This window comes from Ensifer sp. GW821-FHT05G01 (genome assembly GCF_059419585.1).
Genome location: NZ_JBWKSC010000009.1, coordinates 54928 through 111452 on the forward strand (window position 1 = coordinate 54928; position 56525 = coordinate 111452).

At 62.5% G+C, this 56525-nt stretch carries 51 protein-coding genes and 1 pseudogene (2 of these 52 only partly in view); 17 read left to right on the top strand and 35 right to left on the bottom strand.

Annotated elements, in window-relative coordinates:
• Window positions 1–1004: the 3' portion of an extracellular solute-binding protein gene (locus AC07UR_RS21405; protein WP_209790222.1), read on the top strand. Its footprint begins 79 nt before the window's first position; the window shows 1004 of its 1083 coding nt (coding positions 80–1083); its start codon lies beyond the left edge, outside the window; it ends in the stop codon at window positions 1002–1004.
• A 45-nt stretch (window positions 1005–1049) separates the two neighbouring features.
• Here AC07UR_RS21405 and AC07UR_RS21410 read toward each other — a convergent pair whose 3' ends face one another.
• The 3 genes from AC07UR_RS21410 to AC07UR_RS21420 are packed head-to-tail and all read right to left on the bottom strand — an operon-like array spanning window position 1050 to window position 3875.
• On the bottom strand, window positions 1050–2123 hold the full coding sequence (locus AC07UR_RS21410) for an ABC transporter ATP-binding protein (RefSeq protein WP_209790299.1): 1074 nt from the start codon (window positions 2121–2123) through the stop codon (window positions 1050–1052).
• Between the two features lie 7 nt (window positions 2124–2130).
• Window positions 2131–2955, bottom strand: a complete 825-nt coding sequence (locus AC07UR_RS21415; RefSeq protein WP_173423344.1) for an ABC transporter permease — start codon at window positions 2953–2955, stop codon at window positions 2131–2133.
• A complete protein-coding gene (locus AC07UR_RS21420) occupies window positions 2952–3875 on the bottom strand; it encodes an ABC transporter permease (RefSeq protein WP_209790221.1) in 924 nt (307 codons plus the stop codon). Before AC07UR_RS21420 ends, AC07UR_RS21415 begins: the two co-directional genes overlap by 4 nt.
• Before the next feature lie 288 nt (window positions 3876–4163).
• Between AC07UR_RS21420 and AC07UR_RS21425 the strand changes: the two genes are divergently transcribed.
• On the top strand, window positions 4164–5576 hold the full coding sequence (locus AC07UR_RS21425) for an aminotransferase (protein WP_209790220.1): 1413 nt from the start codon (window positions 4164–4166) through the stop codon (window positions 5574–5576).
• Between the two features lie 103 nt (window positions 5577–5679).
• On the opposite strand, the gene AC07UR_RS21430 is transcribed toward AC07UR_RS21425, so the two are convergent.
• Window positions 5680–6876, bottom strand: a complete 1197-nt coding sequence (locus tag AC07UR_RS21430) for an aromatic ring-hydroxylating oxygenase subunit alpha (RefSeq protein WP_209790219.1) — start codon at window positions 6874–6876, stop codon at window positions 5680–5682.
• A 218-nt stretch (window positions 6877–7094) separates the two neighbouring features.
• Window positions 7095–7436 carry a GFA family protein gene (locus AC07UR_RS21435; protein WP_209790218.1) on the bottom strand — a complete coding sequence of 114 codons (342 nt, stop codon included), beginning with the start codon at window positions 7434–7436 and terminating at the stop codon, window positions 7095–7097.
• A gap of 421 nt (window positions 7437–7857) precedes the next feature.
• On the opposite strand from AC07UR_RS21435, the gene ggt reads away from it, so the two are divergent.
• Window positions 7858–9603: a gamma-glutamyltransferase gene (gene ggt, locus AC07UR_RS21440; RefSeq protein WP_209790217.1), complete on the top strand. Its 1746-nt coding sequence runs from the start codon at window positions 7858–7860 to the stop codon at window positions 9601–9603.
• 184 nt (window positions 9604–9787) lie between these two features.
• Here the strand turns inward: ggt and AC07UR_RS21445 are convergent, their stop codons facing one another.
• The 16 genes and pseudogenes from AC07UR_RS21445 to AC07UR_RS21520 form a co-directional block, all read right to left on the bottom strand.
• Window positions 9788–11233: an MFS transporter gene (locus tag AC07UR_RS21445; RefSeq protein WP_209790216.1), complete on the bottom strand. Its 1446-nt coding sequence runs from the start codon at window positions 11231–11233 to the stop codon at window positions 9788–9790.
• Window positions 11234–11639: 406 nt separating this feature from the next.
• On the bottom strand, window positions 11640–12878 hold the full coding sequence (gene arsK, locus AC07UR_RS21450) for an arsenite efflux MFS transporter ArsK (protein ID WP_209790215.1): 1239 nt from the start codon (window positions 12876–12878) through the stop codon (window positions 11640–11642).
• An 18-nt stretch (window positions 12879–12896) separates the two neighbouring features.
• Window positions 12897–13622 (bottom strand): arsenical resistance protein ArsH, encoded by a 726-nt coding sequence (gene arsH / locus AC07UR_RS21455; RefSeq protein ID WP_209790214.1) that lies wholly within the window; start codon window positions 13620–13622, stop codon window positions 12897–12899.
• Complete coding sequence (arsC, locus tag AC07UR_RS21460; protein WP_209790213.1) at window positions 13597–14019, bottom strand: arsenate reductase (glutaredoxin); 423 nt, start codon at window positions 14017–14019, stop codon at window positions 13597–13599. The genes arsH and arsC overlap by 26 nt, the downstream gene beginning before the upstream one ends.
• Before the next feature lie 2 nt (window positions 14020–14021).
• Window positions 14022–15072: pseudogene (gene arsB / locus AC07UR_RS21465) on the bottom strand (ACR3 family arsenite efflux transporter).
• Window positions 15073–15074: 2 nt separating this feature from the next.
• Window positions 15075–15602, bottom strand: coding sequence for an arsenate reductase ArsC (locus AC07UR_RS21470; protein ID WP_209790212.1), 528 nt, complete (start codon window positions 15600–15602; stop codon window positions 15075–15077).
• A gap of 43 nt (window positions 15603–15645) precedes the next feature.
• Window positions 15646–16002, bottom strand: a complete 357-nt coding sequence (locus AC07UR_RS21475; RefSeq protein ID WP_209790211.1) for an ArsR/SmtB family transcription factor — start codon at window positions 16000–16002, stop codon at window positions 15646–15648.
• Between the two features lie 297 nt (window positions 16003–16299).
• Window positions 16300–16662 carry a hypothetical protein gene (locus AC07UR_RS21480; protein ID WP_209790210.1) on the bottom strand — a complete coding sequence of 121 codons (363 nt, stop codon included), beginning with the start codon at window positions 16660–16662 and terminating at the stop codon, window positions 16300–16302.
• A 57-nt stretch (window positions 16663–16719) separates the two neighbouring features.
• Window positions 16720–17652, bottom strand: coding sequence for a substrate-binding domain-containing protein (locus tag AC07UR_RS21485; protein ID WP_209790209.1), 933 nt, complete (start codon window positions 17650–17652; stop codon window positions 16720–16722).
• 371 nt (window positions 17653–18023) lie between these two features.
• Window positions 18024–18650 carry a hypothetical protein gene (locus AC07UR_RS21490; RefSeq protein WP_209790208.1) on the bottom strand — a complete coding sequence of 209 codons (627 nt, stop codon included), beginning with the start codon at window positions 18648–18650 and terminating at the stop codon, window positions 18024–18026.
• 450 nt (window positions 18651–19100) lie between these two features.
• Window positions 19101–19439, bottom strand: coding sequence for a slr1659 superfamily regulator (locus tag AC07UR_RS21495; RefSeq protein WP_077502623.1), 339 nt, complete (start codon window positions 19437–19439; stop codon window positions 19101–19103).
• A 13-nt stretch (window positions 19440–19452) separates the two neighbouring features.
• Window positions 19453–20013: a slr1658 superfamily regulator gene (locus tag AC07UR_RS21500; RefSeq protein WP_173423329.1), complete on the bottom strand. Its 561-nt coding sequence runs from the start codon at window positions 20011–20013 to the stop codon at window positions 19453–19455.
• 4 nt (window positions 20014–20017) lie between these two features.
• Window positions 20018–22378, bottom strand: coding sequence for a SpoIIE family protein phosphatase (locus AC07UR_RS21505; protein ID WP_209790207.1), 2361 nt, complete (start codon window positions 22376–22378; stop codon window positions 20018–20020).
• Window positions 22375–23553 (bottom strand): class I SAM-dependent methyltransferase, encoded by a 1179-nt coding sequence (locus AC07UR_RS21510; protein WP_209790206.1) that lies wholly within the window; start codon window positions 23551–23553, stop codon window positions 22375–22377. The genes AC07UR_RS21505 and AC07UR_RS21510 overlap by 4 nt, the downstream gene beginning before the upstream one ends.
• Entirely contained in the window at window positions 23550–24068 is a 519-nt protein-coding gene (locus AC07UR_RS21515) for a ubiquinone biosynthesis methyltransferase UbiE (RefSeq protein WP_209790205.1), read from the bottom strand. The genes AC07UR_RS21510 and AC07UR_RS21515 overlap by 4 nt, the downstream gene beginning before the upstream one ends.
• A 139-nt stretch (window positions 24069–24207) precedes the next feature.
• Window positions 24208–25887 carry a putative bifunctional diguanylate cyclase/phosphodiesterase gene (locus AC07UR_RS21520; protein ID WP_209790204.1) on the bottom strand — a complete coding sequence of 560 codons (1680 nt, stop codon included), beginning with the start codon at window positions 25885–25887 and terminating at the stop codon, window positions 24208–24210.
• Window positions 25888–26627: 740 nt separating this feature from the next.
• Between AC07UR_RS21520 and AC07UR_RS21525 the strand changes: the two genes are divergently transcribed.
• From AC07UR_RS21525 to AC07UR_RS21560, 8 genes are all read left to right on the top strand, one after another.
• Window positions 26628–27434 carry an amino acid ABC transporter ATP-binding protein gene (locus tag AC07UR_RS21525; protein WP_209790203.1) on the top strand — a complete coding sequence of 269 codons (807 nt, stop codon included), beginning with the start codon at window positions 26628–26630 and terminating at the stop codon, window positions 27432–27434.
• Complete coding sequence (locus AC07UR_RS21530) at window positions 27431–28075, top strand: amino acid ABC transporter permease (protein WP_209790202.1); 645 nt, start codon at window positions 27431–27433, stop codon at window positions 28073–28075. Before AC07UR_RS21525 ends, AC07UR_RS21530 begins: the two co-directional genes overlap by 4 nt.
• A complete protein-coding gene (locus AC07UR_RS21535; RefSeq protein ID WP_173423322.1) occupies window positions 28075–28737 on the top strand; it encodes an amino acid ABC transporter permease in 663 nt (220 codons plus the stop codon). Before AC07UR_RS21530 ends, AC07UR_RS21535 begins: the two co-directional genes overlap by 1 nt.
• A 27-nt stretch (window positions 28738–28764) precedes the next feature.
• Complete coding sequence (locus AC07UR_RS21540) at window positions 28765–29604, top strand: ABC transporter substrate-binding protein (protein ID WP_173423321.1); 840 nt, start codon at window positions 28765–28767, stop codon at window positions 29602–29604.
• 86 nt (window positions 29605–29690) lie between these two features.
• On the top strand, window positions 29691–30425 hold the full coding sequence (locus AC07UR_RS21545; RefSeq protein ID WP_209790201.1) for an aspartate/glutamate racemase family protein: 735 nt from the start codon (window positions 29691–29693) through the stop codon (window positions 30423–30425).
• 41 nt (window positions 30426–30466) lie between these two features.
• The gene (locus tag AC07UR_RS21550; RefSeq protein WP_209790200.1) at window positions 30467–31606 is read left to right on the top strand and encodes an aldo/keto reductase; all 1140 of its coding nucleotides are present in this window, start codon (window positions 30467–30469) and stop codon (window positions 31604–31606) included.
• 36 nt (window positions 31607–31642) lie between these two features.
• Window positions 31643–32533 carry a formyltetrahydrofolate deformylase gene (purU, locus tag AC07UR_RS21555; protein ID WP_234941779.1) on the top strand — a complete coding sequence of 297 codons (891 nt, stop codon included), beginning with the start codon at window positions 31643–31645 and terminating at the stop codon, window positions 32531–32533.
• Between the two features lie 78 nt (window positions 32534–32611).
• Complete coding sequence (locus AC07UR_RS21560) at window positions 32612–33895, top strand: NAD(P)/FAD-dependent oxidoreductase (protein ID WP_209790199.1); 1284 nt, start codon at window positions 32612–32614, stop codon at window positions 33893–33895.
• Here the strand turns inward: AC07UR_RS21560 and AC07UR_RS21565 are convergent.
• Window positions 33892–34827: a LysR substrate-binding domain-containing protein gene (locus AC07UR_RS21565; RefSeq protein WP_173423316.1), complete on the bottom strand. Its 936-nt coding sequence runs from the start codon at window positions 34825–34827 to the stop codon at window positions 33892–33894. The genes AC07UR_RS21560 and AC07UR_RS21565 overlap by 4 nt on opposite strands.
• Before the next feature lie 95 nt (window positions 34828–34922).
• Here AC07UR_RS21565 and AC07UR_RS21570 point away from each other — a divergent pair, with 95 nt between their 5' ends.
• The 3 genes from AC07UR_RS21570 to AC07UR_RS21580 are packed head-to-tail and all read left to right on the top strand — an operon-like array spanning window position 34923 to window position 39110.
• Window positions 34923–37364 carry a GcvT family protein gene (locus tag AC07UR_RS21570; RefSeq protein ID WP_209790198.1) on the top strand — a complete coding sequence of 814 codons (2442 nt, stop codon included), beginning with the start codon at window positions 34923–34925 and terminating at the stop codon, window positions 37362–37364.
• Window positions 37365–37406: 42 nt separating this feature from the next.
• A complete protein-coding gene (locus AC07UR_RS21575) occupies window positions 37407–38156 on the top strand; it encodes an electron transfer flavoprotein subunit beta/FixA family protein (RefSeq protein ID WP_209790197.1) in 750 nt (249 codons plus the stop codon).
• A gap of 24 nt (window positions 38157–38180) precedes the next feature.
• The gene (locus AC07UR_RS21580) at window positions 38181–39110 is read left to right on the top strand and encodes an electron transfer flavoprotein subunit alpha/FixB family protein (RefSeq protein ID WP_209790196.1); all 930 of its coding nucleotides are present in this window, start codon (window positions 38181–38183) and stop codon (window positions 39108–39110) included.
• 34 nt (window positions 39111–39144) lie between these two features.
• Here the strand turns inward: AC07UR_RS21580 and AC07UR_RS21585 are convergent, their stop codons facing one another.
• From AC07UR_RS21585 to AC07UR_RS21600, 4 genes are all read right to left on the bottom strand, one after another.
• Window positions 39145–40455: a CynX/NimT family MFS transporter gene (locus AC07UR_RS21585; RefSeq protein ID WP_209790195.1), complete on the bottom strand. Its 1311-nt coding sequence runs from the start codon at window positions 40453–40455 to the stop codon at window positions 39145–39147.
• A complete protein-coding gene (locus tag AC07UR_RS21590; RefSeq protein ID WP_209790194.1) occupies window positions 40452–41129 on the bottom strand; it encodes a FadR/GntR family transcriptional regulator in 678 nt (225 codons plus the stop codon). The genes AC07UR_RS21585 and AC07UR_RS21590 overlap by 4 nt, the downstream gene beginning before the upstream one ends.
• A gap of 106 nt (window positions 41130–41235) precedes the next feature.
• Window positions 41236–42195, bottom strand: a complete 960-nt coding sequence (locus AC07UR_RS21595) for a GlxA family transcriptional regulator (RefSeq protein ID WP_209790193.1) — start codon at window positions 42193–42195, stop codon at window positions 41236–41238.
• Window positions 42195–43193, bottom strand: a complete 999-nt coding sequence (locus tag AC07UR_RS21600) for an SLAC1 anion channel family protein (RefSeq protein WP_209790192.1) — start codon at window positions 43191–43193, stop codon at window positions 42195–42197. The genes AC07UR_RS21595 and AC07UR_RS21600 overlap by 1 nt, the downstream gene beginning before the upstream one ends.
• Window positions 43194–43568: 375 nt before the next feature.
• Between AC07UR_RS21600 and AC07UR_RS21605 the strand changes: the two genes are divergently transcribed.
• Both AC07UR_RS21605 and AC07UR_RS21610 read left to right on the top strand, forming a co-directional pair.
• Window positions 43569–44699 carry an NAD(P)/FAD-dependent oxidoreductase gene (locus AC07UR_RS21605; protein WP_327795842.1) on the top strand — a complete coding sequence of 377 codons (1131 nt, stop codon included), beginning with the start codon at window positions 43569–43571 and terminating at the stop codon, window positions 44697–44699.
• 200 nt (window positions 44700–44899) lie between these two features.
• Entirely contained in the window at window positions 44900–46033 is a 1134-nt protein-coding gene (locus AC07UR_RS21610; RefSeq protein ID WP_234941778.1) for a serine hydrolase domain-containing protein, read from the top strand.
• Window positions 46034–46106: 73 nt separating this feature from the next.
• Here AC07UR_RS21610 and ade read toward each other — a convergent pair whose 3' ends face one another.
• The 3 genes from ade to AC07UR_RS21625 form a co-directional block, all read right to left on the bottom strand.
• The gene (ade, locus tag AC07UR_RS21615) at window positions 46107–47897 is read right to left on the bottom strand and encodes an adenine deaminase (protein ID WP_209790190.1); all 1791 of its coding nucleotides are present in this window, start codon (window positions 47895–47897) and stop codon (window positions 46107–46109) included.
• 72 nt (window positions 47898–47969) lie between these two features.
• Window positions 47970–49373, bottom strand: a complete 1404-nt coding sequence (locus AC07UR_RS21620) for an NCS2 family permease (RefSeq protein ID WP_209790189.1) — start codon at window positions 49371–49373, stop codon at window positions 47970–47972.
• Between the two features lie 60 nt (window positions 49374–49433).
• Entirely contained in the window at window positions 49434–51233 is a 1800-nt protein-coding gene (locus AC07UR_RS21625) for an adenine deaminase (RefSeq protein WP_209790188.1), read from the bottom strand.
• Between the two features lie 108 nt (window positions 51234–51341).
• On the opposite strand from AC07UR_RS21625, the gene AC07UR_RS21630 reads away from it, so the two are divergent.
• Complete coding sequence (locus tag AC07UR_RS21630) at window positions 51342–52301, top strand: LysR family transcriptional regulator (protein ID WP_209790187.1); 960 nt, start codon at window positions 51342–51344, stop codon at window positions 52299–52301.
• A 19-nt stretch (window positions 52302–52320) separates the two neighbouring features.
• Here the strand turns inward: AC07UR_RS21630 and AC07UR_RS21635 are convergent, their stop codons facing one another.
• The 6 genes from AC07UR_RS21635 to AC07UR_RS21660 all read right to left on the bottom strand — a co-directional run.
• On the bottom strand, window positions 52321–52671 hold the full coding sequence (locus tag AC07UR_RS21635) for a DUF1801 domain-containing protein (RefSeq protein WP_209790186.1): 351 nt from the start codon (window positions 52669–52671) through the stop codon (window positions 52321–52323).
• A 10-nt stretch (window positions 52672–52681) separates the two neighbouring features.
• Complete coding sequence (locus tag AC07UR_RS21640; RefSeq protein WP_173423302.1) at window positions 52682–53074, bottom strand: VOC family protein; 393 nt, start codon at window positions 53072–53074, stop codon at window positions 52682–52684.
• 54 nt (window positions 53075–53128) lie between these two features.
• Window positions 53129–53524 (bottom strand): VOC family protein, encoded by a 396-nt coding sequence (locus AC07UR_RS21645; RefSeq protein ID WP_173423301.1) that lies wholly within the window; start codon window positions 53522–53524, stop codon window positions 53129–53131.
• A 93-nt stretch (window positions 53525–53617) separates the two neighbouring features.
• A complete protein-coding gene (locus AC07UR_RS21650) occupies window positions 53618–54397 on the bottom strand; it encodes a helix-turn-helix domain-containing protein (RefSeq protein WP_209790185.1) in 780 nt (259 codons plus the stop codon).
• 213 nt (window positions 54398–54610) lie between these two features.
• Window positions 54611–55966, bottom strand: a complete 1356-nt coding sequence (locus AC07UR_RS21655) for an ATP-binding protein (protein ID WP_209790184.1) — start codon at window positions 55964–55966, stop codon at window positions 54611–54613.
• Window positions 55966–56525 carry the 3' portion of a response regulator gene (locus AC07UR_RS21660; protein ID WP_209790183.1) on the bottom strand. The gene runs 103 nt beyond the window's last position, so only the last 560 of its 663 coding nucleotides appear in the window; its start codon lies off the right edge, out of view — the gene reads right to left on this strand; its stop codon occupies window positions 55966–55968. The genes AC07UR_RS21655 and AC07UR_RS21660 overlap by 1 nt, the downstream gene beginning before the upstream one ends.

The following is a 56525-nucleotide window of genomic DNA, read 5'->3' on the forward strand; positions in this document are numbered from 1 at the left end:
CGCTTGCCGCAGACAATCTCACGATCTTCGACTGGTCGGGTTACGAGGACCCTGCCTTCCACCCCGCCTATACCGCCAAACATGGTTCCGAGCCCGATTTCAGTTTCTTCGGCGACGAGGAAGAGGCTTTCCAGAAGCTGCGCTCAGGCTTCAAGGCCGATCTCGCCCACCCCTGTTCGCAGAGCGTAGCGAAGTGGCGGGAGGCCGGCCTGATCGAGCCACTGGATACGTCGAAGCTGACCTACTGGAACGACACCGATCCAGGCATTGTTGCCATGAAGGGGCTGATGACCACGCCTGATGGCAAGGCCTGGCTGTTGCCGTTCGAATGGGGCAACACGGTGCTGACCTATCGCACCGACACGGTGAAGCCCGAGGAGATTTCCTCACTGAAGGCCTTTGCCGATCCGAAGTTCAAGGACAGGGTATCGATCGGCGACAATGTCGATGACGCCTATGCGCTCGCGAGCCTTGCGATCGGTCTCAAGGACTGGACGACGATGACCGACGAGCAATTCAAACAGGCGTCGGATTTCCTGCGCGAGGTGCACAAGAACGTTCGCCTCTACTGGACCGACAACACTGACCTCAGCCAGGCGATCGCCAGCGGCGAGGTCGATCTCGCCTGGGCCTGGAACGAAACCGCCACGACGCTGCAGGCCGACCGCGTGCCGGCTGCGATCAAGAAAGACACCGTCGAGGGCCTGTCGACCTGGGTGTGCGGCTATGTCCGGCTCAAGGGTGCTGCGGCCCCGGAGGACCAGCAGTATGACTTCCTCAACTCGATCACCGATCCGGCGATCACCTCCTACATGGTTGAATCCTGGGGCTATGGCCATGCCAATGCGCGCGGCATGGCGCAGGTCGATCCGAAGATCCTGGCCGACAAGGGCTATGCCGACGTTTCGAAGTTCCTCGACAACACGCTGTTCCAATCGCCGATGCCGATGGAGCTGCGCCAGAAGATGATCGCCGAGTTCGAGAAGATCAAAGCAGGTTACTGAGGGGAAAAATTCGGGGCAGCTGCGAGGTGCGGCTGCCCGGCCCAATCAGTCCGAAAGCGCTACGAGCGCGTCCGGGTCATAGGCGAGGCGGACCGCGTCGCCGACCGGAATGTCATCCGCACCGAAATTGTTGGTTTCCGAGACGGAGAGCGGCTGCTCCATGCCGGGGACGTCGATGATCAGGTGGGTGATCTCGCCGAAATAGTGGCGGTCGATGACCCTGCCGGAGACCTCGAAGTCGGCCTTGGCGTCATCCCAAAGCACGCGCAGCCGTTCCGGCCGGATGCCGATCGTCGCCGTGCCGTTGCGGGCGTTGAACCCAAGCGGCTTGTCGAGCGTGACGCCGCCGAAACGCGGGGTTTCGACCGAGAGCCGCGTCGCCGTCTCACCTGTGATCCGCGCCTTCATGAAATTCATGCCGCCGAGAAAATCGGCGATCTGACGGGTGGTCGGGCGCTGGTAGATTTCCTTTGGTGTCGCCACTTGCGCGATGCGCCCGCCAAACATCACGGCGATCCGATCGGACAAAGCGAGCGCCTCGTACTGATCGTGCGTGACGAGGATGAAGGTGATGCCGACGGCCTTTTGCAGCGAGCGCAACTCGACCTGCATTTCCTCCCTCAGCTTCTTGTCGAGCGCCGAAAGCGGTTCATCGAGAAGCAGGACTTTTGGGCGCATGACGAGCGCTCGGGCAAGTGCGACGCGCTGGCGCTGACCGCCGGAAAGCTCGTGCGCCCGGCGCTTGCCGAGATGGCCGAGGCGGACCTGGTCGAGGGCGGCGCCCACGCGCCGGCGCTCCTCGCTCGCATCAAGCTTCAAGCGTTTCAGGCCATAAGCGACGTTTTCCTCGACATCGAGATGCGGAAAGATCGCATAGTTCTGGAAGACCATGTTGGTCGGACGGCGGTTCGGCGGCGTGCCGATCACCGATTGCCCATCGATGCGGATATCGCCGGTGCTCGGTGTGTCGAAGCCGGCGATCGAGCGCAACAGCGTGGTCTTGCCGCAGCCGGACGGACCGAGCAGCGAGAAGAATTCGCCGGCAGCAATATCGAGCGAGACGTCGTCGAGCGCCTTGTAGATGCCGTAGAACTTGTTGACCGCCTCGATCGTTATCATCGGTGTTTCAGGCATTGAGCGCTCCCTGCGCCCTCAGCCGGTGTTCGGCGCGACGGCGTATGATTTCCGAAAGGGTGAGAAGCAGGATCGAGATGAGGATCATCACGCTACCGAGGGCGAGAACGCCGGGCAGCTTGGCGGCGAAGCGCAACTGCCCCCAGATATAGACCGGCAAGGTCGGCTCGGTGCCCGAGAGGAAGAAGGCGAGGATGAATTCGTCGAGCGAGACGGTGAAGGAGACCAGTAGGCTTGAGACGAGCGCCGGGGCGACCACCGGCAGCGTCACCCGGCGAAACGTCCCGATCGCGGTTTCGCCGAGATCGAGAGAGGCCTCTTCCAGCGACCGGTCGAAGCCGCCGAAGCCGGAGATCAGCACCGACATAGCGTAGGGCAGGCAGAAGATCACCTGGCCGAGAATGACGGTCACCAGCGACAGCTCGACCCCGAGCTGCAGAATGATCATCAGCAGTGAAACGGCAAAGATGATTTCCGGCAGGAACAGCGGCGCCATGATCAACCCGGTCGCCGCCCGCTGGCCGCGAAAGCGATAGCGGGTGATGGCGCGGGCCGCGCAGATGCCGAGCACGGTGGAGAGAATGGCGACGGAGACGCCGACGATCATGCTGTTGCGCGCCGCTTCGAGGAGCGCGGTGTTGTGCCAGAGCGACGCGTACCATTTGGTGGTGAAGCCGGCGAGCGGGAAGGTGGTCGTCGCCGCGTTGTTGAAGGAGAAGATCGGCAAAAGCAGGATCGGAAAGTACAGAAACGCCAGATACACCGTGACATAGGCGGGCAGCCAGCGGGACTTCGGAATGCCGTGACGCCCGCTCATTTCGCCATCCTCACCAGCAGTTTCAGCGCAAGGACAGCGAGGCCGGCCATCGCCGAGACGATGACCATCGTCGTCACCGACAGGGCAGCACCAAGCGGCCAGTTGGCACCTTTGCCGAACTGCGCCTGGATCGCGGTCGCAATCATCACGCCGTCCTTGCCGCCGACGAGCTTGGGCGTGACGTAGTCGCCGACCGTCGGGATCATCACGATCAGGAAGGCCGAGATGACGCCGGGAAGGGAGAGTGGCAGGGTGACGCGCAGGAAGCTCATCAGCTTGTTGTCGCCGAGATCGTGCGCCGCCTCGATCAGCGAGCGGTCGACCTTCTCGAGCGAAACGAAGATCGGCAGGATGGCGAAGGCCGCCCAGCTATGGACGAGCGTGATGACGACGGCGTTGGAGTTGTAGAGCAGCGAGGTCAGCGGCTTGTCGATGATGCCGATCGACAGGAGGCCGGTGTTCATGACACCGCCATAGCCGAGGATCACCTTCCACGACATCACCCTCAACAGATAGCTGGTCCAGCAGGGAACGGTGATCAGGAACAGCCAAAGGTTCTTGTGAACGCCGCCATGGAAGGAAATGAACCAGGCGATCGGATAGGAGACGGTGACGGTGACGACGCTGACCACGAGCGAGATGACGAGCGAGCGCACAAGCAGGTCCTGGTAGATCGGTTCGCCGAGCGCTGTTTTATAGTTGTGAAGCGTGAAGGTGCGGTCGATCGTCAGGTAGTCCTGGGTCCAGAAGCTGTAGGCGACGACGATCAGGATCGGCAGGAACAACAGGGCGACGGCATAGAGCAGCGTCGGGGAGATCAGTGCCAGCCCGCTTGCTTCTTCGCTGTCCGTCCAGCAAACCCGGTTCTTTGGCGGATGCGTGGGCCTTTGCTCCACCTCGGTGGCCGACAGCACCGCCATCAGCGATACCCCGGCTTGCGCAATTGATACTCTGCAGCGCGCCAGCCGCGCTTCGGCTCATGTCGAAAGAGTCGACAGTGGAAATGCAGCGAACGCTTCATTCGATCCATCCCATGGCGATTTTTCGCCGTTTGGTTCCCTTGAATTAGCAAAACTCAATTCGGCATTGAACGCAAGTGCTATTTCTGCAATATTGATTGAACAGCCATTCAATAAAATGACGTGTTGTTCAATTTTATCATATGGTTGTTTTGAGAATTATGATTAAAACGGTTGGAGGGATTTGTCATGGCCGCGAAGCTCGATCTTGCAAATGTGCCCGATAGCGGCGCAGGAGAAACGTCCGCGCTTGCCGAAAAGCATCTCGTCCAGCCCTGGCCTGTCGCCGGCAGCATAGGTGCGGAAGCGCGCGGGCCGATTGAAAGCGGCGACGGAATTTATGTCGTCGATGGCGAGGGGCGTCGCCTCATCGATGGTCCGGCCGGCATGTGGTGCGTCAATGTCGGTCACCGCCGGTCGGAACTCGCCGAAGTGCTGCACGATCAGGCCATGGCGCTGGCCTACAATTCGCCCTGGTACACCACCAATCAGCCTTCGGCCCTGCTTGCCGAGCGCCTCGCCGCCCATGCACCCGGTGATCTCTCGCATGTATTTTACACCACCGGCGGTTCCTCGGCAGTCGAGACGGCGCTGCGTTTCATGCAGTTCCTCAACAATGTGCGCGGACGGCCGGAGAAGAAGCTGATCGTCTCGCGCCAGGGCGGCTATCACGGCTCCACCTATCTCTCTGCGTCCCTGAACGGACGTCCGCGCGACCACGACTGGATGGACAGCGCCACAGATCAGGTGGCGAAACTTGCCTGTCCCAACCCGTTCCGGCGGCCCGCCGGACAATCCGAGGCCGAATTCTGCGATGCGCTGGTTGCGGAGTTCCAGGCGCTGATCGAGGCAAAGGGGGCGGATCGCATCGGCGCTTTCATCGCCGAGCCGATCATGGCCTCTGGTGGCGTCATCGTGCCGCCGGAGGGTTATCTCCGCCGCATGCGCGCGCTCTGCAGCGAGCACGACATCCTGTTCATCGCCGACGAGGTGGTGACGGCCTTCGGCCGGCTCGGCGAGATCTTCGCCTCGAAGGCGGTGTTCGGGATCGAGCCCGACATGATCACCTTCGCCAAAGGGGTGACGTCGGGTTATTTCCCGCTGGGCGGTGTGATGATCTCCTCACGACTTCTGGAAAGTCTGCGGCAGTCCAACCATTCCGACGCGATGTTCGCGCATGGGCTCACCTATTCCAGCCATCCGGTCGGTTGCGCGGTTGCCCTGCGCAATCTCGACATTCTGGAAGATGGGCTGCTCGACCACGTCAAGGCGATCTCGGGCTATTTCCAGACATCGTTGAAGAGCCTGGAGGCATTGCCGCTGGTCGGCGAAGTCCGCGGCATGGGGCTGATGGCCTGCGTCGAATGCGTCGCCGATCGGGTCAGCAACAACCCGCTGACGCTCGATCTCGAAGTCGGCAAGCGCATCGACCGTCATTGCCAGGAACTTGGCCTGCTGGTGCGGCCGCTGATCAACATGTGCGTGATGTCGCCGCCGCTGACGATCACCAGACGCCAGATCGACGACATGGTGACAATTCTCGACGCCAGCATCCGCCGCACCATGGACGAGCTCGTGCGCGAGGGGCTGTGGAAGGGTTGAGCCGATCTGCTGATCGCGCCTGAAAATGCCTCGGCCCCGCCAGCATTCCCCGGCGGGGCCGTTTTCGAAGGGGTCGGTTTTGCGCCGGCCCCTCTTTTTGCGCCTATCGTTTGGAGAGTTCGTCGTTGACCGCAGCCATCCGGTCCTCGGGTGGGGCCACGTCCAGATTGACGACGGGCAGCACGGCGCGAATGTGATCGTGATGCGTGCGCACGCCATATTCCAGATCGGAGAGATAAAACCCGTTGAACGCCTTCGACGTCATGGATTCGTTCGACCAGATCGTCAGTTGCACGTCCTCGGCCTGGGTATCCCGGTCGATACGGAAGGCGAGGTAGCGGGCAAGCCGTTGCTGGCGGGTTTCCTCCGGGTATCGATAGATCGCGCCGCGCAGCAGCGTCCTGCCGGTCGACAGCGGAAATTCCTGGTAGAACTGCACCGTCTCCGGCGTCACCGCGATGACGGCGTTGGGGAAGAGGCCGAAATAGATCCAGGCCTTGCGCAGCCGCTCGGGCAGATGCGTCGCTTCCGGCGCAATGCCGACATATTGCCGGACACTCCAGCGGCGGCCCGCATGCGGGTTGTAGGTGGCGAAGGATCGGCAAAGGCCGTTGACGAAGGGTTCGTCGTAATAGGTGGAGCCATAGAGATCCTGCAGCGCCGGATGGGCCATGGCGACATGGTAGCCCTCGTTGTCGACGTCGCGCACCGATTTCCAGTTGACCGCACTTTCCTGCGTCCACACCCCTTCGGTCGGCAGCATGCGCTCGGAGCCGTAGTGACCGAACTCCTCTGCAAAGGGCTGCATCAGCTCGGCGACAGAGGGCTGTGGCCCCGGCCGAAAACGGATGAAGACGAAGCCCATCCATATTTCCAGTTCGAGCGGCACGAGGCCGAATTCCTGCTTGTCGAGCGGCGGAAACGAGCGCGGTCGTGCCGCCCCACGGAGCGTGCCGTCGAGATTGTAGACCCAGCCGTGAAACGGACAGACGAGCGCGTTGCGGCACTTGCCCTTGTCGTCGGCAACGACACGGGAGCCGCGATGGCGGCAGATGTTGTGAAAGCCACGGATCGTTCCCTGCTGGTCGCGCAGGATCAGCGCGCGCTCGCCGACCACATCCATGGTGATGTAGTCGCCCGCCTCGGGAACGTCTGAGATATGACAGGCGATCTGCCAGTGACGGCGGAAGATGTGTTCGCGTTCCAGTTCGAGCAGGGCGTCGCTATGGTAGCACCAGCCGGGCAATCCACGGCGATCCCAGTCGTTCGGGACGGTTATGTCGCGGATCATTTCGTTCATTCAATGTCTCCATTTTTGCTGAACGTTCATTCAATATAATCCGTTTTGAGCAGAGAGACAAGCCGACCTCAAGCGCTCCGGACGATGGACGGCGCGCCTCGCCGTGCGGCCGAACCCCGAGGACGAGCGGCAACAGGACGAGGGTTGCGAGACCCCGGGGCATTCGAGACGCCGGGCCGGCGAAACCATAGGGATGCGAAACCCCGAGGCTGGTGGACCTACCAGCTGGCGCCGTCGATCAGGCGGTGGGGAATGTCCTCCCACACAGACCGGTCAAACAGCCGCATGTTGACGCCCATGCGCGTCGTGTCGGCAGAAATCGGCGACCAGTGGGTGGTGCAGCCGCAGGTGCCACAATGGTGGATCGTCAGCGTGGCGTCGCCCTGGACGTAACCGACGAGCTTGCCCTTGGGGTCGCTGATCGACACCTCTTCGGCGTCATAATAGCCCCAGAGCGTGCCGAGGCGTGAACACATCGAACAGTTGCAGCTGCCGAGCGTGTCGGGCCGGACACGGACGGAGAGACGAACCGACTTGCAATGGCAATGGCCTTCGAGCATTCGCGTCCCTCTCCACAGACCGCATTTCCCGGACGGATGGCGAAGGGTCCGGGAAGCGCTAGGTCCAGACTGTCACAGCACTGGCGGGTCGTGGCAATGGCAAAAACAGATCCGAGCGTTGATCGTGTTGCCGGCCCGTGAGCGGCTTGCCGCGGGCAGACGCCCGACGCAAGACAGCGGCGACCAATGCCTGTGCCTGCCGATCGACCATGGCGGTTCGTTTCTGTTGCTGCCTTCCGATGCCGTCAGCGGTTGTCCGTGCCCGCCGCGCATGACTATACTCTGCCCAAGGCTAACGCCTTGACCCGAGGCTACGTCCACCCGATGGGCGGGCCGACCATTTGATGCCTTCGCATTTCGATGCCGCTGCCCTCGGTCGAGGGCGCCGTTTACCAGAAAACGTCTGTCGCGGGAGAAAAGCATGCGCAATTCCTGCCTGAATATCCTGTCCTTCACCCTGATCGCCGCACTCGGTTCGGTTTCGCCGTCGGCCGTTTGGGCGGCGTCGCCGGAGCCGGTCAAGGCCGAGCACGGCATGGTCGTCACCGCCCAGCACCTGGCGTCGGATATCGGCGTCGAGGTTCTGAAAAAGGGCGGCAATGCCGTGGATGCCGCCGTTGCCGTCGGCTACGCGCTTGCGGTGGTCTATCCGACCGCCGGCAACATCGGCGGCGGCGGCTTCATGACGATCCGCTTCAAGGACGGCAAGACCACGTTCCTCGATTTTCGCGAGCGCGCGCCGACTGCGGCGACCAAGGCGATGTATCTCGACGACAAGGGCCAACTGGTCGATGGCCTAAGTACAGAGGGCTATCTCGCGGTCGGCGTACCGGGCCCGGTGCTCGGCTTCGAGGTCGCGCGCAGCCGCTATGGTACGCGACCGCTCAAGGAACTGATTGCGCCCGCCATTGCGCTCGCCAAGGACGGTTTCAGGCTGGAACAAGGGGATATCGATTCCTTCGATGGCGAAACCGAACGGTTGGCAAAAGACCCGGCGGCCGCTGCGATCTTCCTGAAGCCTGACGGAAAACCCTTTGCCGTGGGCGAAACGCTGGTTCAGGCGGACCTTGCCGCCTCGCTTTCAAGCATTTCCGAAAAGGGCACCGACGCCTTCTACAAGGGCGCGATCGCCGACGCCATCGTCAAGGCAAGTGCCGACAAGGGTGGGATCCTCGCCAAGGCGGATTTCGAGAAATACGCCGTGCGCGAACTGGAGCCGGTCAAGTGCAGCTATCGTGGCTACGACATCGTCTCCTCGCCGCCGCCGTCGTCCGGCGGCGTCATCATCTGCGAAATCCTCAACGTGCTCGAAGGCTATCCTTTGTCCTATCTCGGTTACGGCTCGGCCGAGACCGTGCATGCGATGGTCGAGGCGATGCGCCATGCCTATGTCGACCGCAACACGACGCTCGGTGACCCCGATTTCGTCGAGAACCCGGTCGCCAAGCTGCTCGACAAGGCCTATGCCGCTGAGATCCGCGGCAACATCGATCCGTTCAAGGCCGGCGTTTCGCAGGCGCTGATGCCGGAGGGCTTTGCCGAAAGCAAGGAGACGACCCACTATTCGATCATCGACGACGAGGGTAATGCGGTTGCGGTGACCTATACGCTCAACGGCTCTTTCGGCGCCGGCGTGGTCGCGCCCGGGACCGGTATTCTGCTCAACAACGAGATGGACGATTTCACCGCAAAGCCCGGCGCTCCCAATCTCTACGGGCTTGTCCAGGGCGAGGCGAACGCGATCGCGCCGGGCAAGACGCCGTTGTCGTCGATGAGCCCGACCATCGTTTCCAAGGACGGCAAGCCGTTCATGGTGATCGGCAGCCCCGGCGGCGCACGCATCATCACCATCACGCTGGAAGCGATCCTCAACGTCATCGATCACGGCATGAACATCCAGGAAGCGGTCGATGCACCGCGTATCCATCATCAGTGGTTGCCCGACAAGGTGTTCATGGAGCCCTATGCGCTGTCGCCTGATACGCGAAAGCTTCTCTCGGCGATGGGTCATGACGTGCAGATCGACAAGAGCTGGAGCATCTGGGGTCAGGCGACCGGCATTCTTGTCGGCGGTGAAAGCCTTGCCGAGATCGCCGAGGGCGGGGGCGCGCGCTACAACGGTGCGGTCGACAGCCGCATCGGTGCGGGTGCGGCCAGAGGCTACTGATCGGGGCGCTGCCTTCCGCGAGGCCGGCGAACGGGCGGCCGAGCAGACCGCCTGCGGCTCCATCATGGCCGGCGACTGGCAGAAGGACGCGCCATGGCATCGCCGCATGAACAAGCGGCGCGTGTAGAAATCCGGGCGGCATCGTTGGGACCTCCGGGCCACGGCCGATGCCGCTCGGGAACGATTATTTCCGCGGCTCGAATTTGTGCCCTGAAACTTCGACGCCTGCATCGTGCGGCAGGCTCAGAAAACGCAAGGCCGAGAGGGTGCCGATCGTCGCGACCGCGAGAAACGCCCAGCGAAAGTCCGTGAGCGCCGCGGCTTCAGCGCCACGAAGCGCCTGCGACAGATTGAGAACGGCGGCGGCAACGGCGACGCCCATCAGCATGGCCACCTGCTGCAACATGCTCGACAGCGTCGATGCTGAACTGCGTTGGCTTGCATTGATGTCGGCAAAGCCGAGCGTGTTGAGTGCCGTGAACTGCATCGAGCGGAACAGCCCGGCGGCAAACAGCAGCAGGAGCGTCAGCAACTGCGGCGTATCTGTCGATACCGCTGCACAGGTACCAATCGCCAGCGAGGCGAGCAGGCCGTTGCCGACGAGGATGGTGCGAAAGCCGAAACGGCGCAGCAACGGCGTGGTCGCCGTTTTCATCGCCAGATTTCCTGCGAAGTAGGCGAGCACATAAATCCCGGTCTCGATCGGATTGAGGCCGAAGCCGACCTGAAAGAGCAGTGGGATCAGAAACGGCGTCGCGTTGATGGCTATGCGGCAGGCGGTGCCGGCCGACAGCGTCGACATCGCAAAGGTCTGGATTTTCAGAGCAGAGAGATCGAGAAGCGGATCGGCGATCACCCTGAAGTGACGCGTGGCCATGATGCCGATGATCGTGCCCGCTGCCAGCAACAGGACAATTGCGGGCGCATTGACTGTCCCGTGCACGAAGGCTTCGAGCCCGGCCAGCACCAAAGTAAGGCTGGTTGACGATAGGATGAAGCCCTTGATGTCGAGACGGCGCGCCTCTTGCTCGCGCTGATCGGGCACGAAGCGCAGCACAAGCGCAAGGCCGATGAGGCCGATCGGTATGTTGATGAGAAAGTTCCAGTGCCAGCTCAGCCACGTGGTGATCACGCTGCCGAGGATCGGGCCGACGACCGGGGCGATCAGCGCCGGCCAGGTGATGAGCGCGACCGCGCCGACAAGCTCCGATTTGCGAGCATTCTTCAAGACGATGATCCGGCCGACCGGTGTCATCAGGGCGCCGCCGATGCCTTGCACGGCACGTGCCGCGATGAACTCGCCGAGGCTGCCTGACAGACCGCAAAAAAGCGAGGCGAGCGTGAAAATGCCGATTGCGACCAGGAAGACGTTGCGCGCGCCAAAGCGGTCGCCAAGCCAGCCGGAGAGCGGAATGAAGGCCGCCATCGTCAGCATGTAGACGGTGATGCCGATGCTCATGGCGACCGGTTGTACACCGAAGGACGCGGCCATCTGCGGCAGCGAGGTAATGACGATCGTGCCGTCGAGCATCTGCATGAAGAAGGCGATGGCAACGACCAGCGCGACGACACGGGAATTGCGGGCGGAGGAGGCGTCTTGGGCCTGCGTCTCGGTCGGGATCGCTGTCATGCTGTCACTGCTGGCCCGCATTGCAATCAAGAATGTGGTTGCCAGCCAAAACGTGAGACGAAAGCTGGATTGCTGTCGGAAACGAAATCATCGGGGCACTTCAGAATGGATCACGGTTTCGCCGACCCATACGCTTCAGCCGGGACCGGCGACGAAAACAAGGGAGCCTAGGTGACTGGCCCCAGCGCCTTCTATGCGCCCTCAAGCGGACTTGTGTCGATTCCCTTGTTGCGATCGGCGGAGATTTTGCGAGGTTTTGCTGGTTGGGAAAGCGTGAAGCAGCTGATAGGGGCCGCTCAGGTCAGGTGCTAGTCGACGGCAGCCGGCCGAAAGCCCGGGCGCGTTGCGACAGTCGTCTGTGAACGCGCCGTGTCGATTGGTTGGTCCAATAGATACTGGGATGCGCCTAGACCTCGACCAGGCCCTTGCCCGCCTCTGACGCTCGAAGCTGGTCGCGGCGGTTGAACACGGCGATGGCAGCAAAGGTGAGTATTCCGGCGGCACCTGTTGCAACGGTTATCCATAGGGAAGGCAGCACCCCGAGCCAGGCTAGGGCCGAAGCAAGCGAAAAAGGTGCCGCGGCGGACGACAGTTGCTTGGCGGCGGTAACCCAGCCAAGCCGCGCGCCGTAATTGTGCTTGCCGAAAAGCTCGAGCGGCAAGGTGCCGCTGACGATGCTGATCAGGCCCGATCCCATGCCGAAGAGGATGGCGAAGGTGATCGCGCCCGGCAGCCATGGCGCCGTAGCGGTGAGGACGACAAGCCCGAGAACCAACAGGCATGCGGCGATGACGGCAAGCGAGGTCTGGGTGATCTGTTTGCCGAAGAGCATGTTGACGAGGCGACTTGCCACCTGCGCCGGGCCGAACAGGCTGGCCACCAGGAGACCTGACGACCCCAGATCGAGTTCGACCGTCAAGGGTACCATGTGGATCAGAACGGCAGAGAGAACCAGGCCCTCAAGGGCAAACCCGAGCAGCATCAACGTGAAAAGCGCGGTCCCGTGAGCGGGCGGCGTGACGGGCCGCTCCGACGGCTGGGTGTCCACCGGCACAGCCACGACGTGCCGTGGCCCCTTGAGGAGGTGTGCGAGCCACAGATGGATGGGCAAGCAAAGGAAGAGGTTCATGGCCGCAAACAGCATGTAGATATCGCGCCATGAAATTGATTGGTGAAGGCTCGCGGTCAGTGGCCAGAACAGCGTTGAGGCGAAGCCGGCGATGAGCGTGAGGTGGGTGATCGTGCGCCGCGGATTGCAACCGCCAAACTGGACGATCGCGACGAATGCGGTGCTGTAGAGCACGAAGGTCGATGCCACCTGCATTGCCACGAGCGCGATGGCAAAGGTCAGGCGTTCGCTCGCCATCGCTGAGGCGAGCAAGGCGGCGGCCGCGGCAATCGATCCGAAAGACAGAACGCGCCCGGCGCCGAACCGGTCCGCCCATCGGCCGGCCATCGGCGCAAAGAGACCCCCGACGAGAAGCGCGCCGGACAGCGTTGCAAACACCCATTGTTCGGTCCAGCCGAAATCGCTGGCGATCGCCGGGACGAGAACGCTGAAGCTGTAGAAAAGCGTTCCGTAGCCGATGATCTGGGTGAGGCCCAGCCCTAAGAGGGCCGGGAGCGGGAAGCGCATCTCGGTCATCCGGCTCTTCCCATGATCTCAGATCGCCTTGAGCGAGACGCGTTGCTCCAGTTTGTCGGCATCTTCCTTACGCTCGCTGTAGCGATCGGTCAGATAAGCCGAGGCGTCGCGGGTCAAAAGGGTGAATTTGACAAGCTCTTCGCAGACATCGACGACACGGTCGTAATAGGAGGAAGGTTTCATTCGTCCGTCGGCGTCGAATTCCTGCCAGGCTTTTGCGACCGAAGACTGGTTCGGGATGGTGATCATGCGCATCCAGCGCCCGAGAATGCGCATCTGGTTGACAGCGTTGAACGACTGGCTGCCGCCGGAGACTTCCATGACGGCAAGGGTCTTGCCCTGGGTCGGCCGCACCGAGCCGAGCGACAGGGGTATCCAGTCGATCTGCGCCTTCAGGATGCCGGTCATGGCGCCATGCCGCTCAGGGCTGACCCAGACCTGGCCTTCGGACCATTCCGACAGACGGCGCAGTTCCTGGACCTTTTCGTGGCTGACGGGGGCGGCATCGGGAAGCGGAAGTCCTTCCGGGTCGAAGATGCGGACCTCCGCGCCGAAATGTTCGAGTAGGCGGCGGGCTTCATGGGCAAGCAGCCGGCTATAGGAGACCGGCCGCAGCGAGCCGTAGAGGATGAGGATGCGCGGCTTGTGCGTCGAAAGGGACGGGCGGAGCGCCGCCATATCGGGCTGGCGGAGATGGTCGAGGCTTGCTGCAGGCAGATCAGACAAGGCGCTTTCCCTCCGCATCCAGCACCTTCTCTCCGTCTTCCTTGGCAAAGGCGCCCTTGAATGTGTCGGGCAGAATGTCGAGCACGGCTTCGGAGGGCCGGCAGAGGCGGGTGCCCATCGGGCTGACAACGAATGGTCGATTGATCAACGCCGGATGCGCGATCATCGCGTCGATCAGTTGCTCATCCGACAAAGACGGATCGTCGAGCCCGAGTTCGGCATGGGGTGTGCCCTTCTCGCGCACCGCTTCTCGCACGGAGAGACCGGCGGCCGCGATCAGCCGCTCGAGCGTTTCCCTGGACGGAGGTGTGTGCAGATACTCGACGACGGTCGGTTGGATGCCGGCGTGGCGGATCATTGCCAGGGTGTTGCGCGACGTGCCGCACATGGGGTTGTGGTAGATGGTGACATCCATGGTCAGGCCCTTTCTGGGTTGGTGTTTCGGGCGACGGCAGGGCTGGCCTCGTACCAGTCCTTGCTGCGGTTGACGATCCAGACCACCGACAGCATGACGGGAACCTCGATAAGGACCCCGACCACCGTTGCGAGCGCCGCCCCGGAATGAAAGCCGAACAGCGAGATCGCAGCTGCAACCGCCAGTTCGAAGAAATTGGAGGCGCCGATCAGCGCCGAGGGGCCGGCTATGCAATGCTTTTCCCCCGCTGCCCGGTTCAGAAGGTAGGCAAGCCCTGAATTGAAGTAGACCTGGATGAGGATCGGCACCGCCAGCAACGCGATGACAGCCGGTTGCGCAATGATCTGTTCACCCTGGAAGCCGAACAGCAGGATCAGCGTTGAAAGCAGTGCGACCAGTGACAATGGCTGGAGCTTGCTCTGCAGCCAGTCGAGCCTTGCCGTCGATCCCCCGGCCGTCAGCCGCCGTCGCAGGATCTGGGCCACAGCCACCGGGATCAGGATGTACAGGGCAACCGAGATCATCAGCGTGTCCCAGGGCACAGTGATTGCCGAGAGCCCGAGCAACAGCGCGACAACGGGCGCAAAGGCAACGATCATGATGGCGTCGTTGAGTGCCACCTGGCTCAGCGTGAAGTGTGGCTCACCTTTCGTCCGGTTGGACCACCATTGCCGTGCAGGGCGCGGCTGCAAGGATGATCAGGCCGGCGATATAGGCGTCGATCTGGTCGCCCGGGAGCAGCGGGCGGAACAACCAGCCGATGAACAGCCAGCCGAGCAGCGCCATGGAGAACGGCTTCACGGCCCAGTTGACGAACAGGGTGACGCCGATGCCGCGCCAATAACTGCCGACCTTCGCAAGCGAGCGGAAGTCGATCTTCAGCAGCATCGGGATGACCATCAGCCAGATCAGGAGGGCAACCGGGATATTGACCTTGGCAATTTCCATTGCGCCGATCGCTTGGAAGACATCCGGAAGGAGATGGCCCAGTGCGATGCCGACGACAATACAGCCAAAGACCCAGAGGGTGAGCGTGCGTTCGAAGAGCGACATCGTCAGGCGGGCCTTGTATGAGTGTTGGTCGTTCCCTCCATCATGCCAATCTGATGCAGGTGGTGTTCAAGCGCCATTCTGTCGATTGATTGCATGGGGAGGTTGACGAACGCAGTGATGCGGTTCTTGAGGAAGCGGGCTGCCTGCGCGAACGCGCGTGCCTTTTCGATTTCTGTTCCCTCGACGGCTGCAGGATCTTCGATGCCCCAATGTGCCGTGATCGGATGGCCGATCCATACCGGGCAGGCTTCGCCGGCGGCGCTGTCGCAGACGGTGAAGATGAAGTCCATCTGCGGTGCGCCCTGCTGAGCAAAGACATCCCAGCTCTTTGATGTCGCCGCTTGCGCGTCGTAGCCGAGCGTTTGCAGTTCGTTAAGGGCGAGAGGGTGTACCTGTCCCTTTGGCTGGCTGCCGGCCGAATAGGCCCGAAATCGGCCCTTGCCCTCCTGATTGAGGATGGCCTCGGCCAGAATGGAACGAGCGGAATTGCCCGTGCACAGGAAGAGCACGTTAAACATGCGGTCGGTCATGGTGCGTCCGTCTAAGGCGTTTGTTGGTCGATGGGTTTGGCTGTCATGGCTGACTTGCTCTCCCGCTGCTGCAGCAGGGCATGAGATCGGCAATCAAGGGGGCGCAGAGGTCGGCGTTGCCACCGCAGCAATCCTTGACCAGGAAGACCGTCAGTTCCCGCAGTGTATCGAGATTGGCGCGATAGATGATCGATCTGCTCTGGCGCTCGCCAGTCACCAGTCCCGCACGCGAGAGCGTTGCGAGATGGGCAGACATCGTGTTTTGCGGCACCTCGACCGTTCGCGCGAGCTCCCCGACGGGAAGGCCGTGGGGTTCGTGCTTGACCAGCAGCCTGAAGACGTCGAGCCTGGTCGACTGGGCGAGGGCGGCAAGCGCGATGATGGCTTCTTCATTATCCATATATCCAGATTAATGGAGATATTGAGCGTGTCAAGTGGAGCCGTGAGAGTTTCACAAATCGACGCGCATCTCGATCTTGCCAGATCCATGCACCGATCCGGGCTTGCCGATACGGCGCCGGGACCGGACTGCGAACGGATGCCTGCCGACGGAAGCGCGGCCCCGCCTCCAGCCCGATCTGAGTTCAATCGAGGGTCTCATTTTCACGGCGTAGCTTTACGGCACTCGCTGTCAAATTGAGAGATGCCTCGGCCTCTGGAAAATTGCGCTGCCTGTTCCAATATCTGAAAAGTCATCTCAACCTGCTTTGATACGGAGGATCAGAGTCAGATGGATCGGTATTTCCTCGACCTGGCAATCGACGAAGATCAATTGAAAATGCTCCAGCGCGTGTTCCGACACGCCTGCTCCAGCAACGAACTGGAGCCGGAGAGCGAAGAGGCGGATCAACTCGGCGCCTCGCTCATCCAGATCTTTCAGCGCGGCGTTCGCAGCGAGCTTGCGCTCATGCAGATGCTGGGCGGCGACGATCGGCGCGTTGGCGCGAACGACCGGGACACGGCCCCGACCTGACATGGAATGATGCTCGCCACCCCGCGCGGCGGTGTCGTTCGGCGAGGAGGGTCGGCAGGTGCCAGTGTCATGGGAGAGATGGGCCACGGACATTCCTGTCCATGGCCTTCGGCTGGCTTGGAGACGTCAGGGCTCAACCCGGATTTACTGGTTGGCCTTTGCATAATCCTGCATGTTCTCAGGCGTCACCAGTTCAAAGGGTACCCAGATGTGGCGCTCGGTCTTTTCGCCGCGTGCCAATGCCACCGCCGCATCCATGGCGGCTGCTCCTTGAGCGACGGCATTCTGGAACACCGTCACGTCGAGATCGCCCTGCGACATCGAGGCAAGGCCATCCGGCGTCGCATCGATGCCGGCGACGACGACCTTCGACATGTCGACACCTGTGGACTTCATCGCCTGGATGGCGCCGATTGCCATCTCGTCGTTGTTGGCGATGACGGCATCGAACTTTGTGCCCGCCGACAGCCAATTGGTCATGATGTTGGTAGCCTCGAGGCGATCCCAGTTTGCGCTCTGTTCTTCGATGACCTTCATGCCCTTGCAATCGTCAGTGGCGATGACGTCGTGGATATCCTTGGTGCGGGTCAGCGAGGAATGGTTGTTGAGGGGGCCCATCAGGACGAAGAGGTCGCCCTTGCCGCCGAGCAACTTGCAGACTTCCTTCGTCTGGATCGTCCCGGAGTCGAGTTCGTTGGAACCGACGAAGGCGGCGGTTTCCGGCAGGCTGTCGACATCGGCAGGCGGATGGTTCGCATAGACGACCGGGATCTTGGCTTCGGTGGCGAGCTTGGTGATGGCCGGCGTGCCGTCGCCGTCGACCGCGACGACCACGATGGCGTCGACGCCAGCGGAGATCAGGTTCTGCACCTGATCGAGCTGCCGGCTCGGGTCGTTCTGTGCATCTTCTACCTGCACCGTAACCTTGTCGAGTTCGGCCGCGCGGCTCTCCATGCCGCTGCGCAGGATCGTCAGAAAGGCGCTGTCGGAACGGGCAATGGCGATGCCGATGTTCTCGGCGTGCGCCGTCGTTGCCGTGAGCGCGCAAACGGCGGCGGAAATCAGAAATCTCTTCATCTCAGTCCTCTCCCTTGATCCGAGCGTACAGGTAAAGCTCGAAGAATGTATGTTCTGATTTTTGAATAGATCAAACATTCATTCCATTATCAAGGCGGTTTCAACCGATGTGGGAGGCACTGGACGAATGAAGTTCTCGATGGCGCGCAATGGTGGGCTCAGCCTCCGGCAGCCCGCGCAGGGGCACCCAACGGACACCATGCGATCATCAAACGTAGCCGGGATGATCTGGCCGCCGGTCGCCAGACATGGCGCTGGTCGCAGTTGCGCAGGTGGTCGACTCCGCTCGTGACATGTGCCGGCGGATCATCGATGCATGGCAGGGCTGTCGTGGACTTCGCAGCCACGACGGCCGGGCCGCGGTGTTCCCGTCAATTCGCGGCGAAGCAGTAAAACAACCCGTCGCCGCCCGTGCCCTTGAAGGCTTCCTGGGTGCAGCCGCCGCGCGTCGCGTGCGATGCGTTCCACGATTTGGCCTCGGCACTGTCGTTGAGACCCGTGCGATCGCTGTGGCCGACGATCGCCGCACCGTCCGTTCCGCTGAGCGTCCAGTTGCCGCAGGTCTCCGGCGCGGCCGTGCCGTCGGCCTTGGAGCCGGTGAGGATATCGTGCCGGTTCGGCTTATCGCCGCGGCCGTTGATCACTTCGCCCTTCTCGTTGAGCGCGGTTTGCTTCGTCAGGTTGTTCTTGTCGCTGTGCAGCGAAGCGACATCGTCGGCGATCTTCTCGCCCTTGGCATTGTACCAGGGGCCGGCCCCGATACGGTCCTTGGCGTTTTCCGTATCGGTGGAGAGGTAGGCCTTCCAGGTCTTGCCCGTGGAGCCACCCGCCGAGGCCAGCGTGCTGCAGTAGGTGTCGGCGCCGGCAAGGCCGCCAAGATCGCCGCCCTTGCCCGGATTTGCGCTGGTGACGAAGAAGCTCATCGATGTGTCCTGGGCGTAGGCCCCGACGGCGGAGCAGGCCAGAGCGGCCGCGACAAGTACAAGCCTGCGTTTCATGGCATTTCCTCCCGGTACGGTTTGAACCGGGTGAAGCCTAGGGGCACCCCGAACAGGAGTAAAATCGAAATCTTGTGATCTGCCGCGGGCAGCCGCACTCGCCATCGGTCCCAGGTTCGGCGTGAAACCTTCCGACGTGGTCGGCTCCAGCGGTTGACGCGGAAAACATGGTTCGGGAAGGCGACCGTGTGTAGAAAGGAAGTGTCGAACCGATCGCCCGGCTATCCCAGGCAAGATGGGCCAAAGTCGCGCCGCCATACAAGTTCGTCCCTGATCCGGTTCCGGTACAGGGACGAAATCATGCAAGCGTTTCAAGACGCGATAGCGCCGCGCGGATATGCGACGTGTAAGCCGCGTCGCAATCTTCCAGATGCGCTTCAAACCCCTGTTCTTGCGCATGACGCGCAAACTGCCGAACTCTGTCGCGCGTCTGCTGTCGCGGATGTCGCCTCAGTTCAGCCTGAGGTCGATTCCGGGATGGAGCTTCTTGAGGTTGGGCAAAGACTTTGACTGCCACGGAATCTCGGAGGTTCCACGCACCGTCAATTGCACGTTCGGCCGGTTGCGGGCCTCGATCGTCAGCTTGGCGAGCAGGTTGATCCCCGATGAGTTCAGGAACTGCAGTTCCCCCAGGTCGATCGTCATGCGGTCGGGCTCGGCCTCAAGCACGCCCATGGCGAGGGTGAAGATCGGGGCATAGGCTTCCGTGCCGGGAAGCCGCATGGTTCCCTCGAAGTGGATGTCGTTGCCCTCGGACCAAACGCGGTAGTCCTCGTCCTTGATTTCCATATTCACCTGCTCATCAGTTCGAGATATCGGGGACGGGGATCGAGGCATAAGTCTCAAGCGCGACGTCTCCACTGCCGCCGTTGGGTCCGAAAACCCAGGCGAAGCGGACGCCATAATCGCTCATGAGTGTTAAAAGACCAAGTCCAGATCCGCTTTTGCCGGTGCCGATTGCATTGGCTTCGATGCGTTCGATCAGAAGGTCGCCCGGGTCACCGGTGGTGATCTCGGACAAGAGATCCTGGAAGCGTGCCGCAGTCTCGCCATCGACGAAGTTCGACACCTTTGCGTGGAAGTTGCTGTCGTCGATCGATGCCTCGACCACGATGCCGCCGGCTGCGCGGAACTTCACCGCGTTTTCGACCAGTTCGTTGGTCAGGTAACCGATATTGTGCCGGACTTCCTTGTAGGCGTTACGCGAGCCGCGGTAGCGCATCGCGATCAGCTCGGCGACAAAGTCCGAGGCGATAGCGCAATGTTTCCAGCTGAGGTTGAGCTGGCCGTCGTAAAGACGCAGCCTCGTCACGCTTTCATTGGCGCCCCTGGTCAGGTCCGCCGGTCCGTACAAAGTCGTCATCTGCTCACCTGTGTCTCATGACCACGAGGGTAATGTCGTCGTGAATTTTCTGCTTGCCGATGTGCGCCATCAGATCCTCGAGAATCCCTGATTTTGCTTCTTCGGCGCTGCGTCCATAAAACTGCCGCGCACTGTCGCAGAGCCGCTGGATGCCGAACAGTTCGCCAGCCGCGTTCTCGGCTTCCGTTACCCCGTCCGTGTGCAGGATGATCATATCACCCTGGGCAAAAGCGACTTCGCGCGTGGCGACGAACCGCGAGATATCGGGCTCCAAACCGATCGGCAGGCCGAGATCCATCGTGTCGATGCGCTCCACCTCCTGGGCGTTGCGAACGACGATCAGTTCCTCGTGCTGCCCCGAAAGCGTCAGGCGGCCGCCATCATAGTCGAGAAACGCCAGAGAAAGATGCTTGTCGGTATTGGTGCGCACGATATTTTTGTAGATCGCGCGGTTGAGGCGGTTGAGGAACTGATTGGGATCCATATCACCGGCTTCCTGCAAGGCGCGCGCAACCGATTGCACCATCAGCATCAGGACGCCGCTCTCAAGGCCGTGCCCGGTGACGTCGCCGATGCCGATCTTCAGCCGCGTGCCGTCACGCAGCACATCGTAGTAGTCCCCGCCCACTTCGTCGGCAGGCCGCATATAGGCGGCGATCTCCAGGTTTGCGATCTCGTCGAGCTCGCCAGCCTTCGGCAACACCATCATCTGGATCTGCCGGGCAACCGCCAGCTCGGCGCCCAGCCTTAGGTTTTCGCTGCGCAGCTGCGTGTTGAGGGCGGAGATCTGCTGGTTGGCTTCCTCGATCTGCTTCGTTCGCTCCTCGACGAGATGCTCGAGGTTTTCGGTGTGGAAACTGATTTCCTCCGCCATCCGGTTGAAGGCCGTGCCGGCTTCGCCCACTTCGTCGCGGGTGGAGATCGGCACCCGGACCGAATAGTCCTTCGCCTGGATGCGCTTGGCGGCGCCGGCAAGCGCACTGATGCCGGCGGTCACGCGCTTGGAAATGCCGAACACGGCCGCCGTCACGAACAGCAACGACGCAAGCAGCGCCAGGATCTGGTAGGCGAGGATGCGGTTCGTCGCCTGCGAGATGCCGGCTTGCGCGGCAAACAGCGACGCATAGATTTCCCGTTCGGGAACCACGATGCCAAGCGACATCGTTTCCTTGCGCACCGGGCCCGACATCCAGAAGTTCTCCGGCTGCAGCTGCTTCAGAAGAACGAGATAAGGAACCTTCTCGCCGGCCTCGTCGAGCATGACGCGCTGGATCACACCGTCCTGCCCGAGCGGCAATTGTGCGATGGCGACCTGGGCGCTCTTGCGCAGCGACCGGTCGGCACCCGTCACGCCTTGCGTGCTGGTATCGCTTGATGTCTGCAGGCCGATCGTCTTTTCGCCGGCCGGGTTGATGGCGAGCACATTGCCATCGGACATCGCCAGGAAACCGAAGCCGCTCTCGGCGACCTTGACGTTCTGCACCACCTCGGCCAGCTGGTCGAGCGTGATATCGGCGCCGGCAGCACCTGCCACGGCCTTTCGGTCGCGCGACCACAGCGGCTGGAAGAAGCTGACGATGAGCTTGCCGGTGATTGCGTCGGTATAGGGCGCCGTCTGCGTCACATCGTTGGGCACCGGCCTGACGCTCGGGTCCTTCGCCCATCGCTCCCAGGATTCGTAGATGCCGGGAAAGAAGAACGTCCAGAATTCCGCCTCGTTATGGCCGGGATAAAGACGGTCGAAGGTCTGCGCCTGGTCCGTGTAGGGCGCGGTCCTGAAGATAGGCCGTTCCTTGGGGCCGATGTAGTACATCTGCAACTTGGACCGGCCGCTTTCGAGCAGGCTCGGCGCAACCAGGTCGAGCACCGCGCTGTTCTCGATCTCGGTCTGGACGTCCGGAAGAGGGCGACGGTCCGGCCCGAGAAGATAGCCCCAGACGCTGACGACCGAGGGTGGGCCGGGCAGGTTCTGCGCCCATCCGCCCTTCTCATCGTAGACAACGGTGACAGAACCTGGCGCGCCGCGGGCAAGAGCCTCGCCGACCTGGAACTTGCGCACCGGCCGATCAATCTGCGACTGCAGAACGCCGGCCAGTGTTCCGACGTCGGTGTGAACCTGGCCGAGAAGCAGGTTGACGCGGGCGGCGGTCGATTCCGCGTAGGACCGCATATAGTCCTGGTTGGCCTTCTGTAGGCCCTGGCCGACTTCTGTTGCGGCATCACGCGACAGTCTTTGCACATTCCAAAGCGCAAGGCCGCCCGTCACCAAGAGATCGAACAGCACGGCGCCGCCGACAACGAGCACGAACTTGGCGCGGAAAGACCTCAAGCCGAGGCGGGAACTTGATGCACTCGGTTCATTCATGTCGGCTTGCGCCCCGATGCGACCCAGATCGGCCAGCCCGCATAGCCCTTGGGATGAAGGGCGGCAAAGATATGATCGCGGAAGCCCTGCCGGAAGCGCTCGATGAACTCGGGCGTGTCGCCACGTCGCACCGCCATTTCTCCGGCATAGACGTTTTCCCAGGCGGTGATCACATCGGCGAAGTCCTGCGGGTCGCCGTCGAGGTTCGTCACCATGAACGACTCCACCAGGATGTCGTCGAAGCCCGCATCAGCGAGATAGCGGCGGCTTTTGGGCCCGAGTTCGACGTCCATATCGAAATGGCTGAACAGCTTGGCGACCTCGTTATAGGTCCACTGGATGCTCTGGGCGCGCGGTTCGCCGAGGCAGTGCGAGTTCTTTTCATTGGTGATGTAGACGCGTCCGCCCGGTTTGCAGATCCGGTAGAGTTCCTTCAGCAGCAGCTCGGGTTCGTTGAAGATCTGCAGCGAGTGGCGGCAGCTGACGAAGTCGAACTGATTGTCCTCCAGCAGCATTTCCGACGCATCGCCGTAGGTGTATTCGATATCGGTGATGCCGAAGTTGGTCGCCACCTCCCGAGCATAGGCGAGGCTCGCCTTGGAGTGGTCGAGGGCAACGATCCGCGCCGGCTGAAACTCCTTCTGGACGAGAACGGCAAAGTCGCCGATGCCGCAACAGACGTCGGCCATCGCGATGCCCGGCCGCAGGCCGTGCCGAGGCAGGATCGAACGCTCGTGGCGCCAGGTCATCTTCGTCTGCGTTCTCAAAATCGGGATGAAGCTCGTGTCCTCGACGAAGCTCTGCCCGGGATAGAAGGTCGAATCGTAGACCTCGACCGTAATCTGCGGTTCGATCTGGTTGAGATGCCCGAACATGCGCGTGGTCCAGCCGACGACGCTCGACGTCACGATCACCATGCGCAGGTCCGCGCGTGCCCGGCAGGCGTCGAGGGCAACCCGCACGAAGGCATGGAATGCGGTGTTGTTCATCTGGATCAGGCGTTTCACGTCGACGTAAAGCACGCCGCGAACGTCGTCGATCGCCTGCTTGAGCATGGCGATGCTATCGGCGATCTCGTCGACGGACCGCGGCCGGACGACGCCGGCGAGCGAAAACACCTGGCTATTGGCGTCGAACGCCACCTTGAAGTTGGGGGAAAGGCCTGTGACGCTCAACTGACGAGCCCTTCCAGCGGCAAGTCGACGATCAGCGTGACTGCGGGTGACGTGCTTTCCTCGATACGGATGCTCGCGTCGAAATTGATGGCGAGATCGAGCAGGATGGATTCGCGACTGGGTGCCATGTCGGTCGAGATGGAATCGGAATAGCGGGCATGCGCATCGCTGCGATCGATCTTCTGTACGGCTTCGCGGTAGAACGGCACTTGTTCGGCCGGGCATGGAAATGTGATCTGGACGCGCTCGACCGGTCCATGGCGGTAGATCGAAAGACCGATTTGGCCGCTGGCGGTTCCGCCGCGAAAGGACACTTCGAGCAGCTCGTTGAGCGCCGACGAGAAGAAATTCGAATGCCGGACCGGATCAGCTCTGTTGTGGCTGATCATGCGGGCGAGATAGGTGGAGAGATGGTCGCAATGCTGCCATTCCGAAAGAAACGTCCCCATCTCCATTTCAAACTGGAGCAAGGGCTCGAAGGCCGCTTCCGCTGGCACACTGTTACCGACGTCCATGCTTGCTTTGTCCTCCATCTGTGGAACTTTGCCACGGCCCACAGGCACTTTCTACGCTGATTTATCAGGCACGCAAACTGGGGAGAGACCGGCGCACCTTGTGCTGGCGGCCAACCCCACAGCCTCACTCGCAGCTTTTTTAAGAAACTTCCATTGACGATGATTGACGCAAATAGCCGTCGATGGCGTTGGGTGGCATGGGAACGCCGAGGAAGTAGCCCTGCAAGCGATCGCAGCCTTCGCGTTCCAGCCACAGGGCCTGTGCCCGCGTCTCGACGCCTTCCGCCGTCACCGCCATCCCCAGTCCGTGCGCGAGCGCGATGATCGAGCGAACGATCACCTGGCTCTTCTCGTCATTCTCGAGATCCTTGATGAAATAACGATCGATCTTGATCGTGTCGAACGGGAAGTTCTTGAGATAACTCAGCGAAGAATAGTAGGTGCCGAAATCGTCGAGCGAGATCTGAATGCCGAGCACGTTCAGCGTATTGAGCGTGTCGAGATTGTTGGTGGTCTTCTCGAGCAGAACCGATTCGGTGACTTCCAGTTCGAGCCGATCTGCCCGCAAGCCGACCATATCGAGCGTCTGTGATACGCGGTCGGTGAAGCCGTCGTGAAGGAACTGTGCCGGAGACAGGTTGACGGCCACGGTGAAATGCGCAGGCCATGTGGTCGCCTGGCGGCAGGCCTGCTCCAGCACCCATTGGCCTATCTCGCTCATGAGGCCATCGGATTCTGCCATCGGCACGAAGACATTGGGCGGAATGATGCCAACCAGCGGATGACGCCAGCGCACCAGTGCCTCGAAGCCGACAATGGTGAAGGGAGGCTTCACCAGCGGTTGATACTCGATGGAAAACTGGTTTTCCCTGAGCGCGGTTCGCAGGCTTCGGCGCAGCATCTCCCGCTGTTCCAGCACGATCAGCATCGATCGGCTGAAGGTTTTGGCGCGGCCTCGGCCTTCTTTTTTGGCTGCATAAAGCGCTATGTCGGCCGCCTTCATCAGCTGCTCGCCCTCATTGCCATCAGGCGGCGCGATGGCAATGCCGATGCTTGCACCGACAAATGCCGATATGCCATCGACCGTGAACGGCTCCTTGAAGGCGTTGACCACCGCATTGGCGAGCCGCTCGGCTTCGGCCGGCTGCTCGGCGTCCCGCTGGATGATCGCGAATTCGTCGCCCGCCAGCCGGTAGGCAACTTCGCCGTCCTGCAGAACGCCGCGTATGCGTTCGGCCGCCATGCGCAGCACCGCGTCTCCGGCTCCGTGACCAAGCGTGTCATTGATCGGCTTGAAATCGTCGAGGTCGATCTGCATCAACGCCGGCTTCTTTTCATTGACGGCCGGCAGCACGCTTCGCAGGTCGTCGCTGAATTGGCGGCGGTTGGGCAGACCGGTCAGGGCATCGTGGGTCGCCTGATGAAGCAGCAGTGCGCGCTCGTTCTCGCCCTGGCTCGCGACCTCCCGCCTCACCGATGCGCCATCTGTCTCGATGACGCCGACGCCCTGGCCGGCGCGAAAGACCAGCAGGGTTCGCCGAGACCGATTGGGCGCGTCGAAGATTTCGATGCTGCGGGGAACGCCGTTGGCAAGAACGGACTCGGCCATCGCCTTCGAGGCCGGCTCAAGCAGTTCGGGGTAGACATGCCAGAGTGTTGCATCGACCAGTCCAGCCACCTCGTAAGCCCGTTGAAGAGCGACCGAGGAAGCGACCAGATGCAGAGCCTCGTCGTAAACCGAGATGACCTCGTCAGTATTGCCAAGGACGGTATCGTCCACGGGAGATGCAGCAGACAACGTCGAGTCAGTGCTTGACATCCTAGCCTTTCCCTTTCCGTTGCGGTTTGGTTTGGACCGCTTGCGAACATTGCTGTGCCCGAACCGCTTGGACTGCAAGCATGGCGCCGCCCTCTAATTTCAGTCTGTTCTCATTCATGGCTATCGTACAAAGCGTTGCCGTCAATGCCGCCCGCAAGTGGTGCGGCCGGCGATCAGAGCCGGCGGTTCGAACCGAGTGTACGAGCACAGGCATCTTCTCTGTTCGGTTGCAATTTTATAGCTCTTTCTATCACTCGCGGGCGAGGCAGGCAATTTTTGGGCGACTCGGTAAGCATAGCGATATCTAGCGATCCGATGGCTTTGCTCATCGGTCATGGCTAAAATAGTGTTATCTTGCCAACAGCGCCCACCGCCGGCATTAACCTTTTTTGGTTGCATGAGCGGGTTGCCATTATCGCCCCAGGCATTCGGCAAACATTTCAAACCTCACGCGTCCGTTCGGCTTCCGTGGCAAGCGACGAGACGTATCTCTTGAAATCATAACTCCAAGTTATACGGTTCTGCAATTTTTGTCGTCTGCCGGGCACGCATCGAATCGTTATGGTGATCCACAACAAAAGAACGGGAACGACAGTCGTTCGCCTTGGGGCGCACGGCAGACATCAAACAAATTCAGCGACAGGACGCGGCTTGCCCGGCGTGGAGCCGAGCCGTGCCTGCAATGGGACGAAATCGTCATGGATGGCGCTGTCTTGCACATGAGAGGTGGCAAACCGACAATGACTGAGGACGATGCTCTGGCCGCCAAAGGAGCGCCTTCCGAAAAGGGGCAGGCGCGAAAGCCCCTCATCAAGCTGGACAAGCTGAGCAAACACTACGGCAATCACACTGTGCTCGACGGTATCGACCTGGAGGTGATGCCGGGAGAGGTGCTCGCGATCATCGGCCCGAGCGGATCCGGCAAGAGCACGCTGCTGCGCTGCATCAACTACCTCGAACCCCCGGATGGCGGCCATGTCACCATCGGCGACATCTCGCTGAATGCCGCGGCACCCGCCGGTCGATCGGAGCTTTCCACCTTGCGCCGCAGCGTCGGCATGGTGTTCCAGTCTTTCAACCTCTTTCCGCACATGACGGTGCTGCGAAACGTCAGCCTGGCGCAGGAACGCGTTCTCGGGCGCAGCCGCAGAAACGCCGACGACCGCTCGATGCAGTTGCTGAGCCGCGTCGGCCTGGCCGACAAGGCCGAGCAGTTTCCCGGCCGCTGTTCCGGCGGGCAGCAGCAGCGCATCGCCATTGCAAGAGCGCTCGCGCTCGATCCCGATGTCATGCTCTTCGACGAGCCGACCTCGGCGCTCGACCCGGAACTCGGCCTTGAAGTGCTCGCCGTCATGCGGGAACTGGCCGAGACCGGCATGACGATGATCGTCGTCACCCACGAAATGAGCTTTGCCGAGAATGTTTCCGACACGGTGATGATCATGGCTGACGGCAAGATCATCGAAAAGGGGCCATCGCAGGACGTCATGCGCAATCCGCAGCAGGAGCGTACTAAGCGCTTCCTTCGGGCGGTGCACGACCGATGAGCACGGCCGACATCTTCGCCATCTTGCGCGGGCTTCCCTGGACCGTTGCCCTGACGCTCGGCGCTTTTCTGGCCGGCGCCATCCTCGGCATTCCGCTGCTGGCCGCCAGGCAAAGCCGCATCCTGCCGTTGCGGTTAGCGGCCATGGTGTTCATCCAGATCGTGCGCGGCATTCCGCCGATCCTCTGGCTGTTCATCATCTTCTTTGGCTTGGGAATGAGCGTCTTCCCTATCAGTCCGTTCAATGCGGCGCTGGCCGGGCTCGGATTGATCGCGGCTGCGAACATGGCGGAAATCTACCGCGGCGCGCTGGCTTCGATCCACTTCGGGCAATGGGAGGCGTCGTCGGCGCTGAATCTCGGCCGCTGGTCCACGCTGACGGATGTCGTCGCACCGCAGGCTTTTCGCGTGGCTTTGCCTTCGGCCGCGAGCTACCTCATCGGGTTGATGAAGGAGACGGCCGTCGCCTCGACCATCGGCGTCAGCGAACTCGCGTTCCAGGGCAACCAGCTGTCGCAGCTCACGTTTCGCGGCCTCGAGGTCTTCGCCCTTGTCGGCATGTTCTACATCCTCTTGAGCCTGCCGGTCGCCTGGCTGTCGCGCGTCGCCGACGGCTATCTGCAAGCAAAGGTGGCGCGCTGATGTTGCCGAATTACGAAGAGCTCTCCGCCTGGCTGCCCGATTTGCTTTCGGGCCTCTCGATCAGCCTGCAGGTCACGGCGCTCAGCCTGTTGATCGGCATTCCGTTCGGGCTGCTGCTCGCGCTGGGCGTGCTGGCCAAGAGTCGGCTGACGAAGGCACTCGCCCTGTTCCTGGTCGAGGTCGGCCGTGGCGCTCCGGCGCTGGTGCTGCTGCAGTTCATCTATTTCGGCCTGCCGACATCGGGCCTGACGCTCGGGTCGTTCACGGCAGCCGTCATTGCGCTGGCCTGGAACACCGGCGCCTATACCAGCGAGATCATTCGCGCCAGCCTGCAATCGATCCCGCATGGTCAGCGCGAGGCGGCCGTCGCGATCGGTCTCAATCGACTGGACGCCTTGCGTTACGTCCTGCTGCCGCAGGGCCTGCGCGTGGCCCTTCCGGCGCTGCTCGCCTTCTCGATCCTGATCTTCCAGGGCACGTCGCTCTGCTTCACCATCGCGCTGCCGGAACTCGTCAGCCGGGCCTACGAAATCGGCTCGAACACGTTCCGCTATTTCCCGGCGCTGCTTGCAGCCGGTGTTCTCTACGCTTCGATCTCCATCCCCGCCGCCCTGCTCGTCAGCCATGTCGAAAAGCGCGCCGGTTCCTATGCGCAACGCTGAACCAAAACCACGAAAGGGCATTCAGGCATGACCACATTTGCGACCAAAACCCGCCTTCTGCTGACCGGTATCGCCGGCGTCCTCGTTTCGAGCCAGGTGGCGCTTGCGCAGGACTGCACTCCGAAGCACACCTTCGCCACCATCGAAGAGGGCACGCTCACTGTTGCCGTGACGACATACGTTCCGCATTCCTATCTTGATGACGCCGGCAACATGAAGGGCATCGACGGCGATATCGCCGCCGAATTCGCCAAGCGCGAATGCCTGAAGGTGAAGGCGGTTGCCGTCGATCCGGCCGCCGCCATCCAGTACGTGCTGTCGGGACAGGCGGATATCGCGACCGGTGACTGGTATCGCACCGCCGAGCGCGCCAAGGTCATGAACCTTTCGGCACCGCTCTATACGGACCAGATGGCGATCTATTCCAAGGATGGTTTCGCCAATGTCGGCGACCTCGAAGGCAAGCAGGTCGGTACGGTGCAAGGCTATCTCTGGGTCACCGACCTGAAGACCATGCTCGGTTCCAAGCTGAAGCTTTACCCGAACTCGGTCAACATGCAGCAGGACCTCTTCGCCGGCCGTATCGACGTGGCGGTGGATGGCTATTCGACGGGCGTCGTTGCTGAAAAGAGCGGCGCGCTCAAGGACGTCAAGGTCAAGGTCGCAGCCTCCGACGATCGGGTCAGGGCGACCAAGGAAGCCGCACAGGCGGCCTTCCCCTATTCCTTCAACGCCAAGGAATTCGGTGTCGCACTGGATGCGCAGATCGAGGCGATGCACGCCGACGGCACTATCGTCAACGTCCTGAAGTCCTATGGCCTCGATGGGACGGCGGCCGAAACCGGCGCGCCGCGCCTGGTTCAGTAAAATCAGCTACGGGAGCCGCAACTGGCTCCCGTTCCCCTCGGTGGGCATGCCGGTTTGAGAACAAATTTGATATCGGAGACAAGACGATGACTGTCCACACAGTCACGCGGAGGACGCAATCGTGGTACGGGGAGTCGATCGGCATCCTCATCCTCGATGCGGCATATCCTTGCGTGCCCGGCAATGTTGGCAACGCCACCACCTATGATTTTCCCGTGCGGTTCCAGGAGGTGCGCGGCGCTTCGATCGACCGGCTGCTCAATCAGCGCGATCCAGCCCTTCGCGACGTCTTCATCGAAGCGGCGGTCGAGTTGCGCAACCGCGGCGTCAAGGCGATCACCGGGGCCTGCGGTTTCATGGCCTATTTCCAGGAGGAGGTGGCCGCCGCGGTCGATATCCCCGTGCTGCTGTCGAGCCTGATGCAGATCCCCTTCATGCATGCGGTCGCCGGTGGAACGGTCGGCATCATCACGGCCAATGCCAGCCGGCTGACGCCGCGCCATTTCGAGGCGAGCAACGTACCGGGGCATATTCCGCTCGCCATCGCGGGCATGGAAAGGCAGACGGAATTCCGCGAAGCGATACTGGAAGAAAAGGGCACGCTCGACAGTGCTGCCATCGAGCGCGAGGTCACTGAGGTCGCCCGCAAGCTCGTCGAGGATAACCCGGATGTCCGCTCCATTCTGCTCGAATGCAGCGATCTTCCGCCCTATGCTCACGCGGTGCAGGCGGCGACCGGTCGTCCGGTCTTCGATTTCATCACGATGATCAACCATGTCCAGCAAGGCGTCGCTCGCAGGAGCTATCACGGTCGCATGTGACGGCGGCCGAGGGCAGGACGCGAGACAAATCAGGAATTCCCATGTCCATGGACCACTATTACCTTCTCGGCCGCTCGGGCCTCAGGGTCAGCCGGCTCGCGCTCGGAACTATGACCTTCGGCAATGGCGGCATTCGCGGGATCGGAGGCTCCTGGGGATCGGACGAAGATGCGGCGCGCGCCATCTTCAATCGCTACCTCGAGGTCGGCGGCAATTTCATCGACACGGCGGATTCCTATGCGGCCGGCCTCAGCGAAGCACTGATCGGCAAATTCGTCGCCGAGGCAGGTGTTCGCGACCGGGTGGTGATTTCCACCAAGTTTTCCAACAGCCTGGAGCCCGGCAACCCGAATGCCGGCGGCAACGGCCGCAAAAACCTGATGCGCGCCGTCGATGCCTCGCTGCGGCGGCTGAAAACGGATTACATCGACCTCTATTTGCTGCACACCTGGGACCGGATCACGCCGGCCGAAGAGGTCATGCGGACGTTTGACGATCTCGTGCGCGCCGGCAAGATCCGCTATGCCGGGCTTTCCGACGTGCCGGGCTGGTATGCGGCGCGTGCCCAGACCTGGGCGGAGGCGCATGCGCTGACGCCGCCGATCTGCCTGCAACTTCCCTATTCGCTGGCCGAGCGCAGCATCGAGAATGAATTCGTGCCGCTCGCCCAGACACTCGGCCTCGGCATCACCGCCTGGAGCCCGCTCGCCATGGGCCTGCTCTCCGGCAAATACCGGGCCGGACAGCAGGCGGCGGGGCGGCTCTCGCTCGATACATCCGGCAGCGGTCTCGGCCTCTTTACCGAGCGCAACATGCGCATTGTCGCGGCGCTGGAAGCGGTCGCCGCCGAGACCGGCCGCAGCATGGCGCAGGTCGCCCTGAACTGGGTGGTGACGCAGCCCGGCGTCGGTGCCGCCATCATCGGCGCCAGCCGGCTCGAACAGCTCGACGACAATCTGGCCGCACTTGATTTTTCGATCCCTGCCGAATTGCGCCAGCAATTGCTGGCGGCAAGCGCGGTCGAGCCTGTCTATCCCTATTCGCTGTTTGCCGACGACTACCAGGCCGGTATCCTCAATGCTGGGGTGGCAGTCGGCGATAAGCCGCGCGGCTACCACGGCGAGACTTTTCTGCCCAAGGTCGCCGACTATGTCTTCGGCCAGCCAAAAGCCAAGACCTGAGCCGCTCCAGCTACCTCCATCACGAAAGGAACAGGCATGACCGTAATGCCCGCAAACCTGACATCAACAGGCACAGCTGCCTCGTTCATCCTGACGCTCGCCTGTGATGACCAGCCCGGCATTGTCGCGGCGGTGACAACCGAGCTTGCGGCGATCGGCGGCAACATCGTCGAGAGCAACCAATTTCGCGATGTCGAGACCAATTGCTTCTTCATGCGCATCGCCTTTACGGGACCCGCCGGTATGGCGCGGGACGGCGTCGAACGGGCGCTGAAACCGGCAATCGATCGCTTCGGGATGAGGGCCGCGGTTACCGATGCCGCCCGGAGGCCGAAGATCATCGTGATGGTCTCCAAGTTCGACCATGCGCTGCTGCATCTGCTCTACCAGATCCGCGTCGGCTGGCTGAATGCCGAGGTCGTTGCTATCGTTTCCAACCATGACGACAGCGCTGCGACCGCGGAACTCGGAGGCGTCCCCTATCACCACTGGAAAGTGACGAAGGACAACAAGGCGGAACAGGAGCAGCGCCTGACCGATCTGGTGCGCGAGACGCAAGCCGACCTCGTCATCCTCGCCCGCTATATGCAGGTGCTCTCGGACAATCTGTCGAACCGGCTTTATGGACGGATCATCAACATCCATCACTCGTTCCTGCCGTCGTTCAAAGGCGCCAAGCCTTACCACCAGGCGCATACGCGCGGCGTCAAGCTGATCGGAGCGACCGCCCACTATGTCACGCCCGATCTCGACGAGGGGCCGATCATCGAGCAGGAGACCGAGCGGGTGACCCACGCAATGAGCGCCGAGGATTTCGTCGCCACCGGCCGTGATATCGAGAGCCGTGTTCTCGCCCGTGCGGTGAAGATGCATCTGGAAAACCGCGTCATGCTCAACGGCCACAGGACGGTGGTCTTTACACAGTGACGGCGACATTATCATTGTCATGATCGATAGAATCTGCGGGCAGAGACGAAGCGACACCCCGCATGAAGGACTGGACCGATGCTGAACGACCCCCGCTCCCATGGGCTTTGGGAAAAAACCGCCCCGCAGCCACCGGTCACAGGCCCGCTTGAAACGGACGCATCCGCCGATGTGGTGGTCGTTGGCGGTGGTTTCACCGGCATTTCGGCCGCCCTGCATCTGGCCGAGGCCGGCCGCAGGGTCATCCTGCTCGAAGGCGCGGAGATCGGCTTTGGCGGCGCAGGTCGCAATGTCGGGCTGATCAATGCCGGCATGTGGGTGATGCCGGACGATCTGCCAGGCGAACTCGGCGAGGTCCACGGCGAACGACTTCTCGATCTGCTCGGCAACGGGCCGCGCGTGGTGATGGATCTGATCGACCAGCACGCCATCGCCTGCGAACTGGAGCGCAACGGCACGCTGCACTGCGCTGTTGGCGAAAATGGCTTGATGGAAATCGAGAACCGGGCGGCGCAATGGCAAAAGCGCGGCGCACCGGTCGAACTTCTAAGCGCAGCCCAGACGGCTGCGCGGATCGGCACCACAGCCTATGCCGGCGCCCTGCTCGACAAAAGGGCGGGGACCTTGCAGCCGCTCGCCTATGTTCGCGGCTTGGCACACGCAGCTCAACGGGCCGGCGTGACCCTGCATACATCGAGCCGGGTCGTCTCGACGGAGCGTGTCGGCAGTCGCTGGAAGGTGGCGACGGACAAGGCATCCGTGACGGCGGACTGGATCATCGTCGCGACCGATGCCTATAGCACCGGGCCATGGGAGCGGGTGCGGACCGAACAGGTCTATCTGCCCTATTTCAATCTGGCGACGCGGCCGCTCGCACCAGATCTACTTGCGACCATTCTGCCCAACCGCGAGGGCGTGTGGGACACGAAGGAGATCCTCTCGTCCTTCCGCATGGACAAGGCGGGCCGGCTGGTGTTCGGCAGCGTCGGCGCCTTGCGTAATGGCGGTGCCGCCGTGCACAAGGCCTGGGCTCGGCGCTCGCTTGCCCGGCTTTTCCCGCAACTGGGCAAGGTCGATTTCGAGTGCGAATGGTACGGCCAGATCGGCATGACCACCAATGCGCTGCCTCGCTTCCATCGGTTTGCGCCGAATGTCGTCGGCTTCTCCGGCTATAACGGTCGCGGTATCGCGCCGGGCACGGTGTTCGGCCGAGTGCTGGCGCGGCACATCCTCGGAGAGATTGGCGAGGCGGAGCTGCCCTTGCCGCTCAGCGACCCGAGCGATCCGCCGATGCGGCGTTTGAAGGAAGCCTATTACGAGGCCGGAGCCCAGGTCGCCCACTTCGTCGGCGAGCGTTTCTAACCAACCTCGTCGCCGAAGATGTCGGCGTCGGCATTCTGCTCCATCAACCAGTCGCGAAAGATCTCGGTGCCGCGCTTGGGTGGGCGCTGGGCCGGCATAACGATGTGGATGCTCTGTCCGGTGAGGTAGCTTGCCCGGATCGGGCAGACGAGCTTACCTGCCTTCAGATGATCATGCACCAGATGCTTCCAGCCGAGCGCTACCCCCTGGCCGTGCACGGCGGCCTCGATCGAATTCAGCGCATCGGTAAAGACGAAATCCTGCGTCAGCTTGGCGGCGGAGACCTCGTTGCGCTCGAGATATTCACGCCAGCCGACGCGTGAGCGATGCCGTTCCTCGAAATGCAGGAGCGTGTGGTTGAGCAGGTCGGCCGGAGTCCCGATTGGCCCGTGCTCTTTCAGATAAGCGGGGCTGCAGACCGGCCAGACTTCCTCGGTGACGAAATGCCAGGCGTGGATACCAGGCCATTTCCCGGTGCCGAGCCGGGCGGAAAGGTCGATGTCTTCTTCCAGCAGGTCCTGGTCGTCGCGGCTGCTTTCGGCAATGCGCAAGGCGATATCCGGATGCTGGGCCTTGAAGGCTTTCAGCCGCGGCAGCAACCACAATTGCACGAAGGATGCGGAAAACGACACGCGCACGATATCGCGCGAATGCTTCTGCCTGAGCGACGAGATCACCATGTGCAGGTGATCGAAGGCTTCCTGGGTTTCCTTGTAGAGCCGCTTGCCCTCGGCCGTCAGCTCCAGCCGCGCATGTTCGCGGCGGAAGAGCTTGAGGCCCGTTGCCTCTTCAAGCAGGCGGATCGTCTTGCTGACCGCAGGCTGGCTGACATTCAGCTCCTCTGCCGCACCCGTAAAGCTTTGCCGCCGGGCGGCGGCCTCGAAGACGAAGAGATAGTTGGCGGAGGGGACGAGCGAGCGGAGCCTATGCATAAGCTGAGGTTATGCCCCCGGATAGTTTTTAGCAAGATTACAAGCGTGCCGGCCGTTTGTAAGTTGCTGAAAATTCCACATAAGGGAACCTCTTCATGCAAACTCATGCTCGGGCCGTAGTCATTGGCGGCGGCTGCGTCGGTGCAGCCATTCTCTACGGTCTGACGAAACGCGGCTGGACGGACGTTGCGCTTCTCGAACGCACGCAGCTGACCGCCGGCTCGACCTGGCATGCCGCCGGTCTCATCCCGTCCTATGCCCGTTCGATCAATATCGGCCGGATGATCGCCAAGACCATCGAAATCTACGAGGGCCTCGAAGCCGAAACCGGCCAGCATGTCGGCTGGCACAAATGCGGCCAGCTGCGCATCGCCAATACCCGCGACCGGTTCGACGAATACAAGAGCTACATGAGCGTCGCCGAGGTTCAGGGTATTCGCGCTGAACTGATCTCGCCGGCCGAGGCCCGTGATCTCTGGCCGCTGCTTGAAAACAACAAGGAGATGCTGGGCGCCCTCTACCATCCCGATGACGGTCACATCGCGCCGGCCGACGTGACGCAGGCCATGGCCAAGGGTGCCCGCGATCGCGGCGCCAAGATCTATCTCAACACCGAGGTGCGCGGTTTCGAGCGCATGCCGAGCGGCGAGTGGAAGATCAAGACCAATCAGGGCGAGATCATCTGCGAGCACATCATTTCGGCAACCGGCAACTATGCGCGCCAGACCGGCGCCATGCTCGGGCTCGACATTCCGGCGATCCCGATCGTGCATCAATACTGGATCACCGATGCCGTTCCCGAGGTAATCGAGCGCAAGCGCCAGGGTCTGCCCGAGATGCCGATCCTGCGTGACGAGGGGTTCGAGGGCTATTTGCGCGAAGAGGGCGATGGCCTGATGTTCGGCCCCTACGAGAAGACCGAGCACTTGAAGCTCTTTGCCGAAAACGGCGTGCCGGAGTGGTTTGGTGCCGACCTGCTCGAAGAGGATTTCGATTCGGTTTCCTGGAACTGGGAGCGGGCGATGGACCTCGTGCCGGCGCTCGGCCGCGTCGGCATCAAGGCCAATGTCCGTGGTCCCTTCCAGATGACCGCCGACGAACTGCCGCTGGTGGGACCGGCCTGGGGGCTCGACAATGTCTGGATCGCAGAGGGCGTGCCCGGTGGCATCCTCTGGGGCGGCGCGATCGGCTATTACCTCTCCGAGCGCATTGTCGAAGGCGGCAACAGCCTCGATACCTCCGAGCTGGACCCGCGCCGTTTCGGCGACTACGCCAACAAGAACTGGACGCGGGAAAAAGTGCGCGAGGCCTGGGGCACCCATGCAGAACAGCACTATCCCGGTCAGGACATGCCGGCCGCTCGCCCGCAGAAGACAGCACCGTCTTATGATCGCCTGACCCAAAAGGGCGCCGTCTGGAGCGTGCTCAACGGTTGGGAAATGCCCAACTGGTTTGCGCCCGAGGGTGTCGAGGCCAAGGACCAATACAGCTGGCGCTGGACCGAAAAGGGCAAATACGTCGGTGAGGAAGTCCACGCCGTGCGCAATGCCGTCGGCCTCGTCGAGATGACGCCGATGACCAAGTTCGAAGTAAGTGGTGTTGGTGCCGAAGCCTGGCTTGATGGCATCCTCGCCAACCGCCTGCCGAAAACAGGCCGCGTCAATCTCAGCCATCATCTGACGAAGAGGGGCGGGGTACAGGCGGAATATGTCGTCGCGCGCCTGGAAGACGGGCTGTTTTACCTGATCTCGACGCCGCGGGCCGAGCGCTGGAATTTCGATGACCTGTCGAAGCTTCTGCCTCGGGATGGCAGCGTGCAGCTTCGCAACGTCACCAATGATCGCGGCTGCTTCACCATCGTCGGGCCCAAGGCGCGCGAGGTGCTGCAAACGCTTACCGAGATCGATCTCTCCAACGAGGCTTTCCCGTGGTTCGGCGTGCAATCGGGCACGGTGGGGCTTGCTAGCGACGTCCGGCTTCTGCGCGTCAATTACGAAGGCGAGCTTGGCTGGGAGCTTTATCACCCGCTCTGCTACCAGCGGCACCTGCTCGATGCGCTGCTTGCCGCCGGCGAGGCGCATGGCCTTCGGTTGATCGGCCTGCAGGCGCTGGAATCACTACGGCTCGAAAAGTCCTACCGGGCGATGTACCGCGACATGAACCCGGAGCTCAGCGCCTGGGAGAGCAGCCTTGATCGTTTCGTGCGCCTCGACAAGGGCTGCTTCATCGGCCGCGATGCGCTGGTAAAGGCGAAGGAAGCGGGTGTTGCCCGTCGCTCCTTCACCATCGCGATCGACACCGACGGTGCAAGCTCGCTGATCTACGAAGGCGTCTATCACCAGGGCAAGCTGGTCGGGCGCGTCACCTCGGGCGGTTATGCCTATACGCTCGGCCATGACGTCGCCTTCGCCCTGCTGCCGGTCGAGCTTGGCGTGCCGGGAACGGAACTGGAAGTCCCGATCCTCGGCGAGCGGTGCAAGGCCCGCGTCATCGAAGAATCGCCCTACGATCCCGAAGCCAAGCGCGGGCGCATGTAACGGTCATCAGTAGACAACGAGAATTGCCGGAAAGGGTTGGCCATGAAAATACTTGTGACGGTTAAGCGGGTGGTTGACTACAACGTCAAGATCCGGGTGAAGGCGGACGGCTCGGGCGTCGAGCTGGCGAATGTGAAGATGTCGATGAACCCGTTCGACGAGATCTCGGTGGAAGAGGCGCTGCGGCTGAAGGAAGCCGGCAAGGCCGACGAGGTCGTGGTCGTGTCGGTTGGACCGGCCAAGGCCGAAGAGACGCTCAGGACCGCGCTCGCCATGGGTGCCGACCGGGCGATCCTTGTCGAGACCGAAGACCAGGTCGAGCCGCTCGCCGTCGCCAAGATCGTCAAGGGTGTGGCCGAGGCCGAACAGCCCGGCCTGATCATCGTCGGCAAGCAGGCGATCGACGACGATTCGAACCAGACCGGCCAGATGCTGTCGGCGCTACTCGGCTGGGCGCAAGGCACCTTCGCCTCCAAGGTCGAGATCGGCGACGGCAAGGCAACCGTGACACGTGAAGTCGATGGCGGCCTGCAGACGATCGACATCAAACTTCCGGCCGTGGTCACCACCGACCTGCGCCTCAACGAGCCGCGTTATGCCTCGCTTCCCAACATCATGAAGGCGAAGAAGAAGCCGCTCGACAAGAAGACCCCGGCTGATTTCGGCGTCGACACGACGCCACGGCTGAAGGTGCTGAAGACCGAGGAGCCGGAAGGCCGCAAGGCCGGCATCAAGGTCAAGTCGGTGGCCGAACTGGTCGAAAAGCTCAAGACCGAAGCCGGCGTGCTTTAAGTTTCAGGAAAGGGAGATTTCATCATGGCTATTCTGCTTCTGGCTGATCACGACGGCAGCCACCTTTCCGACCAGACCGCCAAGGCGCTGACGGCAGCGAGCAAAATCGGCGGCGACGTGCATGTGCTGGTGGCCGGTGCCGGCGCCAAGGCGGCAGCTGACCAGGCCGCCAAGCTTTCCGGCGTCGCCAAGGTGCTGGTGGCCGAGGATGCAAGCCTTGCCAACAACCTGGCCGAGCCGCTGGCGGCGCTGATCGTCTCGCTTGCCGGCAGCTACGACACCATTCTGGCCGCCGCCACCTCGGTCGGCAAGAACGTGCTGCCGCGGGTTGCAGCCCTTCTCGACGTCGTCCAGGTCTCGGAAATCACCGAAGTTGTCTCTTCCGACACCTTCAAGCGTCCGATCTATGCCGGCAACGCCATCCAGACGGTGCAGACGAGCGAAGCCAAGAAGGTGATCACCGTGCGCACCGCCTCGTTCGCCTCGGCCTCCGAAGGTGGCTCTGCCTCGGTCGAGACGATCGCGGCCGCCGCCAACCCGGGTCTGTCGACCTTCGTCGCCGACGCGTTGTCGTCGTCGGATCGTCCGGAACTGACCTCGGCCAAGATCATCATCTCGGGTGGCCGGGCGCTCGGTTCGTCGGAAAAGTTCCAGGAAGTCATCCTTCCGGTTGCCGACAAGCTCGGTGCCGCCGTCGGCGCATCGCGCGCCGCCGTCGATGCCGGCTACGCCCCGAACGACTGGCAGGTCGGCCAGACCGGCAAGGTGGTCGCCCCCGATCTCTACATCGCCTGCGGCATCTCCGGTGCGATCCAGCATCTGGCCGGCATGAAGGACAGTAAGGTCATCGTCGCCATCAACAAGGACGAGGAGGCGCCGATCTTCCAGGTCGCCGACTACGGCCTCGTCGCAGACCTGTTTGAGGCCCTGCCGGAAATGGAGCGGGCTTCCTGAATAGGTTTGAGAAACGACGGCTGAACAATGATGTTCAGTCGTCGATCCTGATCGTTTGCGCGCCGACATGCAGCGCGCGGCCGGCGCCAAAGCCCATGATCGCCGCGCCGAGGCCAAGCGCCACGAACAGGACGGCGGCGGCATCGAAACTTCCGGTCCAGTCACGAATGAGCCCGACAAGCAGCGGGCCGATAGCGGCGAGCACATAGCCGACCCCTTGCGCCATGCCCGAGAGATGGGCGGCAACGTGGGAATCGGGCGAGCGCAGCACGATCAGTGTCATTGCGACCGCAATCAGCCCGCCCTGGCCGAACCCCTGCAGAATGGCCCAGAAGATCACCGTCGACGGCGGCGCAAAGAGAATGCCGAGCAGCGCGACGACCGCTGCCGCGACCAGCGCGACATTGATGCCGCGTTGGTCCTTGCGGCGAACCGCAAACGAGGGGACCAGCAGGCAGGTGACGACCTGGGTCATGATCGAGACCGAGACGATCGCGCCGGCCGTTGCTGGGTCGAAGCCGCGCTCCCGCAGAATGGGGGCGAGCCAGCCGAAGATGCAGTAGGCGAGCGCCGATTGCAGGCCCATGAACAGCGTGACCTGCCAGGCGAGCCGGTCGCGCCAGAGGCCGACGACACGAAAGCCGGTGTGTCTCACCTGCGCTTTGCTGCCAAGCGCCTGCGGCGTCCAGATCAACAGGACGATGAAGGCGGGAAGCGCCCAAATGGCAAGGGCCCCCGACCAGGAGCCGGTGACGCCGTGTTCGAGCGGCAGGGTCAGACCGGCGGCCCCGGCAGCGCCTGCGCAAAGCGCCATCGTATAAAGCCCGGTCATAACAGCCGCCTTGTCGGCAAAGTCGCGCTTGACGAGGCCGGGAAGCAGGACGTTGCCGATGGCGATGGCGGCACCCGCCGCAAATGTCGACAGGAAGAGCAGGGGCACCGGTCCGAAACCGCGAAGCGCCGTGCCGAGCGCCAGCAGGAGCAGAGCCCCAAGCAACGTGCGTTCGGCACCAAATCGCTGCGCCAGTTTTGGCGCGAGCGGGGCAAAGAGGCCGAGGCAAAGCACCGGCAGCGTCGTCAGCAGGCTGGCGCCTGAGGTCGAAAGACCGGTGTCGCGCATCACCTCCGGCAAAAGCACCGAGAGGCTGGAAAACAGCGGACGCAGGTTGAAGGCGATCAGCACCAGGCTGGCGCCGAGCACGAAGCGCGCCGCTCCGCGGGGCATGACCGGCGGCTGCGGTTCGGGAACGCTATCGGCTTCAGCGTCGATGAGCTGATCTTCGAGGCCATTGCTGGCCGCGATCTGATGGGCCGACGGATTGGGGTCGCGAAAAGTCTGGTTCATTGCGAAAGAAGCCTGTCGAGTTCGCGCAGCACCGGCGCCATGAAGGCGCGGACCGAGGCGGCAGCGCGGTCCGGATCGCCGGTGGCGATGGCCGTGACGATAGCCGCATGGGCCTCGTCGTCCGGTTCCGGCACGTCGCCCTTGAGTGTCGAGTGAATGGTTTCGAGGATCGATGCGGTGAAGAAATCATAGAGGCCGACGATGGCGCGGTTGCCCGAGGCATCGACGATGGATTTGTGGAACGCGATGTCGCGTTGGCCGAATGCTTCATAGCCGCCATCGGCGATGGTACCGCGCGCCTGAAGCAGACGGGTCATTCGCTCGAGGTCGCCTGGCGCATGGCGGATTGCCGCAAGTCTGGCGGCCTCGACATCAAGGGCGGCGCGCGCCTCCCATTGATCGCGCAGTCCGGCGCGTTTGACGCGGTCGAGCGCGCCCGCCGGATCGACCGCCGAGCGCACATAGGTGCCGGAGCCCTGGCGGGTATCGAGCAGGCCTTGCGAGACCAGCACACGCACGGCTTCGCGCACCGTGCCGCGGCTGACGGATAAAAGCTCGGTCAGTGCTGTTTCGTTCGGGATGCGGTCGCCCACACCCCAGCGGCCGCTGACGATTTCGGTGCGCAGGTTTTCAGCGGCGCTGTCTGCAAGATTGGTACGGTTGACGGGCTGCATTACACACTCATCAAGTCATCAGATGACTTGATGAGTACGCCCGGATTCCGCTGTCGTCAACCAACTCATGGGTGGCGCCATTGGCGCCCGCTTTTCCTCGCCCGGTTCAGGCGCCGAAAGACCGGCGGTAGGCGACCGGCGAGACGCCGAACTTGCGGACAAAAGCCCGGCGGAAAGCCACATCGTCGTTGAAGCCGAGATCGCGGGCGATCTTCTTCATCGGCGCGGTCGTCTCCTCTGCCAGGCGGCGGCCGGCCTCCAGCCGCATCGCTTCCACATAGTCGCCGGGCGTCATGCCGACCTCGAGCTTGAATTGGCGGGCAAAGTTGCGTGCGCTCATGCCGGCGCGTTTTGCCATCGCAGCCACCGACAGGTCGGCCGTCATATTGTCGGCGATATATTCCTGGGCTGACCGGATCGGTGTGCGCTGGGCGACCTGCGTCGCCAGATGCGTGCTGAACTGCGACTGCCCGCCGGGCCTCTTGAGGAAGACCACGAGTTCGCGCGCGACTTTCAGCGCGGTCTCGACGCCGAGATCCTTTTCGACGATGGCAAGGGCGAGATCGATGCCGGCTGTCACCCCGGCCGAGGTCCAGATGTTGCCGTCACGGGTAAAGATGCGGTTGGGCTCCAGCTTCACCTCAGGAAAGCGCCGGGCAAACTCGGCCGCCTGCGACCAGTGCGTCGTCGCTCGGCGCCCGTCGAGTAGCCCGGCCTCGCCGAGGACAAACGCGCCGGAGCAGACGGAGCCAAGTCGGCCCGGCCCTTCCGATGCCGCCTTCACCCAGGCGATTACCGTTTCGGGAATGGGCCGTGTCTGGATCAGCGGATCACCGGCGACAAGCACGGTGTGGAAATCATCGGGTGCATCGTCGATCGTGCGGTCCGGCAGCAGGCGGAGGCCAGAGGTGCCGCGGATCGGGCTGTCGTCCCGCCCGACCAACGCCACGCGATAGAAGTCCGTGCCACTCTGGCGGTTTGCTTCCGCAAACACATCCGACGGCCCGACGACATCCAGCAACTGGACGTCCGGCATCGCCAGAATGGCAACATGGACCTTCGACATCAGTGCACCCGAAACAGTTTCCCCGACAGAACCTCGTTCATCGTCCTCACGAAGACAATACCGATGGCGCCGGTGAGAAAAACGAACATGGCGATAGCGAGGGCGCGAAGCAATTCCGTTCCGGCGGCTTCAGCATAGCGGAAGAAGGCGATCGAGAAGGCGGCGAGCGGAAAGCTGATGGCCCACCAGGCAACGCTGAACGGGACGTGGCTGCGAAACACGATCGGTGACAGCACCAGCATCAGGAAGAAGGCGAAATAGAAGAGCACACTGGCAAGGATGTCCACGGTGCCGGTGAGATTGGTATAGGCGAGAAAACCGACGGCAAACGGAGCGACGAGAACCATCATCGATGGCCGGGAAGCCAGCGGCAGGGGATCGTGGTGCCGTAACCGGGCAAAGATCAGGGTGATAAAGATCCCGGCGATGACGCTGCCGACGGCGAAGGCGAACACGTTGATCTCATGAGCCCAGGCAAACGGCATGGCTTTGCCAGTGACGGCGATGTCGAGTGTGGCGACCCCGGGGATTAGCAGTGGCGGCAGCGTGTGTTCTGCGTTCTCACGTGAGATCAGAAACCGTGTGGCAACCAGATAGGCGAGTGTGAAGGTCAGGATGAGCCCGATGATCCAGACGACCTGGCTGGCCGTAACGCTATAGCGTTCGAAGAAAGCCGATAGCAGCAACAGTCCGACGGCGATGGTGGCGAAAAAATTTCCTTGAACGGGATGACGGAACTCCGTGGCGACGGCGGCGGGGTGACGAACCCATTTCGCGGCATAGCCGATGGCAAGCGTGATGAAGGTGACTGCGGCGAACCAGCCGATGAGTTCGCCGGGAATGCCGGGAACGGCGATGACTTTCACGGCTTCGCGCCATGCCAGGCTGAGGCCCGTCAGCCCCATGACCGAGGCGAAGAGATTGATCGGCAGATTGGCAATCGTGTGACCGTGGGCGGGCGTGACCGGGGCGTCGTCCAGTATTCCGACGTTCGACATGACATTCTCCACTTCGGATGTTGTTACCGAGAATATAAGTGAAACCTGTTTTGGCATGAATAGTGCTGAAGGGATTATTTCGGCCGGATTGCGCATCAAATCGGCCACTGACTGAATGCAGCAGCCCTGCGGCCAGCTTCTGCGCGGAGGGGGGAGGAAGCGCCGAGCGCTATTTATCTGTCGCGCCGCGGTCGGTGACGTCGAGGAACGTCTTTCGGATGTGGTTCGTCGCCTGAGCAAATGCACTGCACGCCTGCCGCGCCCTCGCGGGCCGTCTCGCAATAAGCATCAACTATTTTCCGATGCGCTAAATATTGACCGTATAGGAAAATGATTTTACCAATACCTATGCGCTCAGGACCCTCTTCTCCCAAAGTGATTGTCATTGGCGGCGGTATCGCCGGGCTTTCGGTCGCCGCTGCCGTCCAGCAATGGGCATCGGCCACGCTCATCGAGCGCGAGGTCCATCTCGGTTATCATTCGAGCGGTCGCTCAGCGGCTCTGTTTACCGAGACCTACGGCAATGCGGTCGTGCGCGCGCTATCCGTTGCCAGCCGGGCAGCCATCGTCGATGGCGGTTTTGCCGAGCATGTGCGTGGCGCCGTGCATTTCGGCGGTTGCGCTGACGATCAGGTCGTCGATGAACTGGCGCAGAAGTACCGGGCGCTGGTGCCGAGCGTTCGCCGGCTTTCGGCAGAGGAAGTCAATGCCCTCATTCCGGTGATCCGCACCGACACCACCTGCGGTGGCGTCTACGAGCCCGGTGCTCTTGATATCGACACCGGCAAGATGGTGCATGCCTCGGCCGCCTCGTTGAAGGCGCTTGGCGGGACTGTCGTCTCCGGCGAGGAGGTGCTTTCGATCGCACGTGTTTCCGGCCGCTTTCAGGTGGAAACGTCGGCTGGCTCCTACGAGGCTGACATGGTCGTCAACGCCGCCGGCGCCTGGGTCGATGTTGTCGCCGAGCGCGCAGGACTAACCGGCCTTGGTTTCATGCCGAAGCGCCGCACCGCCTTCATGTTCGATCCGCCCGGGGGGCTCGACGCGCGCCGATGGCCGCTCGCCGTCGATCTGCACGAGCGTTTCTACTTCAAGCCGGATGCGGGAAAGCTGATCGGCTCACTTGCCGACGAAACGGACACGCCGCCCTGCGATGCCTATCCCGAGGATATCGACGTCGCTGTCGCCGTCGACCGGATCGAGCAGGCGACAGAACTCCGCATCGGTCGCCCGCAAAGGCCGTGGGCGGGATTGCGTACCTTCGCACCGGATCGCACCCCTGTCGTCGGTTTCGATCCGCGGCTACCAGGCTTCTTCTGGCTCGGTGGCCAGGGTGGCTATGGTTTTCAGGTGTCGCTCACGCTTGCGCGGATCGCCTCGGCGCTGCTTCGCGATGCCACGATGCCTGAGGATGTCGCCGAACTCGGCGTTGCGTTCGATGCACTGGCGCCAACCCGATTTCTAGAGGCGGCCCCCACCTCGACGCTTTCCACGGTCGGGCAATGACCAGGCAGATCAGAAGAATAGAAACGTCGCCGATGCGGTGAGGGGACATCCGCGGCGGCGTCGACGCCAGTGCGAGCACGAGCGTTTGCTCTGAAGTCCGCCCGGCCGATGCCGCGCACCGCGCTCCTCGCATCGGTAATCCCGCTCGACGCCCTCGGCCGCCAGAATTTTGCCAACGTCGATATCACGGAGGAAGTGGAATGGACGAGATGACAGTCAGTGACAGCGCCAGGCTTGCCGATCTGAGCCGACTGCTTGGAGGCTACACCAACGAGGGTGCCGTCGGGGTTTCCCTGGCCTTCTCGCAGGGTGATAGCGAGATCGTGGCCGTGACGTCGGGAATGTCCGATCGGGCGCGGGGCATGCCGGTCTCGCCGACGCAGCTGTTCAAGATCGGCAGTTGCACCAAGACGTTCACCGTTGCCGCCCTGATGAGGCTGGCCGAAAGCGGTGCCGTGGATCTGAGCGCGCCGATCTCGCACTGGTTTCCGGATCTGCCGGGAGCGAGCGCAATTTCCGTGCGTCAGCTCGTCAATCATCGCGGTGGGCTGCCGGAATTCGAGTACGACATACCGATGACGCCGGACCGCATCTGGACGCCGGCGGAACTGGTCGATCTCGCCTTTCAGGTCGGCGGGCAGGCGGCGCCCGGTGGCCCGGCCGTCTACAACAACACCGGTTATGTGCTGGCCGGCATGCTGATCGAAGAGATCAGCGGCCGGTCACTCGGCGCCTATGTCCGCCAGCAGGTGCTCGAGCCGCTCGGGCTCGAAAATACCTGGTCGCCCGCGACCGAGAGCTTTCCTGCCGAGCGCATGGTGCGCGGCTACTATCACCGCCCACCACCGGCGGCGAACGCGGGTGCGGGTATCGCTGCCGGCGCCGAGATGTGGCGCATGGACGGCGTGCTTCCCTATTCCGACGCGCTGCAGGATTCCTCGGATTCGTTTCCGTTCACGGCCGCCTACGCCTGCGGTGACATGGTCTCGACGCCGGGCGACATGGTCGCGTTCATGCGGGGGCTGTTCGGCGGCAAGCTGCTGACCCGCGAAATGTTCAGGGAGATGAGTGAAGGCCGCGTCGCGGTCAGCTTTCCCGGCACGCGGATGCGTGAGACCGGGGCAGGGCTGTTCCAGAGCAGCTACGCCGACCGGCTTTTCTACGGTCACCAGGGTAGCATTCCCGGCTATGTCACCGTGATGCAGCACGAGCCGATCTCGGGCCTGACGATCGCCATGACCAGCAATGTCGGCTCGGGCTACCGGATGTCCTTCTACGCCAGCGGTCTGCACCCGGTGCTCGATCGGGCCGTTGGCATCATCCTCGACAGCTAGGTCGCCGGACATCTCCCACACGTTTCGAAACCAGATCTCGACCGCCCGTTCGGGCGGTCGAGTGTCTTTGCAACTACGAAATGACGACGTCGACCTTCTCGAAAGTCCTGACATCGATCAGGCCCTTGTCGGAAATACGCAGCTCGGGGATGACGACGAGCGCCAGCAGCGAATGCTGCATGTAGGCATTGTTCAGGCGGCAGCCGCAGACGCGCATCGCCTCGACGAGTGCTGCGGCCTTGTCGGCCACGATCTCGGCGCGCTGGTCCGACATCAATCCCGCCACCGGCAGCTCGACCAGGGCCAGCTCCTCGCCGCCCTTGATCACGACGATGCCGCCGCCGACTTCATGCAGGCGGTTGGCGGCCTTGGCCATGTCGTCTTTGTTGGTGCCGACGACGATCATGTGGTGGCTGTCATGGGCAACGGTGCTGGCAACGGCGCAGTCGCTGTCGTAGCCGAAGCCGGAAACGAAGGCGTTGACGACGTCGCCGGTGCCGCGGTGGCGTTCCACCAGCGCGATCTGGCAGACGTCCTTCGCGCGGTCCATCTCGATGATGCCACCCGCAGCCGAAAGCTCGGCCTCCAGCGCCCGCGTCGGTGCCTGGTTCTCGACGACGCCGATCACGCGCACACGCGCGCGACTTTCCGTAGAGTTGAGGCCGATGTCGAAGTCGCCAGCCTTCAGCGTCTTGCCGAGATGCACGGTGTTGCGTGCGCTTGCCGGATAGACGAAGGGCGGGATGTCGCGCACCAGCGCGCCGGACTCCGCCATGAGTTCGCCGCGGGCAAACACCATCTCGATCGGCAGGGCGGCAAGATCCGAGGTGATGATCAGGTCGGCGCGCCTTCCGGGCGCGATCGAGCCGAGTTCGCGTTCGACGCCGAAATGCTGGGCGGTGTTGAGCGTCGCCATCTGGATGGCGGTGATCGGCTTCAGACCTTGCGCGATGGCGTGGCGCACCACCCGGTTCATGTGGCCGTCGTGCACGAGGGTACCGGAGTGGCTGTCGTCGGTGCAGAGCAGGAAGTTGCGCGGATCGACACCGGCCTCGGTGATCGCCTTGACCTGGGCTGCAACATCGAACCAGGCGGAACCGAGCCGCAGCATGGCGCGCATGCCCTGCCGGACGCGGGCAATCGCGTCCTCGACGGTAGTCCCCTCGTGGTCGTCGGCCGGGCCGCCTGCGGCATAGGCGTGAAACTCGCGGCCGAGATGCGGCGAGGCATAATGACCGCCAACGGTTAGCCCGGCGTCCTGCGTTGCAGCGATTTCGGCAACCATCTTCTCATCGTTGAAGGCGACGCCGGGGAAATTCATCATCTCGCCGAGGCCGATGATATTCGGCCAGCTCAGGGCTTCGGCCACATCCTTGGCCGAAAGTTCGGCACCCGCGGTTTCGAGCCCGGGCGCACTCGGCACGCAGCTCGGCACCTGCACATAGACGTTGATTGGCAGGCTCTGCGCCTCGTCGTTCATCAGCTTGACGCCGGCAAGGCCGAGCACGTTGGCGATCTCGTGCGGATCGATGAACATCGTCGTGGTGCCATGCGGGATGACGGCGCGGGCAAATTCGGTGACGGTGACGAGGCCGCTTTCGACATGCATATGCGCGTCGCAGAGCCCCGGCACGAGATAGCGGCCGCCAGCATCGACCACCTTCGTGCCTTCGCCGATCGTATGGCTGGCGTCGGCCCCGACATAGGCGAAGCGACCGGCTTTGACTGCAATGTCGGTGTGCGGGATGATCTCGCCGGAATAGACGTTGACCCATTTGCCGTTGCGGATCACGAGGTCCGCCGGTGTGCGGCCCATGGCGACGTCGACAAGCTCGGGTGCGGTCCTAGACCAGGATTGAAGCATGACAGGTTCCTTCGAATGGAGACGATGCCGGCGCCCCTTCGCACGACTGGAGACAAGGGGCGCCGGGAGGCGTTACTGGGTCTGGGCGACGAGCGCTGCCGCAAGCAAGGCGACGAACCACATGACCGGCTTTACATCACCCGCCCGGCCGCAGACCAGCTTGATCAGCACATAGGCGATGATGGCCAGCGACAGGCCGAGCGTGATCGAGAACGTCAGCGGGATCAGCACGATGGCGAGGAAGGCAGGGATCGCCTCGTCGATGTCGGTCCAGCGGATCTTGCTCATCGGTTCGGACATGAAGAGACCGGTGAGGATCAGGACCGGTGCGGTTGCCACGGCCGGAACCAGCGACAGGAGTGGCGACAGGAACAGGAACGGCACGAACAGCAGCCCGGCGACGAGGGCGACGAGACCGGTTCTTCCGCCCTGGGCAATGCCGGCGCCGGATTCCAGGTAGACGGTGGCGGGGCTGGTACCGAGCGGCGCCGAGATCAAGGCTGCGACGGCGTCGACATGCATCGATTGCTTGATGTTGCGCGGCAATCCCTGTTCGTCCTTGAGGTCGGCCGCTTCGGCAAGGCCGAGGAAGGTCGAGAGCGCCTCGATGAAGTTGGTGAACAGGAAGACGAAGATGAACGGCACGTAGATCAGGCTCAAGGCGCCGATGAGATCGATCTGGCCGACGAAGCTGAAGTCGGGTGCTGCGGAAAATCCGCTCCAGTTGACGAGCGTATGGACGTCAGGTGTGTCCGGCCAGAAGGCGCTGCCATCGCCCCACCAGCGGCCGATCGGGATCGACAGGATGGTGGTGAGGATCATGCCGGCCATCATCGCACCGGGAACCTTACGAACCACGAGGCCGACGGTCAGGATGAAGCCGGCGATGAAGGTAAGGGTAACCGGGTTGAAGGTCGTCAGCCCCACGATCGTGTCGGGGTTGGCGACGATGAACTTGGCGTTTTCGAAGCCGATCAGCGCGATGAACAGGCCGATGCCGCAGGCGATGCCATAGCGCAGGTCGACCGGGATCGCCTCGATGATCGTCTGGCGCAGGTTGAAGAAGGCCATGACGGTGAAAAGCACGCCGGCCCAGAAAACGCAGCCGAGCGCGATTTCGAGCGGCACCTTGGCGCCGACGACCATGGTGTAGGCAAAGAGCGCGTTGATGCCCATGCCAGGAGCGACGAGAATCGGGCTTCGGGCATAAAGCCCCATGGCGCAACTGCCGATGAAGCTGACGAGCACCGTCGCCGTGACACCCGCCGAGAACGGAATACCGGCATGCGACAGGATCGACGGGTTGACGACGATCACGTAGGAGGCGGCGAGAAAGGTCGTCAATCCCGCGAGGACTTCGGTGCGGATCGTCGAGCCGAATTTGGAGATCTGGAAGTAGCGGTCGAGCAGGCTGGCAAGCCGGGAGGCTTGCGCCTTGCCAGAGGCCGGCTCCACTGCCTTGGGTTGGTAGTTCATTCGTGTTCCCCTTTTTTTGAAGTGAGGAAGGGGCCGGCAATGCCGACCCCTTCCAAGGCTTTATTCCGCTGCTGCGCGCTCGTCCTCGCCACCATTCCCATGAAGCGGCGAGATGACCTTCAGCTGGACGCAATCGACGACCCCGAGATCGGTGATGGCATATTCCGGGATCGCCGTGATTTGAAGCACGAACATGTACATGAACGGCCAGGGCAGGGTGCAGCCGAGCGCCCGCGCCGCATCATCCAGTTCGTCCTCCAGCGCCGCCATGTCAGACGGTTCGATGTCGGATACGATGCCGCCGATCGGCAGGTGCAGGAAGGAGAGGACCTTGCCGTCCTTGACCACCACCTGGCCACCGTGGTTGGCAATGAGGTGGTTGATGGCGACCAGCATGTCTTCCGGGTTGGCGCCGATGCAGATGATGTTGTTGTCATCAGGTGCGGTCGAGCTGGCGATTGCGCCTTCGCGCAGTCCGAAGCCGGAGGTGAAGGCAACCGGGCGATTTTTCGTCTTGCCGTAGCGCTCGACCACGGTGACATACTGGATGTCCTGGGCCGGGTCGGCGAGCACGCAGCCATCCTTGACCGGCAGGGTGACGTCGCGGCGGGTGCGCACGAAGATCTTTTCCGGGGTGACGGCAATTGCCATGGCTGCGGCAGTGTCGCCGACACCGTCGTAGCGCAGCTTCAGATCGTCGAGTTCAAGCGGTGCGACCTTCATCGAGGTGAGCAATTCGGCGCTGCGCGGCGGCGGCACCAGTTCGATGGCCATGCGCCCGTCGCGGGCGACCTCCTCGCCCTTGGCGATGACGGCGTCGATCCGGAATTCGCGCAGGTCGTTGACCAGCAGGATGTCGGCGGCTCGGCCGGGCGAGATCGAGCCGACCTTGTCGTCGATGCGCAGCGCATCGGCGCCGTTGATCGTCGCCATCTGGATGGCGGCCATCGGCGAAATGCCCATGGCGATCGCCATGCGGACCATGTTGTCAAGGTGGCCGCGCTTGAGAATATCGCTGGCAACGACGTCGTCGGTGCAGAAGCTGATGCGACGCAGCGCCTTCACGCCCATTTCGGTGACGATGCGCAGATTGTCGGAAAGGAAGTGGGAGATCGAGGATTCGCGCACGACGACGTGCATGCCGGCCCGAAGCTTCTCGAGCATTTCCTCAGGCGAATAGCTTTCGTGGTCGGCGCGCACGCCCGACTGCTGGTAGCCGTTGAGGCGCGCGCCGCGCGTCATCGGGCAGCAGCCGAGAACCGGCAGCCGGCTCTTTTCGGCAAGCTCGAGCGCTGCCAGCACGTCGGGGTCCTCTTCCTGGATGAACTCGCGCACCGTTTCCCAGATACCGACGCATTCCGGCCAGTGGTGGGTGGCCTGGTGATCGGCCGGGCTGAAATAATGGCCGACGGTGGAGCGCGGCATGGTGTAGGGGGTCTTGCACGGCGCGCCCCAGAACACCTTCAGCGGTGTCTCCCGCGCCTCGTCGAGGAATTCGCGCGCGGCGGCCGGGCCGCCGACGACGATGATCTGGTCGAGGCCGGTGACGATCGAGGTGGTACCGAGCGGCACGACCGCCTTGGCAAAGCTCGTCAGCGACATTTTCGAGCATTCGACATGCAGATGGCCGTCGATCATGCCGGGTGCCAGGTACTTGCCGGTGGCATCGATGATCTTTGTGTCCGGCCCGACATAGTCGGAGATGTCACCGACGGCGATGATCCGCTCGCCATAGATCGCGACATCGGCCTGGTAGATCTCTTCGGAGACGACGTTGACCAGCCGGCCGCCGCGGATCGCCAATGTGGCCTTGTTGCCGGTGCCCGAGGCTGCCCGGATGAATTCTCTGATATTGCTCACTGAAACCACTCCCTTAGCGTCGATGAAGTTTCCCAGTTTGGTTTCGTTTGTACAATGGGCCGAAATGGCGTATTTCTCGGACATATCATCCAAGATTTTGGACGAAACATGGACCTTTCGCTTCTCGACTGCTTCGTCAAAGTTGCCGATTCCCGTTCGATTTCAGCGGCTTCGCGCCTGCATCGATTGCCGAAATCGACACTCAGCCACAAGATCCGCCAGCTGGAGGACGAGTTCGGTATCGAACTTTTCGTGCGCGAGGGGCACCAACTGCATGTGACCGATGCCGGAGCCGAGTTTCTGCGCTATGCCCGGCTGATCCAGTCGAATTGCGAGGATGCGGCAACGGCGATGGCCGAGATGCGCCAGGAGGTGGCGGGCACGCTGCGCGTCGGCTCGACCGGCGAATTCGGCACGACGATCACATCCGAGCTGCTTTACGCCTTTCGGCAGCAATACCCGCAGGTCAATCTCGACGTGGTTTTCCTAAGCTCCAGGCAGCCGTTCTCAGATGTCACCGAACAGGCGCTCGACGGCATCTTTCACTGGGGTGAACCGTCTGATGTCGACTATATCAGTCGGCGGCTTTCGGTCTCGTCCTACGGCCTGTTTGCCAGCGCTGATTACGTTGCGCGGCACGGCCAGCCATCGACGCCCGACGAGCTCGCCGGCCACCGCGGCCTCGTCTTTCGCCAGCCGACACGGCTGCAGTCCTGGTATCTGACGCGGGATGGAGCTGCCGAAACAGACCTGTTGCCGACGGCGACCTGCACAACCAACGACTACTGGACGATCAAGTATTTCGCCGTTGCGGGAGAGGGGATCGCCTACCTGCCGGAATTCTTCGTGGAGACGGAGCGGCAGGCAGGACTGCTGCAGCCGGTGCTGCCTGATTGGTCCTCGCCGAAGACGGCGATCAACCTGATCTATTCGAGGCGCCGGCACGTATCGAAGCGCTTCAGGGCCTTTGTGGAATTCTGCATCGACTTTTATCGCGATCGCGAGCGCACAGGCATCCCGCGCTATTATGTCGAGAAGGTCAGCATGCCGAACGCTGCAGGCCGCTGATAAGGCGCATTCGTTCCGATCAACCGGCGGCCCCCAACGCCATGCCGACATAGGCGGCGACATGCCTCTCCGCGATATCGGACAGGGATTGCATCTTGATGTGGCGGCGTCCCTTGCCTTGACCCATCAGCACGCCATGGGTGTCGGGCAGTGCGGCGCCTTCGCTGAATTCGAGAGTGACATGCGCGGTGTAGGGAAAGATGCCGCAGAACGGTCGCGCAGCGGAAAATAGCAGTCCGCCATATTTGATCTCTTCCGAAATATCAGGGCCGGATGCCAGCACGATCTCGCGCAGGTGCGAAACGATTGCGAACTGGGTCTCACCGCGGTCGCGGATGTCGACGAGGAATGTTTCGATACGTTTATCCATCGTGGCCGCCTCACACTTTGAAGAATGATTTGAACTCCGGTGCCGGCTCCCGGTCGGAATAGATGTAGAGGGCGATGCCGTTCGGATCCTGGATGGCAAAGCCGCGGTCGCCCCACGGATGATCCTCGATCGCAGCACTTGGTTCCACGCCCGATGCGGTGATCTCAGCGTAATCAGCGTCGACGTCACCAACTCGAAAATTGTAGGTCAGGCCAGCAGGGCTGCACAAAGCCTGTCCCGCCTGTGGCTCCATGAACTGCAAGGACTGCCCGCCCTCGAATTCAAGGCTGATGTACCAGCCACAATCAAAGACAACCGCCGCGCCGAGGCAGTTCGTGTAAAAGTCTCTTGTCTCGTCGATCCGCTGGGTGGTGATGCAGGGCGAGGCGGTCATGGGCTGCATTTGATATCTCCATTCAGTGAGATCCCCGAGGCATCTGCGTTGTCAAGGAACGGCTCAGGAGCGCACGGCCGAGGCGATCTCGATCAGGCAGCCATTGATGTCACGGACATAGCCGACGATCTGGCCCCAGGGCTTTTCTTCCGGCGGTTTCACCGGGCTAGCGCCGGCGGCGACGGCTTTGCGATACGCGTCATGAGGATCAGCGAAGATCAGCGCAAGCTCGAACCCCGGCGCCAGATCGGTCCTGCGGTTGGCGCGGATGGCGAAACCGTTCATCTCGGCCATCGCTTCGCCGGCAAAGGCGAGGGTCGTCTGGCCGGTCTCCATCTCGGCATAAAGTTTGCCGTCGTGGACGAACTTGCGCTTGAGACCGAACGCGGCCTCATAGAAGGAAACTGTCGCCATCACATCGGCAACATAGACAATCGAGTACCCAAAGCTTGGCGTCATATCTGTCCCCTCGATGCACGGCACCGCCACGGAAGGGGCGTGCCAAAGATCAGATAGGTATTCTCCAGAGTTCAATCTTGAACAAATCGGACATCACTCACCGAGCGTAACGAGGGTGACATCGGGAAGGCGGGCCGGCGAGAAGCCGCCCATGCGGCGAAAGACGCGGTTCATGTGCGCCTGATCCGCATAGCCGGCCTCCAGTGCCGCCTCTGCCGGGCTCAGCCGATGGTCGCGCAGAAGACGCAAGGCACGGTGAAACTGGAGAATGCTCGCGAAAGCCTTGGGTTTGAGACCGGTCGCCCTGATGAGAACGCGTTGAACGGTGCGCTCGCTGACACCATGCATGGCCGCCACCTCGCCGACGCGCAGGCGGCCGCCGGCCGCATGGAATGCGCTGATCACGCTCGCGCTGATCGGGGCAGGGGCGAAGCGGCTGGAGAGGCTGCGCTGACGGACGAACGCGGCGAGACGTACCGCCAATTCGTCACGATCGAGGGCTGGCGCACAAAGCGTTTCGAAATCGGGCAGGGCCGCGAGCGCATCGTCTCCAGTCAAGTTGCCGTCGGCCAGGCCGTTCGGCTCGAAGCCGAGAATTCTTTCGAAGAAGCCGGGGCGCATGCGAATACCGACAAATCCCATGCCCGGCTCGAGCGCAACGTCGTAGAACCGTGTCGTCGGCCCGGTTACCACGACCATGATTGCCGTGATCGGCGTCAGCCTGGCGTCAAACCGCAGGATGATGTCGCAACGCCCGTCAGGTAAGACACGATACGTCCCGTTGCGATCGCTGGTCGAAACCCAGACGGCTTCGAACCCGCTCGCATGGTCGGCAAGGTCGTGGAGTTCCGTGTAGCGAGCCGATGCTGTCATTCGAAAGCCAAGTCAGAGTTTTCGCACCGCCTCGCCCGGGTGGCCAGCCGAATGCCGGGCAACCGTATCGCTCCGGAACCCGGCAAGCCGTCCGCGGTCGTAGGGCTTCGATACACGTTACGAGGGTGGATATAAAGAAATCTGAGCACGGCTGGCCGCGCCGCGCGAGGGCGGTGGTTCCTCGCTGCTCCAATGACGCGGCTTCGAATCAACTCATGCGATGAGGCGATTGGGCAGGATGATCCTGGCGGATAGCCCGCCCGTGGCCCGATTTTGCAATGCGAGCGTCGCGCCGGCATGGTTGAGTGCGAGTTCGGCGATGCTGAGACCGAGGCCGCTGCCGATTGCCGCCTTGAAGCGGCCACGGAAGAAGCGCTCGGTAACGTGGGGCATTTCTTCCGGCGGGATGCCGGGACCATCGTCATTTATCGCGATCGCCACGTTGCCCTCATCGGTTTCCAGCGAGCAACGGATCGTGCCGCCGGCCGGTGAATGATGCAGTGCGTTTTCCATCAGGTTGCGGGCAGCAAGCCGCAGCAGGTCCGCATTGACCCTGGCCCGCAGTTCGAAGAGGCCCGGGTCGATCACCACAGTGACGGCGCGACCGGCGTGGCCGAGAAGCTCGCTGCGGATCGAGGCTAGCATGTCGCCGGCATTGACCTCGGCCGCGGGCGGCGTCGTTTCGGACGCTTCGACAGAGGCGATGTCGAGCAGTTGCCGAACGAGGCGTCCGGTACGGTCGACGCCCGCAACAATCTGGCCAAGCGCCTTTTCGCGGATCTCGGCATCGTTGCTTGCCAGTGACACCTGTGCCTGCGTCTTCAGCCCGGCGAGCGGCGTTCTCAGTTCATGGGCGGCAAAGGCGATAAAATTCTGTTCGCGCTGACGCGCGCGGGCGACGCGGCCGAAGAGACCGTTGAGCGCGCCAAGCACCGGGCTGATCTCGCTGGGCGTCGCGCTTTCGTTGATGGGGTGCAGGTCCGACGCATCGCGCGCGGCAAGATCGCCCGCCAGTTTTCTAAGCGGCGCCAGTCCGCGCCCGACGCTCAGCCAGATGAGTGTCGCAAGCAACGGTATGATCAAAAGAGCCGGAAACAGCAGGCCTTTGACCACGTCGTTGACCAGCCTGTCGCGGATGCGCAGGTTGTCCCCGACCAGAACGCGTACGCCAAGCTCAGCATTTTCGACCGCATAGACCCGCCAGGTCTCGCCATTGATCACCGTCTCTGAAAGCCCAGTCGCATGCGCGGAAAGCGTCGTCTCCGGCGCGCTTTCCGACTTGCCGATCAGCGTCCCGTCCAGCGACCAGATCTGGCAGGAAAGCTGCCGGTCGTAATGCGGGTGGTCGAGCACCGGGATCTTCGCCTTGGTCTGCGTCGGCCTGTCGGGGTTGATTTCCTGGTTGACGACCAGGGAGCTCACCATCTTCGCCGCCTCCATCAGCCGTGCGTCGAGCACCTGCTCGACCTCGGCACGGGTGCTGAAGAAAATCCAGAGTGTGGCCGAAAGCCACATCAGCCCGGTGGTGACAAGCAGGATGAAAAAGAGGCGCGCGCGGATCGATCGCATCAACTGTCGCCGCCGAGACGGTAACCGATGCCCCTGACGGTTTCGATCAGGCCGGGGCCGAGCTTGTTGCGCAGGTGATGGATATGGACTTCGACGGCGTTGCTTTCGACCTCTTCCTGCCAGCCGTAGAGCTTGTCCTCCAGCGTCGTCTTGGAAAAGATCGCGCCTGGCTGCGACATCAGCGCCTGCAGGACCGCATATTCCCGACGCGAAAGCCTGACCGGCGTGCCGGACTTTTCCACCGATTGCCGGGCGGGATCGAGCCGGATCGACGCCCATTCGATGAGGGCGGTCGAGCGGCCGGCGGAGCGGCGGGCAAGAGCGCGCAGCCGTGCGGCCACTTCATCGAGATCGAAGGGTTTGCCGAGATAATCGTCAGCGCCCATGTCAAGCCCGCTGACGCGATCGGCGACCGTGTCGCGGGCCGTCAGCAACAGCACCGGGGTATCGTCGCGCGCGTCGCGCAGTTTTTTCAAGACGTCTGTGCCGGAACCATCCGGCAGCATGAGATCGAGCACGACGGCGTCGAAGCTGCCGGCGGCCAGCGCCGCATCGGCGC

What these genes read in the sequence shown, in the direction of transcription:
- AC07UR_RS21410 (WP_209790299.1), bottom strand. Translation starts at nt 2,123, where the DNA reads ATGATAACGATCGAGGCGGTCAACAAGTTCTACGGCATCTACAAGGCG.
- AC07UR_RS21415 (WP_173423344.1), bottom strand. Translation starts at nt 2,955, where the DNA reads ATGAGCGGGCGTCACGGCATTCCGAAGTCCCGCTGGCTGCCCGCCTAT.
- AC07UR_RS21420 (WP_209790221.1), bottom strand. Translation starts at nt 3,875, where the DNA reads ATGGCGGTGCTGTCGGCCACCGAGGTGGAGCAAAGGCCCACGCATCCG.
- AC07UR_RS21425 (WP_209790220.1), top strand. Translation starts at nt 4,164, where the DNA reads ATGGCCGCGAAGCTCGATCTTGCAAATGTGCCCGATAGCGGCGCAGGA.
- AC07UR_RS21430 (WP_209790219.1), bottom strand. Translation starts at nt 6,876, where the DNA reads ATGAACGAAATGATCCGCGACATAACCGTCCCGAACGACTGGGATCGC.
- AC07UR_RS21435 (WP_209790218.1), bottom strand. Translation starts at nt 7,436, where the DNA reads ATGCTCGAAGGCCATTGCCATTGCAAGTCGGTTCGTCTCTCCGTCCGT.
- ggt (WP_209790217.1), top strand. Translation starts at nt 7,858, where the DNA reads ATGCGCAATTCCTGCCTGAATATCCTGTCCTTCACCCTGATCGCCGCA.
- AC07UR_RS21445 (WP_209790216.1), bottom strand. Translation starts at nt 11,233, where the DNA reads ATGACAGCGATCCCGACCGAGACGCAGGCCCAAGACGCCTCCTCCGCC.
- arsK (WP_209790215.1), bottom strand. Translation starts at nt 12,878, where the DNA reads ATGACCGAGATGCGCTTCCCGCTCCCGGCCCTCTTAGGGCTGGGCCTC.
- arsH (WP_209790214.1), bottom strand. Translation starts at nt 13,622, where the DNA reads ATGCGGAGGGAAAGCGCCTTGTCTGATCTGCCTGCAGCAAGCCTCGAC.
- arsC (WP_209790213.1), bottom strand. Translation starts at nt 14,019, where the DNA reads ATGGATGTCACCATCTACCACAACCCCATGTGCGGCACGTCGCGCAAC.
- AC07UR_RS21470 (WP_209790212.1), bottom strand. Translation starts at nt 15,602, where the DNA reads ATGACCGACCGCATGTTTAACGTGCTCTTCCTGTGCACGGGCAATTCC.
- AC07UR_RS21475 (WP_209790211.1), bottom strand. Translation starts at nt 16,002, where the DNA reads ATGGATAATGAAGAAGCCATCATCGCGCTTGCCGCCCTCGCCCAGTCG.
- AC07UR_RS21485 (WP_209790209.1), bottom strand. Translation starts at nt 17,652, where the DNA reads ATGAAGAGATTTCTGATTTCCGCCGCCGTTTGCGCGCTCACGGCAACG.
- AC07UR_RS21490 (WP_209790208.1), bottom strand. Translation starts at nt 18,650, where the DNA reads ATGAAACGCAGGCTTGTACTTGTCGCGGCCGCTCTGGCCTGCTCCGCC.
- AC07UR_RS21495 (WP_077502623.1), bottom strand. Translation starts at nt 19,439, where the DNA reads ATGGAAATCAAGGACGAGGACTACCGCGTTTGGTCCGAGGGCAACGAC.
- AC07UR_RS21500 (WP_173423329.1), bottom strand. Translation starts at nt 20,013, where the DNA reads ATGACGACTTTGTACGGACCGGCGGACCTGACCAGGGGCGCCAATGAA.
- AC07UR_RS21505 (WP_209790207.1), bottom strand. Translation starts at nt 22,378, where the DNA reads ATGAATGAACCGAGTGCATCAAGTTCCCGCCTCGGCTTGAGGTCTTTC.
- AC07UR_RS21515 (WP_209790205.1), bottom strand. Translation starts at nt 24,068, where the DNA reads ATGGACGTCGGTAACAGTGTGCCAGCGGAAGCGGCCTTCGAGCCCTTG.
- AC07UR_RS21520 (WP_209790204.1), bottom strand. Translation starts at nt 25,887, where the DNA reads ATGTCAAGCACTGACTCGACGTTGTCTGCTGCATCTCCCGTGGACGAT.
- AC07UR_RS21525 (WP_209790203.1), top strand. Translation starts at nt 26,628, where the DNA reads ATGACTGAGGACGATGCTCTGGCCGCCAAAGGAGCGCCTTCCGAAAAG.
- AC07UR_RS21530 (WP_209790202.1), top strand. Translation starts at nt 27,431, where the DNA reads ATGAGCACGGCCGACATCTTCGCCATCTTGCGCGGGCTTCCCTGGACC.
- AC07UR_RS21535 (WP_173423322.1), top strand. Translation starts at nt 28,075, where the DNA reads ATGTTGCCGAATTACGAAGAGCTCTCCGCCTGGCTGCCCGATTTGCTT.
- AC07UR_RS21540 (WP_173423321.1), top strand. Translation starts at nt 28,765, where the DNA reads ATGACCACATTTGCGACCAAAACCCGCCTTCTGCTGACCGGTATCGCC.
- AC07UR_RS21545 (WP_209790201.1), top strand. Translation starts at nt 29,691, where the DNA reads ATGACTGTCCACACAGTCACGCGGAGGACGCAATCGTGGTACGGGGAG.
- AC07UR_RS21550 (WP_209790200.1), top strand. Translation starts at nt 30,467, where the DNA reads ATGTCCATGGACCACTATTACCTTCTCGGCCGCTCGGGCCTCAGGGTC.
- purU (WP_234941779.1), top strand. Translation starts at nt 31,643, where the DNA reads ATGACCGTAATGCCCGCAAACCTGACATCAACAGGCACAGCTGCCTCG.
- AC07UR_RS21560 (WP_209790199.1), top strand. Translation starts at nt 32,612, where the DNA reads ATGCTGAACGACCCCCGCTCCCATGGGCTTTGGGAAAAAACCGCCCCG.
- AC07UR_RS21565 (WP_173423316.1), bottom strand. Translation starts at nt 34,827, where the DNA reads ATGCATAGGCTCCGCTCGCTCGTCCCCTCCGCCAACTATCTCTTCGTC.
- AC07UR_RS21570 (WP_209790198.1), top strand. Translation starts at nt 34,923, where the DNA reads ATGCAAACTCATGCTCGGGCCGTAGTCATTGGCGGCGGCTGCGTCGGT.
- AC07UR_RS21575 (WP_209790197.1), top strand. Translation starts at nt 37,407, where the DNA reads ATGAAAATACTTGTGACGGTTAAGCGGGTGGTTGACTACAACGTCAAG.
- AC07UR_RS21580 (WP_209790196.1), top strand. Translation starts at nt 38,181, where the DNA reads ATGGCTATTCTGCTTCTGGCTGATCACGACGGCAGCCACCTTTCCGAC.
- AC07UR_RS21585 (WP_209790195.1), bottom strand. Translation starts at nt 40,455, where the DNA reads ATGAACCAGACTTTTCGCGACCCCAATCCGTCGGCCCATCAGATCGCG.
- AC07UR_RS21590 (WP_209790194.1), bottom strand. Translation starts at nt 41,129, where the DNA reads ATGCAGCCCGTCAACCGTACCAATCTTGCAGACAGCGCCGCTGAAAAC.
- AC07UR_RS21595 (WP_209790193.1), bottom strand. Translation starts at nt 42,195, where the DNA reads ATGTCGAAGGTCCATGTTGCCATTCTGGCGATGCCGGACGTCCAGTTG.
- AC07UR_RS21600 (WP_209790192.1), bottom strand. Translation starts at nt 43,193, where the DNA reads ATGTCGAACGTCGGAATACTGGACGACGCCCCGGTCACGCCCGCCCAC.
- AC07UR_RS21610 (WP_234941778.1), top strand. Translation starts at nt 44,900, where the DNA reads ATGGACGAGATGACAGTCAGTGACAGCGCCAGGCTTGCCGATCTGAGC.
- ade (WP_209790190.1), bottom strand. Translation starts at nt 47,897, where the DNA reads ATGCTTCAATCCTGGTCTAGGACCGCACCCGAGCTTGTCGACGTCGCC.
- AC07UR_RS21620 (WP_209790189.1), bottom strand. Translation starts at nt 49,373, where the DNA reads ATGAACTACCAACCCAAGGCAGTGGAGCCGGCCTCTGGCAAGGCGCAA.
- AC07UR_RS21630 (WP_209790187.1), top strand. Translation starts at nt 51,342, where the DNA reads ATGGACCTTTCGCTTCTCGACTGCTTCGTCAAAGTTGCCGATTCCCGT.
- AC07UR_RS21635 (WP_209790186.1), bottom strand. Translation starts at nt 52,671, where the DNA reads ATGGATAAACGTATCGAAACATTCCTCGTCGACATCCGCGACCGCGGT.
- AC07UR_RS21640 (WP_173423302.1), bottom strand. Translation starts at nt 53,074, where the DNA reads ATGCAGCCCATGACCGCCTCGCCCTGCATCACCACCCAGCGGATCGAC.
- AC07UR_RS21645 (WP_173423301.1), bottom strand. Translation starts at nt 53,524, where the DNA reads ATGACGCCAAGCTTTGGGTACTCGATTGTCTATGTTGCCGATGTGATG.
- AC07UR_RS21650 (WP_209790185.1), bottom strand. Translation starts at nt 54,397, where the DNA reads ATGACAGCATCGGCTCGCTACACGGAACTCCACGACCTTGCCGACCAT.
- AC07UR_RS21655 (WP_209790184.1), bottom strand. Translation starts at nt 55,966, where the DNA reads ATGCGATCGATCCGCGCGCGCCTCTTTTTCATCCTGCTTGTCACCACC.